This is a genomic window from Streptomyces hiroshimensis (genome assembly GCF_014650335.1).
Lineage (GTDB): Bacteria > Actinomycetota > Actinomycetes > Streptomycetales > Streptomycetaceae > Streptomyces > Streptomyces hiroshimensis.
Map to the genome: position 1 here is coordinate 55475 of NZ_BMUT01000006.1, position 55939 is coordinate 111413.

Genomic DNA, 55939 nt, shown 5'->3' on the forward strand with positions numbered 1-55939 from the left:
TCTCATGCAGATCCTGATGGCCGTCATGATGGCCACCTTCATGTTCATGATGGTGCCGCGCGCGGAGGTCTGCGCCGAGCGCGTCCAGGAGGTGCTGGCCACCGACTCCAGCGTGGTGCCCCCGGCGAGCCCGGTCACCGAGCTGCGCAGCGGCGGCGGCCACCTGGAGCTCGACGGCGTGGAGTTCCGCTACCCCGGCGCGGAGGAGCCCGTCCTGCGGGACGTCTCGCTCGCCGCCCGGCCCGGCGAGATCACGGCCGTCATCGGCTCGACGGGCAGCGGGAAGTCCACGCTGCTCGGCCTGATCCCGCGGCTGTTCGACGCGACCGCCGGCACGGTGCGGGTGGGCGGCGTCGACGTCCGCGAGCTCGACCCCGTCCGCTCCTCCGAGGCCATCGGCCTCGTGCCGCAGAAGCCGTACCTCTTCACCGGCACCGTGGCCTCCAACCTGCGCTACGGGCGCCCCGAGGCGAGTGACGAGGAGCTGTGGGAGGCGCTGGAGACGGCGCAGGCCCGCGACTTCGTCGCGAGCATGGAGGGCGGCCTGGAGGCGCCGATCGCCCAGGGCGGCACGAACGTCTCCGGCGGGCAGCGCCAGCGCCTCGCCATCGCCCGCGCCCTGGTCCGCAAGCCGGACATCTATCTCTTCGACGACTCCTTCTCGGCTCTCGACTACGCCACCGACGCCCGGCTGCGGGCCGCGCTGGCCCGCGAGACCGGGGACGCGACCGTCGTCATCGTCGCCCAGCGCGTGTCCACGATCCGCGACGCCGACCGCATCGTCGTCCTGGACGAGGGCCGCGTCGTCGGCACCGGCACCCACACCGAGCTGATGGCCGGCAACGAGACCTACCGGGAGATCGTGCTCTCCCAGCTCACCGAGGAGGAGGCGGCGTGACGACCCCGGAGAAACCGGCTTCCCCGGGCGGGGACAAGGCCGCGGAAGGCAAGAACGCAGAAGGCAAGAGCGCAGGGGCCGCGGCGGGCAAGGGCGCCGGGGCCGCGGAGGGAAAGGGCGCCGGGGGACCGGCCGCCCCCGCCCGCCGCGGACCCGCCCCCGCCACCGGCATCGCCCGCTTCATGGGCGGCCAGCCCACCGAGCGGTCCATGGACTTCGCAGGGTCGAGCAAGAGGCTGCTGGGCACCCTCAGGCCCGAGCGGGCCCTGATCACCGTCGCCCTCGTCCTGTGCGTGGCGAGCGTCGCGCTGTCCGTCCTCGGCCCGAAGATCCTCGGCCGGGCCACCGACCTGATCTTCGCGGGCGTCATCGGGAACAAGTTCCCCGATGGCATCAGCAAGGCCCAGGCCGTCGAGCAGATGCGCAAGCAGGGCGACGGCACCGTCGCCGACCTGCTGGGCTCGGTCGACTTCACGCCCGGCCAGGGCATCGACTTCGACGCCGTGGGCGAGGTGCTGGGCTGGGTCCTGCTGATCTACGTCGGCGCGTCCCTGTTCGGCCTCGTCCAGGCGCGGATAGCCACCACCGTCGTCCAGCGCGCCGTCTTCCGGCTGCGCCGGCAGGTCGAGGAGAAGCTCGGCCGGCTGCCGCTGAGCTACTTCGACCGGCAGGCGCGCGGCGAGGTGCTCTCCCGCGCCACCAACGACATCGACAACATCGCGCAGACCCTCCAGCAGACCATGAGCCAGATCGTCACCTCGCTGCTGACGATCGCCGGCGTGCTGGCCGTGATGTTCTGGATCTCCTGGCTGCTCGCCCTGGTGGCCCTGGTCACCGTCCCGGTGTCCGTGGTCGTCGCCACGAAGATCGGCAAGCGGGCGCAGCCGCAATTCGTCGCCCAGTGGAAGACCACCGGCAAGCTCAACGCCCACATCGAGGAGATATACACCGGGCACGCGCTGGTCAAGGTCTTCGGCCGCGAGAAGGAGTCCGCGGAGATCTTCCGCAAGGAGAACGAGGACCTCTTCCAGGCCGGCTTCAGGGCCCAGTTCATCTCGGGCGTCATCCAGCCCGCGATGATGTTCATCGGCAACCTGAACTACGTGCTGGTCGCCGTCGTCGGCGGGCTGCGGGTCGCCTCCGGCGCGCTGTCCATCGGTGACGTGCAGGCGTTCGTGCAGTACTCGCGCCAGTTCAGCCAGCCGCTCACCCAGGTGGCCTCCATGGCCAGCCTCGTGCAGTCCGGCGTCGCCTCCGCCGAGCGGGTCTTCGAGCTGCTCGACGCCGAGGAGCAGTCCGCGGACGCGGCGGACGCGCCCAAGCCGGGCCGCGTGCGCGGCGAGGTGGCCTTCGAGGAGGTCTCCTTCCGCTACGAGGCCGACAAGCCGCTCATCGACGGGCTGTCGCTGACCGTCCGGCCGGGCCAGACCGTCGCCATCGTCGGCCCGACCGGCGCCGGCAAGACCACGCTGGTCAACCTGCTGATGCGGTTCTACGAGGTGGGCGGCGGCCGCATCACCCTCGACGGGATCGACATCGCCGCCATGTCGCGCGAGGAGCTGCGCTCCCACATCGGCATGGTCCTGCAGGACACCTGGCTCTTCGGCGGCACGATCGCGGAGAACATCGCCTACGGGGCGCCCGAGGGCACCTCGATGGACAAGATCGTCGAGGCGGCGCGCGCCACGCACGTCGACCGCTTCGTGCGCACGCTGCCGGACGGCTACGACACCGTCATCGACGACGAGGGCTCCAACGTCAGCGTCGGCGAGAAGCAGCTGATCACCATCGCCCGGGCGTTCCTGGCCGAGCCGGAGATCCTCGTCCTGGACGAGGCGACGAGCTCCGTCGACACCCGTACGGAGGTGCTCATCCAGCAGGCGATGGGCCGGCTGCGCACGGGGCGCACGAGCTTCGTGATCGCGCACCGGCTCTCCACGATCCGCGACGCGGACGTCATCCTCGTGATGGAGTCCGGCCGCATCGTGGAGCAGGGCACGCACGACGGCCTGCTGGCGGCGGGCGGCGCGTACGCGCGCCTGTACGAGGCGCAATTCGCGGAGCCGGTCGCCGAGCAGGCGTAACGCCGTGTCGGCGCGGGCGCCTGTGCCCGCGCCGGCAGGCGCGTTTCCGCCGCGGCGGTGCGCAGCGAGCAGCCACTGGGTGGCGGTCCGGCGGTCCGGCGGTGCCGGTGGCTGCCGATTCCGCCGGACCCTCGCCGCGGTGGTGGCGCGCCGCGGCGGCGGTTCGGAGAGACCGGCCTCTCCACTGCGGTCCGCCGCAGGCCGTGTTCTTCCGCTGCGGCGGCGCAGCCACTGCGTGGCGGTCCGGCCGTCCGGCCGTCCGGCGGTGCCGGTGGCTGTCGATTCCGCCGGCCCCTCGCCGCGGTGGTGGCGCGCCTCGGCGGCGGTTCTGAGAAGCCGGGCTTCTCGGAGTCTTGCCGCCGCGGCGGCGCGCCACCACGAACCCGGCTGACCGGCGGTGCCGGACCGGCCGCATGCCGGCGGTTTCGAGGGGCGGAGCCCCTCGATCTCTTGTCGCCGCGGCGGCGCGCAACCACGACGCGGGAACCCGGCGGTGCCGGACTCGCCGTCAGGCGTGAGCGCTCACCCAGCACGCGATCCGTTCCAGCAGCTCGCCGCGCGCAGCGCTCTCCGCGTGGCCGAAGCCCCGTTCGATCCACAGTTCCGTGGACCGTGGATCGCCCGCGCCCGCCAGGGCGTAAGGGTGGTCGAGCGGGAAGTACGCGTCCCGGTCGCCGTGCACGATCAGCAGCGGCCGCGGCGCGATCATCGGGACCGCCTCCACCGGGGAGAGCGGGACCGGGTCCCAGCCCCCCGCCTGCACCCGCGTCCCCAGCCCGTAGCGCGCGATCAGCCGCCCCGCGGGCCGTGAGATCGCCCAGTGCAGCCTCCGCATGGGTGCGGTACCGCGGTAATACCAACGCGACGGCGCACTTACCGCCACGACCGTGTCGGCATGTGCGTCCGTGCGCCCCGCGTGCTCCCCGTACTCCGCACGCCGCTCGGAGCCGTAGAGCGCGGCGTGCCGCAGCACCACCGAGCCGCCCATCGAGAAGCCCACGGTCGCCACCCGCTCGTGCCCGAGCGAGCGCGCCCAGCGCACCGCGGCGGCGAGGTCGAGCACCTCGCGGTCGCCGACCGAGGAGTGGCCGCCCGAGCCGCCGTGCCCCCGGAAGGAGAACGTGATCACGGCCGCACGCTGGGCGAACGCCTGCGCGGCGCGGCGCAGCCCGGGCCGGTCGAGGGCGCCGGTGAAGCCGTGCGCGAGCACCACCGCGGGGGTTTCGGGCACAGGGGTTCGCGAGCCCGCACAGGGCTCGTACGCTGCTTCTACACGGACCCCGTCGGCTGTCAAGAGCGCGATCCGATGACCACTCGAAGTGATCGACGAAACACAAGCTCGTGCAAAATCGTCCGGACCTCGGAAAGTCATGTGGGCTATTCTGCTGGGCAGAGAGGATCCGGGCAGAGTAGCCCCCGGGTCCTTTTGTGCATTCATGTGCTGAACCGTACGAAGCAGTGCCGCACTCTCCCCCGGAGGAACCGACGTCATGGGCGAGCGAAGCGCGCGGGTCCACGAGGACCGTACGACCAGTGAGGGTGGCAGCCGATGAGTTCCCTGCTGCTCCTGACCAATGCCCTCCAGCCCTCCACGGAGGTGCTTCCGGCGCTCGGCCTGCTCCTGCACAGCGTGCGGGTGGCCCCCGCCGAGGGCCCGGCCCTCGTGGACACCCCCGGAGCCGACGTCATACTGATCGACGGCCGGCGTGACCTTCCGCACGTGCGCAGCCTGTGCCAGCTGCTGCGCTCCACGGGCCCGGGCTGCCCGCTGATCCTCGTCGTCACCGAGGGCGGCCTCGCGGCCGTCACCGCCGACTGGGGCGTGGACGACGTCCTGCTCGACACCGCGGGCCCGGCCGAGGTCGAGGCGCGGCTGCGGCTGGCGATGGGCCGCCAGCAGATCTCGGCGGACGACAGCCCGATGGAGATCCGCACCGGCGACCTCTCCGTGGACGAGGCCACGTACAGCGCCAAGCTCAAGGGGCGGGTGCTGGACCTCACCTTCAAGGAGTTCGAGCTGCTGAAGTACCTCGCCCAGCACCCGGGCCGGGTCTTCACGCGCGCCCAGCTGCTGCAGGAGGTCTGGGGCTACGACTACTTCGGCGGCACCCGCACGGTCGACGTGCACGTGCGGCGGCTGCGGGCGAAGCTCGGGCCCGAGCACGAGTCGCTGATCGGCACCGTGCGGAACGTCGGTTACCGATTCGTTGTGCCCGAGAAGCCTGAGAAGCCCGAGAAGTCCGAGAAGATCGACAACCCCGGGGAGGGCAGGGCCCAAGGGGGGTCTCAAGGGAAGTCCCAGGACTCCGCCGGGGCGCAGCGGGCGGAGGAGCCGCAGGTCGCGGAGACCGGGGCCGCTCGCCCGGCGAAGCGGTAGGTGGACCCGCGTAGACTTCCGCGCGTGGCCAAGGTGACGCGGGACGATGTGGCGAGACTGGCGGGGACGTCGACCGCGGTGGTCAGCTATGTCATCAACAACGGACCGAGGCCGGTCGCACCGGCCACGCGCGAGCGCGTGCTGGCCGCGATCAAGGAGCTGGGGTACCGGCCGGACCGCGTCGCCCAGGCCATGGCGTCCCGTCGTACGGACCTCATAGGCCTGATCATCCCGGACGCCCGCCAGCCCTTCTTCGCCGAGATGGCACACGCGGTCGAACAGGCCGCGGCCGAGCGCGGCAAGATGGTGCTCGTCGGGAACTCCGACTATCTCGACGAGCGCGAGGTGCACTACCTGCGCGCCTTCCTGGGCATGCGGGTCTCCGGGCTGATCCTCATCAGCCAGGGCCCCAGCGAGCACGCGGCCGCGGAGATCGACGCCTGGGACGCCCGGGTGGTCCTGATGCACCGCCGCCCCGACGCCATCGACGACGTGGCCGTCGTCACGGACGACATCGGCGGCGCCCAGCTCGCCACCCGCCACCTGCTGGAGCACGGCCACCCCTACGTGGCCTGTCTCGGCGGCACGGAGCGCACCCCCACCATCGGCGACCCCGTCACCGACCACGTCGAGGGGTGGCGCCGCGCGATGCGGGAGGCCGGCAAGTCCCTGGAGGGCCGGCTCTTCCCGGCCCCGTACAACCGCTACGACGCCTACAAGGTCGCCCTGGAGCTGCTCTCCGGGCCCGACCGCCCGCCGGCGCTGCTGTGCGCCACCGACGACCAGGCGATCGGCGTCCTGCGGGCGGCGCGCGAGCTGCGTATCGACGTGCCCGGCGAGCTGGCCGTGGCCGGCTTCGACGACGTCAAGGAAGCCGCTCTGACCGATCCGCCGCTGACCACGGTCGCCTCCGACCGCCAGGCCATGGCCCGGTCCGCGGTCGACCTCGTCCTGGACGACTCGCTGCGGGTGATGGGCACGCGCCGCGAGCGCCTCAAGCAGTTCCCGTCGGCGCTGGTGATCCGGCGCTCCTGCGGCTGCGGCGACTGACGGCTCAGGGCCGGATGCCCTGACCGGCCGACCGCCCGGCGAGCCCGTGCCGGACCGCGTAGACCGCGAGCTGGGTGCGGTTCACGGCGCCCGTCTTGGTGCGCAGGCGGCGCAGGTACGTGTCGACCGTGTGCGGGCTGAGGCGCAGCTGGCGGGCGATGGCGGAGATGGTGTCGCCGCTGCTGAGCAGGTGGAGCACCTGCTGCTCGCGGCCGGTGAGGGCGGGTGCTTCGGCGTTCATGCGGCTCTCCCAGCGGGGTGACGGGCGGGGCGTGGACGGGGGGACGGGGCGGGGCGAGGCGGGGCGCGGATCAGTGCTGGCCCGTCGAGCCGCCCCAGGACGTGTCGGTCGGGCCGCCGCAGTGCTGGGAGCAGCGCGGGGTCGTCGGCAGCTGGAGGACCGGGGGGCGCCCGCCTTCCTCGGCGGCCGCCGTCGCCCGCCCGTCCGCCGAGTAGGGGGCGGGGTCGAGCGCCGGGGCCGCGAAGGCGAGCAGCGAGGCGACGGCGGCGGTCAGCAGGATGCGCTTCACGGTGATCTCCCAGGTGCGCAAGGGCGATTGGCCCGTGCAGGTCAGTGCGGTTTCGGTGACAGAAAAGAGACTCTCCGGTCCGTATCCTGACCGCAACGGATCACATACCTCACCAAGTTGCATGGCAGCATAAAGCAGGGGGGCGAAATGGTGGAAAACGGTCATGCTTCCGCTGATGAGGCGGAACTGGCGCTGTACACCTGGGTGCTGGAGCACCAGCGCGTCGACGCCCCGGCGGCGGCCGCCGGCCTGGGCCTGAGCCCGGAGCAGACCGAGGCGGCGCTGGCCCGGCTGCGCGAGGCCGGACTGATACAGCGCGCCGCCTGCGACCCGGCGTGGGAGCGCGCCGTGGCACCGGAGGCCGCCGCGGGGCCCCGGATCGCCGCGCTGGAGGCCCGCATCCGCGAGCAGCAGCTCCAAGTCGCCCGGATCCGGGCGGATGCGGAGCGCTTCTCGTCCGCGTACCGGCACCGCGCGGGGAGCGCGGACGGCCTGGAGGTGATCCCCACCCTGCCGGAGGTCCGCACGCTGCTCACCCGGATGTCCGGCCAGTGCCGCGAAGAAGTGCTGGCCAGCCAGCCCGGCGGCGGCTCCCGCGTGCCGGAGGCGATGGAGGAGGCCCTGCTGCGGGACCGGGTCCTGCTCGAACGGGGCGTGCAGCTGCGCACTTTGTATCACCATACGGCGCGCTTCCACGGTCCCAGCCAGGCCTACGTGGCGGCCGCCTCGGCCCTGGGCGGCCAGTACCGCACCAGCCACGAACTCTTCGGCCGCATCATCGTCTTCGACCGGGAGACCGCGTTCCTGCCGACCGCCGACGGATCCTGGGGTGCGGTCGTCATCCGCGAGGCCCACACCGTCGCCTACCTGTGCCGGTTGTTCGACCAGACGTGGGAGGCCGCGACCCCGTTCTCCAACGCCGCCGACGACGGGCTCGCCAAGGTCTCCGGCGAACTCGACCGCACCATCCTGCGGCTGCTGGCCGCGGGGCTGAAGGACGAGGCCGTCGCCCGCAGGCTGGGCATGGCGCTGCGCACCACGCGCCGCCACATCGCCGACATCATGGACCAGCTGGACGCCGAGAGCCGCTTCCAGGCCGGGGCCGCCGCGGCCCGGCAGGGGCTGCTGGAGGAACCGGCCGCGCCGGCGGCCCCTCCGTGTGGCGCAAATCCGTGACTTTTCCGTCCCCCTGACGCCTCGGCAGTGTTCTCGGCGCCGCCGCGGCACCCGCGCCCGCGGCAGAGGGAGGAACACCATGACCAGCCTGCTGACCGGCGAACCGGACACCTGCCTCCTGCCGGATACCTGCCTCCTGCCGGATACCCGCCTCCTGCCGGACGCCTGCCTCCTGGCCGAGCTGGCCCTCTTCGTTCGGACCCACCGGGGCAGGGGCCCCGGGCTGCTGTGGCCGGAATACGCCGGCCCGGACGGCTGGAGCCGCCCGCCCGGCGACCTGGCCGGCGAACTGGCGCTGCTGCTCGGCTGCCCGGCGAAGGTGCTGCCCGCCCCGGCCCGCCCGCCCGGGGCGCCGGCCGCCGCGCCCTACGACCTCCTGGTCCTCCAGCAGGACGGGAGCAGCGGGTGGCAGATCCTGCCTCCGGCCCCGCTCACCGCGCCTCCGGCCCGGCCTGAAGCCGCCACGAAGGCGTGCGGCGCCGGGCCCGAGGTGCGGCTGCGCGCCGGGGAGGTCCTCTACGTGCCCGGGGGGTACGGGACGTGCCCGCGGCCGGGCCGGGGATCCCGGGACATCCGGCTCGCCCTGGGCCCGTACGCCGGTCTCTGAGCGCCCTGACCTGCCGTGCCTTGTCCTGGCGCTCTCTCAGCATGTCCCGGATCGGCGGTACCGGACGTCCGGTCCCCGACCTCCGGTACCGCCGGTCCGGCACCGTGAACACGTGACTGTCGCGGCGCACCGGCCCGCCCCCAGGATGGAGCACAGCGAGGCGGTGCAGCAGCCCCGGAGCGCACGTCACAACGCCTCGCAGCACCCCACCCCATCTCATCCGAACCGGCATCAGCCGCAGAAGGAGCATTCCCATGGACCGGAACACCGCAGCCCTGGCCGACGCCCAGCCGAAGCGCACCACGCTGACCCGTAAGGCCGCGCTCTCCGTCGCCGTCGCGGCCGTCGTCGGCGGTGCGATCTTCGCTCCCAACGCCATCGCCTCGTCCTCGGCCCCCGCCTCCGGCACCCAGGTCGAGGCCTCCTGCGGCGGCTGCCCGCTCGACGTCATCTGACGGACCCACCGCCGTACGGGGCTCTTCGGCCGGGCTCTTCGCCCGCGGGCCGGAGGGCCCCGGCGCGTCACGCACGAACGCGGCGCGTCACGCACGAACACGAGTAGGAAAGGGCGCAAGCCATGGACTGGCTGGAACGCTGCGTCGAGGACGTGCCGGCTTTTCTGCACACCCACTGGCGGCAGGGGCCCGCGCTGCTGCGCCCGGCCGATCCGCCGACGGAGGTCCTCAAGCCCGCAGACCTCGACGGCCTGATCGACGGAGGGCTGCTGCGCGTCCCGTACGCCGCGCTGTACACCGCCGTGGGCCCGGTCCCCGAGGAGCAGTACTGCCCGCCCCGGCTCGTCGCGGGCCGCCGCCTCGACGGCTGCCTCGACCCCGGGCGGGTCCGGTCGCTCCTCGACGACGACCACGCCACGCTCCAGCTGCGGTACGTCAACCAGTGGCACGCCCCGGTGCGCGCCCTCACCGAAGCGATCGGAGCCCGGCTCGGCCGGCTGGCCGAGGCGTTCGTCTTCCGCTCCCACCCCGGACACCACAGCGCGGTCCACCGCGACGACGGGGACGTCCTCGTGATCCAGCTGAGCGGCACCAAGCGGTGGCAGGTGCACGGCGGCCCCGCCGACGCCCACTGGCAGCCGGTGCCGGACGCCGAGCCCGGCCCGGTGCTGCTCGACGCCGTCGTCGAACCGGGCCAGGTCCTCTACGTGCCGAACGGCTTCGCCCACACCGCCCGGGCCACCGGCTCCGCGCCGTCCGTCCACCTCACCGTCGTCCTGCGCGAAGCCCGCGTCGCCCACCTGCGCGCCGAACTCGGCGCCCGGCTCGCCGCGGGGCTCGCACTGCCCGCCCGTCCGCTGGACGACGAACAGCTGACCGCGACGGCGGCCGGACTCCTCGGCCACTTCCGGGCGCAGCTGGCGGGCACCACCGCGCAGTCCCTCGTGGACGCCGCGCGCCTGAGCGCCCACAGCAGCCGGCCGACGGCCTGAACCACGGCCTGAGAGCCGTTGCCGTGAACCACGGGCTTGAACCACGGCCCCGAACCACCCCCGACCCGACGGAGAGCGACCCGACGTGACCGCGAACTGGCTCGAACGCTGCGTGGCGGACAGCCGGCAGTTCCTCGCCACCCACTGGCGCACCGCCCCGGCCGTCCTGCGCCCGCACGATCCCCCCGTCGACGTGCTGACCACCGCCGAGCTGGACCGCCTCCTCGACCACGGGCTGCTCAAGGCGCCCTACATCAACCTCGTCCAGGAACACGGCCAGCTCCCCGTCCAGCGGTTCTGCGTCCCCCGGGTCGTCCTGGGCGAGGTGGTCGAGGACTACGCCGACGCCGGCGCGGTGCGCGCACTCATCCGCGACGAGCGGGCCACCCTCCTCCTGCGCTACGTCGACCAGTGGCACCAGGGCGTACGCGCCCTCGCCGCCGGCGTCGGGGAAGAGCTCGGCCGCCAGGTGGAGGCCTTCTTCTTCCTCACCCCCGGCGGCACCCAGGGGCGCCCCGTGCACCGCGACGACGCCGACGTCCTGGCGATCCAGATCAGCGGCGAGAAGCGCTGGCGGGTGCACGGCGGCCCCGCCGACGGGAACTGGGAGCCGAGCCGGGAGGACGGCGACCCCGGCGAGCTCCTGCTGGACACCGTGCTGCGGCCCGGCGAGGTGCTCTACGTGCCCCGGGGCTTCGCCCACCGCGCGAGCGCCGTCGGCGACAGCCCGTCCGCGCACCTGTCCCTGACCGTCCGCGAAGCGGGCACGGCCCACCTCTACGCCCTGCTCCAGGCGGCCCTTCAGGACGGGCCCGGCACGGCGGACCTGGCGGACCGCCCTCTCGGCGACGCGGCCCTGAACGACGCCGCCGGCGCCCTCCTGGCCCACTGCCGCCGCACGCTGGAGGCGATCACCCCCGAGGAGCTGGTCGAGCAGGCGCGCGCGGTCATGCGCGGATCGCTGGCCGGCACCGCCTAGGAACCGCGCGGCCCCACTGCCCAGGGGCCCACTGTCCAGGGCCCGCGCGGCCTTATACGGAACGAACGGACTTCTCGGCCCGTTTTCAGTGCTCCCTCAGACAGTTCTCATCTACGGGCAGCAGAGTCGTGCCCATGACGGACAGCACTCGCCCCTACGGCGCCCAGGACCCGCAGCACCCGCAGCAGCCGCAGCACCCGCAGCGCTCCCCGTACCCGGTGCCTCCCGCGTACCCGCCGCAGCAGCCGGTCACCACCGCCAGTGGGGTCACCGTCTGGCCCGGTGACGGCGCGGGGAACGGCGGGAACGGCGGTGGCGGCGGGCAGGCCCCGTACGCCGGCTTCGCCGAGCCCACCCCGCAGCCCCCGGCTCCGCGCGGCGGTCACCGCGCCCGCAAGCCCGTGGCGCTGCTCGCCGCCGTGGCGTTCGTCGCCGCGGTCGTCGGCGGCGGCTCGGCCGCCCTCGTCGGCGAGCTCACCAGCCGCGCCGACAGCGTCAGCCAGCCCACGCCCGTCCGGAACGCCTCCTCCAGGAGCGAGGGCGGAGTCGCCGCCGTCGCCAAGGCCGTGAGCCCGAGCATCGTGGAGATCAAGGCCCAGACCACCAGCGGCCGGTCCACCGGCTCCGGCGTGGTCGTCACGGCCGACGGCGAGATCGTCACCAACAACCACGTCGTCGCGGGCGCCGACACCGTGCAGGTCGCCTTCAGCGACGGCAGCACCAAGACCGCCAAGGTCGTCGGCACCGACCCCGGCAAGGACCTCGCCCTGATCAAGGTGCAGGGGGCGAGCGGGCTGAAGGCGGCCAAGCTCGGGGACTCCGGCAAGGTCAGGGTCGGCGACGAGGTCGTCGCCATCGGCTCCCCCGAAGGCCTCACCGGCACCGTCACCAGCGGCATAGTCTCCGCCCTCGACCGCGACGTGACCGTCTCCAAGGAACAGGGCCAGGGCCAGGGGCAGGAGCGGCAGCGCCGCGGCGGCGGCCCGCAGTGGCCCTTCGAGTTCGGCGGCAACCAGTACAACGGCGACACCGGATCGTCCAAGACCACCTACAAGGCCATCCAGACCGACGCCTCCCTCAACCCCGGCAACTCCGGCGGCGCCCTGATCAACATGAACGGCGAGATCATCGGCATCAACTCGGCCATGTACGCCCCCAGTTCCGCCGCCGGTGCCGGCGGCTCCGCGGGCAGCGTCGGCCTCGGCTTCGCGATCCCCGTCGACACCGTCAAGGCGGACCTCGCAGGGCTCCGGGCGGGTGGCAGCGGCAGCTGAGCGCACGGCCGTGCGAGGCTGAGAAGCGCCCTGCCCCCCTGCACCCGTGAGGTAAAGCCGATGAGCCCCGCCGACCACGGCGACCAGCCCGCCCGCATCCTGATCGTGGACGACGAGCCCGCCGTCCGCGAGGCCCTGCGCCGCAGCCTCGCCTTCGAGGGCTACGCCACGGAGCTGGCCGTCGACGGGCTCGACGCGGTCGCCAAGGTCGCCTCCTTCGACCCGGAGCTGATCGTGCTGGACGTCCTCATGCCGCGCATGGACGGCCTCACCGCCGCCCGCCGCCTGCGCGCCTCCGGCGTCACCGTGCCCGTCCTCATGCTGACCGCCCGCGACACCGTCGGCGACCGCGTCACCGGCCTGGACGCCGGCGCGGACGACTACCTTGTCAAACCCTTCGAGCTGGACGAGCTGCTGGCCCGCATCCGGGCCCTGCTGCGCCGCAGCGCCTACGCGACGGCCGCCCCCGCCGCCTCCGCCACGCTCTCCTTCGCCGACCTGCGGATGAACCTCGACACCCGCGAGGTCACCCGCGGCGAGCGCGCCGTCGAGCTGACCCGTACGGAGTTCACGCTGCTGGAGCTCTTCCTCGCCCACCCCCGGCAGGTCCTCACCCGCGAGCAGATCCTCAAGGCCGTCTGGGGCTTCGAGTTCGAGCCGTCGTCCAACTCCCTGGACGTGTACGTGATGTACCTGCGCCGCAAGACCGAGGCCGGCGGCGAGCCGCGCCTCGTGCACACCGTGCGCGGAGTGGGCTACGTCCTCAGGGCGGACGGCGCCGAATGATCAGGAGACTCCGGTGATCACGAGATTCCGGCGGCTGCCGCTCCGCTCCCGGCTCGCGCTGCTCACGGCCGTGGCCGTGGCCGTGGCCGTGGCCGCCGCGGCGGTCGCGTGCTGGCTGGTCACCCGGCAGGAGCTGGAGCACCAGCGGGACACGACGCTCACGAGCGTGCGCGCGGACGACGCCACGGTCAGGACGCTGCTGCGCAACTGCGGGTCCGTCCCCACCGGCCCGTCCACCCTCTTCCGTCCCTACACCGTGCAGATCATCACCGGCGAGGGCTTCATCTGCAGCACCGTCGGCAAGTCCCCCATCAAGGTGGAGACCGACGACCTCCTCGTCGCCCAGCGGCAGCAGGACCGGACTCTGCACGACGCGCAGGCCGAGGACGGCACGGAGATGCGGGTCGCGACCTCGCCCGGGCCCGTGCCCGGCACCGCCGTCTCCATCGCCCAGCCCCTCGGCGAGATCGACCGGCCCCTGAACGCGCTCGCGATCGTCCTCGCCATCACCGCGGGCGTCGGCGTCCTCCTCGCCGCCACCGCCGGCGCGTGGATCGCCCGGGCCGGGCTGCGGCCCGTCGACCGGCTCACCGGCGCCGTCGAGCACATCGCCCGCACGGAGGACCTGGCCGTCCGCATCCCCGTCGAGGGCGAGGACGAGATCGCCCGCCTCTCGCGCTCCTTCAACGCCATGACCGCGGCCCTCGCCTCCTCCCGCGACCGGCAGCAGCAGCTCATCGCGGACGCCGGGCACGAGCTGCGGACCCCGCTCACCTCGCTGCGGACCAACATCGACCTGCTGGTGCGCAGCGAGGAGACCGGCCGGGAGATCCCGGCCGAGGACCGCAAGGAGCTCCTCGCCAGCGTCCGCGCACAGATGACCGAACTGGCCGCGCTCATCGGCGACCTGCAGGAGCTCTCCCGCCCCGACGCCGACCCCGGCAGCGGGCCCGTCCAGGTCGTCGCCCTGCACGAGGCGGCCGGCCGGGCGGTGGAACGCGCCCGGCTGCGCGGCTCCGGGCTGACCTTCCGGGTGCACCTGGAGAGCTGGTACGTCCGCGCCCAGCCGGCCGCCCTGGAACGGGCCCTGGTCAACCTGCTCGACAACGCGGTGAAGTTCAGCCCGCCGGGTGGTGTGGTGGACGTGGTGCTGTCGGCCGCCGGTGAGCTCACCGTGCGCGACCACGGGCCGGGTATCGCCGCCGATGAACTCCCGCACGTCTTCGACCGCTTCTGGCGCTCGCCGTCCGCCCGCAGCATGCCGGGCAGCGGGCTGGGCCTGTCGATCGTGGCCCGGACGGTGCAGCAGGCGGGGGGCGAGGTGGCCTTGCGGCCGGCGGAGGGCGGAGGGACGGTCGCCTCGGTACGCCTGCCGGGCGCGCCGGTGGCACCGCCTGCCCTGTAGTACGGGTCCCCGGGCCGGTGGCGGGCCGCCGTGCTCCCCTCCTCGGCACGGCGGCCGTGCACACCCAAGCACATACCGCGCGGTCCGTTCAAATGAACAGGGTGCGATTCGCCCATTCGCCATGCGTTTGCAAGGTAGATGGTTCTTTCGGCCTTCAATTTCAGGGGCGTGTTGCGTGAAGTGCGGCTGAACCCGTGATTGCGTGGCCCTGCTCGTCAATACCGGGGCGGGCACCACCATTTCCGGCGGATCCCGGACGCTCCGCCCCTGCGGGACCGACCGGGCGGTTTAGCGTGACCGTCATGTCATGCGATCCGCGCAACCGGGACGACCATGCGACCGCCGCGACCTCCCGCCCCCGGCCGTACGACACGGTGATCCCGACCCCCAGCGGCGGCAGGTGCGTGAGCCGCAGAGATGCCGCGGGGGCGCCGTCCGATCCCCGGTAGCCGCGGGCGAGCAGCGCCGTCGTCAACCGGACGGCCTCCTCCGCGAGTTCGTCCAGGCCGTACGCCTCCAGGACGGTCCGCACGGTGGACTGGGCGACGCGGGCCGACCGCGGGTCGCAAGGGAGGTCGAGCGTGTACGACCAGGGGGTCTGCGGCGATACCGTGGCCATGCTGGCTCCTCTGACGTAGGCGAGTCCGACGAGGCGAGCAGGTGAGTGGCGCTGCTCACCACCGTACGCCGCCCTGCCAAAGGTATTTAGCGGCGTCGGCAGAACTACTTCGGTAAGCACCCATGTGGGTGACATGCGGGAGAGGCGAGAGATGCCGGTGAGGAGCAGTCCGACGGCACGTCAGCTCCGTGTCGGTGCCGAGCTGCGCAAGCTGCGCGAGCGCGCGGGCCTGACATCGACCGAGGCCGGCCGGCTCCTGGGCACCAACCAGGCCCAGATCAGCAACATCGAGGCCAGCCGCTACGGGGTGAGCGCCGAGCGCCTGCGCGCCCTGGCGCGCAACTACTCGTGCTCCGACGAGGCGCTGGTGGCGGCCCTGATCGAGATGGCCGGCGAGCGCAAGCGCGGCTGGTGGGAGGAGTACCGCGAGATCCTCCCCGCCGGGCTGCTGGACCTGGCCGAGCTCGAACACCACGCGGTGGCCCTGCGCGCCTCCTACGTCGCCCACCTGCCGGGGCTGCTGCAGACGGCCGAGCACTGCCGCGAGATCTTCCGCCAGGTGGTCCCGCCGCTCTCCCCGCCGGAGGTGGAGCACCGTGTCTCGCACCGCATCAAGCGGCAGGCCGTCCTCTACCGGGAGAACCCCACCCCGTACACGGCGATCGTCCACGAGGCCGCCCTGCGGATGCGCTTCGGCGGGCCGCCCGTCGCGGGGCCGCAGCTGCGGCACATCCTCGGCATGAGCGAGCGCGAGCACATCAGGGTGCTGGTGATCCCCTTCGACGCCGGGGCGTTCCCCGGCTCGGGGCAGTCGACGCTGTTCGCGGTCGGCCCGGTGCCCCAGCTGGACACGGTGCACGTCGACCGCGAGCACGGCTCGGAACTGGTGGACGCCGCGGCGCAATTGGACCGCTACCGGATGGTCCTCGACCGCATGGAGTCCGTCGCCCTCGGCGAGCGGAGGTCCAGGGACGTGATCCTGGACATCGTCCGCGCCCTGGAGGGCAGGTGAACAGGTGAAGCGGGTGAACAGGCGAAGCAGGTGAACGGGTGAACCGGTGAACGGGTGAATCTGCAGACCCCGGCCCCTGGTGCGGGCATCCGGGGGTAAGGCTCTCGTACAGAGGCGTAACGAGGAGGCGGCAGCGATGAGCAACGAGCTGGGGGACCTGCTGGGCGGGCTGCTCGGCGGCGGGACGGGCGGTGGCAAGGGCGGCAACCTGCTGGGCGCGCTGCTCACCTCGCTCGGCGGCGCCGGTACGCACGGCGCGGGCAGCAACCCCCTCGGCGCCCTGCTGGACACGCTCAAGGAGGGCGGCCTGGGGGAGAAGACCGACTCGTGGGTCGGCAAGGGGGCGAACCAGGAGGTCAGCGGCCCCGAAGTGGCCCAGGCCCTGCCGTATCAGGCGCTCGACCACGTGGCGCAGCAGGCGGGCGTCAGCCCGGAGGAGGCGGCCGACGAACTGGCCCGCACCCTGCCGCAGGCGGTGGACAAGCTGACCCCGGCCGGCGAGGTGCCGGAGGGGTCGCTGGAGGACCTGATCCGGCAGCAGTCGTAAGAAGGAAGAAGGCGGGCGGCCCCTGCGCATGCCGGGGCCGCCCGCCCGGGTGTTTCCTCGGGGATTACTTGACGACCGTGATGCGGTCCGCCGCCGGCGGGGCCAGCGGGGCGCCCTTCGACGAGTGGGCCGTCAGGTAGGCGTTGAAGACGTCCAGGTCGGACGCGCCGACGCGCTTGTCGGTGCCCTCCTTGAAGGCGGGGAAGCCGTCGCCGCCGCCCATCAGGAACTCGTTGCCCGCGACGCGGTAGCTCTTCGCCGGGTCGATCGCGGTGCCGTTCAGCTTCACCGACGAGGCCGGGACGCGGTCGGCGCCCTTCTTCGTCAGGTCCAGGGTGTAGGTCAGGCCCTTGCTGATCTGCAGGATCTTCGGCTGGTCCGTGTTCGGGCCGCTGACCTGCTGCTGGAGCGCCGCGATGACCTGCGCGCCGGTGAGGGTCTTCGTCTGCATCATGTTGGTGAACGGCTGGACGGTGAACGCCTCGCCGTACGTCACGACGCCGTCGCCCTCGCCGCCCGACGCCTTGAAGGCGAGGTCGGAGCGGATGCCGCCGGGGTTCATGAAGGCGATCTGGGCGCCGCCCTTGTCGGCCGGGGCGAGGGCCTCCAGCTGGGCGTCGGCGATGACGTCGCCGAGCGGCTTCTCGTAGGCCTCGGAGCCGCGGCCGTTGATGTCGGCGGTGATGTAGCCGACCGGCTTGTTGGCCACCGGCGCCGCCAGGGTCTTCCAGCGGTCGATCAGCTTGGTCATGTCCGCGGCCTTGGGCTGCTCACGGTTCACGACGTGGTTCGTGGCGCGCGGACCCTTGACGCTGGTACGGACGATGTCCTTGGTACGGCGGTCGTACGTCAGCGTCGTGTCGGTGAACACGCGGCCGAAGGAGGCGGCCGAGGTCACCGTGCGCGGGGCGCCCGAGGGGTCGGGGATGGTGCAGGCGTAGGCCTGGTGGGTGTGGCCCGTGACGAGGGCGTCCACCTTCGGCGTGACCTTCTTCGCGATCTCCACGATCGCGCCGGATATGCCCGCGCCCGCGCCCGGGGTGTCGCAGTCGTAGTTGTACGCGCCGGACGCCGGCATGCCGCCCTCGTGGACGAGGGTGACGATCGACTTCACGCCCTGGCGGTCGAGCTCGTTCGCGTACTTGTTGATCGTCTCGACCTCGTCGGCGAACTTCAGGCCCTTGACGCCCTCGGCCGTGACGACGTCCGGGGTGCCCTCCAGGGTGAGACCGATGATGCCGATCTTCACGCCCTTGTGCTTCCAGATCGTGTAGGGCTTGAGGATCTGCTTGCCGGTCTTCTCGTCGGTGACGTTGGCCGCGAGGTAGGGGAAGTCCGCGCCCTTGAAGGTCTTGCCCTTCTCGAAGCAGCCCTCCTTGGGGTGGCAGCCGCCCTTCTGCATGCGCAGGAGCTCGGCACGGCCCTCGTCGAACTCGTGGTTGCCGACGGAGGTCGCGTCCAGCTTGATCTTGTTGAGCGCCTCGATGGTCGGCTCGTCGTGGAAGAGACCGGTCATCAGCGGGCTCGCGCCGATCATGTCGCCGGCCGCGGCGGTGATCGAGTACTCGTGGCCCTTGCGGGCGGTGCGCAGCGAGTTGGCGAGGAACTCGACGCCGCCGGCGGGGACGGTCTTCGTCGTGCCGTCGGGCTGGGCCTCCGTCACGGTGCCCGAGGAGCCCTGCGGCGGCTCCAGGTTGCCGTGCAGGTCGTTGAAGGAGAGCAGCTGGACGTCGACGGTGCGGCCCGTACGACCGTAGGAGAGGGCGTCGGCCGGGGCGGCCGTGGCCAGGACACCGGTGGTGGCGGCGAGCGCGGCGGCGGTCGCGGTCAGCCGTCTCGCCAGGCGCTTGCGTGGCGGCGTCGCGTGCATGTGTTCCCCTTTATGCATGTTTGGTGGGTGAGAGGTGGATGGAATGGTCTGCGGCAGCCTAGATCAACGCGTGTAGAACGTCAGGAGGGTTGGGGTGACGTTTTCGCCGCACTCCGGTGTCGGGGCCGCCGGGCCCAGGGTCGTAGGCTCGGCACATGAGCGACGTCACGAACAACGCGAACGGACAGCGGTCGGTCGAGGTGCTGGAGGAACTCCCGCCCGAGGTGGCGCAGGACGTGCTGCGGCTGGTGACGGAGGCGGCCGCGGTCGACGGGCAGCCTGCCATCTCCGAGCAGGGGCGGCTGCAGCTGAAGGGCCGGCGGCCGGGCGTGCGGCACGTGCTGCTGCGCGCGGACGACGGAGTGCTCGTGGGCTACGGGCAGCTGGAGGACAGCGATCCGGTCGAGGCGCCCGCGGGCGAGCTCGTGGTGCACCCCTCCTGCCGGGGGCGCGGGCACGGGCGGGCGCTCGGCTCGGCGCTGCTGAAGGAGTCCGGCAAGCGGCTGCGGGTCTGGGCGCACGGCGGCCACCCGGCGGCGCGGCACCTGGCGCAGGTGCTCGGCCTGAGCCTCTTCCGCGAACTCCGCCAGATGCGGCGCCCCCTGCACGACCTCGCCCTCGCCGAACCGGTGCTGCCCCCCGGGGTGACCGTCCGGACGTTCCGCCCCGGCGAGGACGACACGGAATGGCTCGCGGTGAACGCGGCGGCCTTCGCACACCACCCCGAGCAGGGCTCGCTCGTCCAGCGCGACCTCGACGACCGCAAGGCCGCGGACTGGTTCGACCCCAAGGGCTTCTTCCTCGCCGAGAAGGACGGCCGCATCGTCGGCTTCCACTGGACGAAGATCCACGCGGAGGAGGGCCTGGGCGAGGTCTACGTCCTGGGCGTGGCCCCGGGCGCCCAGGGCGGCGGCCTCGGCAAGTCCCTCACCACGATCGGCCTGCGCCACCTGGCGGCCCAGAGCCTGCCCACGGCGATGCTGTACGTGGACGCGGACAACGCGGCGGCGGTCGCGGTCTACGAGGGCCTGGGCTTCCAGATCCACGAGACGGACTTGATGTACCGGACGGAGAGCTAGCCGGTCCCGGCGGGGCGGGCGGTTCCCAGGACCTCGCGGAGCTCGGCGGCCGCGGTCAGGGTGGCCCACTGACCCTCTGCAGGGTCGGGGAGGACCCAGACGCGGTCGCCGAGGTACTTGCCCGGCGGCGGAGCGAAGAGCTCGGATCCCTTGGGGTACGAGGTGACGCCGGGGATTCCGGCGACGCTGCCGACGTCCTCGCCGAGCGGAAGCAGCCACCACATGGCATGTTCCGCGCCACCCATCAGGTAGGGGCCGATGTGGCGCCTACGGGACCTGAGTCCGGTGACGGCGGCGGCCGCCAGGGCGAAGTCGATCCGCACGAGCCTCCACTCCCGCCCGACCAGCAGAGGAGCCGTCTCGCCGGCCGCCCAGAGGGCGAGGGTGGTGGCAGGGTCGTACGACGCACGGGACAGCCACCGGGAGACGGCGGTCATGGGGCCGCCCTCGTCGTGCCGATGAGAGGCGGATGGGGTGGGCTCTTCGGTGACCGGAGTTCTCATGTCGACAGGACATCGCTCGGCGAGGCCGCGGACCAGGCCGGATCCGCGGACGCTCGGGCGGACATATCGCAGGACATTTCCCAGTGGCGCAGCGGTTGGCGGACTACCTTGAGCAGCAACGCATTGGGGAGGCGGTCATGGCGGACATGCCGGGGAACCCGTTGTTCGTACGGGCGCGCGTTGCTCAGAGGTTACACACGCAGGAGGAGTTCGCCGAAGTGTTCGAGGGCATGGCCCGCGAGCTGGGGTTCAAGCTGGCGGTCTCGGTCCGGCAGGTCCGCCGCTGGGAATCACGGAAGCCGGGCTGGCCTCATCCTTCTGCACGGATGGTCCTCCAGGCCCTCCTCCGGAGGTCTGCTGAAGAGCTGGGGTTTGCCCGGCCGGTCCGGAATTCGCTCGGCGGGCAGGTTGCCCAGGCGGCCACGTCGCACGATGGTCCTGTGAAGAGACGCGACTTCGTGACCCGTTCGCTTGCCGCGGTCGGTGCGGTGAGCGTTCCCTCCTCACCTGAAGAGGTTCTTGCCCAGACCAGGGCCGATCCGTTGGACCGGTTGCGGACCGTCCTCACAGGCGCCGCGGGCTGCCGGGCAGAGCTCAGCACCACTGAGGCTCTGGCGCGGGCATCCGCCTCGGCAAAGCGGCAGATTCAGCGGTGCCGCTATTCCAGCGTGTCCAGGAGTCTGCCGGACCTGCTCGTCGAGCTCGGACCCCGGCGCGGATCAGCCGAAGAGCGGCGCCGGATCGATCGCATTGCAGTCGAGGCGTACCACGTAGCCGCCTCACTCCTGTTGAAGAACGACGATGCCCCATCTGCATGGGTCGCTGCTGAGCGATCCATGGCGGCGGCTCGTCGGACCGAGGATGCGGCGGCCGTCGCGTCGGCCTCGCGCATTCTGACTCACGCGGTAACTGCAGTCGGTCACCATCGGCAAGGAGTCGGCGTCGCTGTCCGGGGGACGGACGAGATCGCCGGCGGCGTCACCCGGTCCAGCCCTGGCATGGTCTCCGTCTTCGGCGCCCTGTTGCTCCGAGGGGCGTGGGCCGCCTCGGTGGCCGACGACCGGGACATGGCCGAGGCGCTCTTGGACGAGGCCGGGCGGGCGGCCAAGCTGCTGGAGGAGTCGAACCTGCAGGGGACCGCGTTCGGGCCGAACAATGTTCTGCTGCACCGGGTTTCCATCGCCCTCACCCTCGGGGATGCCGGGCGAGCGCTCGCGGAGGCGCGGAAGGTGGAGGTCAGGGCTCTGGCTGTCGCGGAGCGGCGTGCCGTCTTCTGGACGGATCTCGCTCGGGCCCTGCATGCCTGCGGGAGAACGGAGAAGGCCACGGCTGCGCTGCTCGCGGCCGAGAAGGAGGCCCCGGAGGAGGTACGGTCCCGCCCAGTGGTCAGGGAACTGATCGGAGACTTGCTGATGCGGGACCGAGGTGGCCGGGTGCCTGTGCTGCGGTCCTTGGCGTCGAGGGCGCAGGTAACCGTATGAGTACGAGCTCGCGCCGGGTGCTGTACCTGATCATCTGTGCTGCGGGCCCCGCCGCGGACGCCGTGCGCCTGGTGGCTGCCGCGAAGGACCGTGGCTGGGATGTGTGCGTGATCGCCACCCCGGCCGCGGCCGACGGCGACTTCATCGACCGACGCGCTCTGGAGGACGTTTCGGGCCGACCGGTGCGGAGTACTTGGCGCCGGTCCGGCGAGGAGAAGCGCAACCCTCCGGCGGATGCCGTCGTCGTAGCGCCGATGACCATGAACACCGCCAACAAATGGGCCGCCGGGATTGCCGATACGTACGCCCTCGGCCTGGTCGCCGAGACCGTCGGGCTCGGGCTGCCCGTGGTCGCACTGCCGTTCTGGTCGACGGCCCTCGACTCCCACCCCGCCACGCGACGTGCCGTGGAGACACTGCGCGGAACCGGTGTCCGAGTGCTGTACGGGGAGGGGGAGTGGACGCCCCACCCGCCGGGTACGGGCGACGAACGGCGCGCGTCGTATCCGTGGAATCTCGCTTTGGACGCCGTGGGGGGTTTGGTTCCTTGAACCGTGTTGGCGGGAGGGCAGCGTAGGGCACAGGAGTAGTCGGGCAAGCCGTCCAATTGCGCGGTTCACTCGGTGGTGGACGGAACTTGGTCCGCGTGGCGTGTTCGTCTGTGCCTTCGGGCTACCGTGCGCGCATCGCCTCGCTTCGTGCCGAAACGAGGCGACCCCCGGCGGTGCAGCAACACCGGGCCCGGGGGTCTACACCCGCAAGGAAACGGACTCCTTTAAAGATGCTCCGGCATGCTATCCCTCCTGCGTCCTTCTTCACGCAGGTCTCCAACGAAATCCTCCGCCACCCCCGTCTGTCATCCGACGCCGTCCGTCTGCTGACCTGGCAGTTATCGCTGCCGGATGGTGCGAACGAACCGCTGTCGAAGACCGCGGAGCGGGCAGGCATCAAGAAAGTTGCGTTCATTCGGGCGAAGCGCCAACTCGTGGGCGAGGGTTACCTGCACGAGTGGCGGCGCCAGGGTGAGGCCGGGCGGTGCTCGACGACTCAGCTGGTGTCGAGCGTGCCGCTGTCCGCGGAGGAGGCGCTCGGGGTGCGGGAAGGCGGGCGGCCGACGGGTGGGATTCCGGCCGCCGGTGAGCCGACGGGCCGGTCCGTCGGCCGTCTCCCCGAAGACAACAACGGTGAGAACAACTTCCACCCTCCCTTCCCGGCGGCTGAGCGGCCCGTACCGCCCGCACCACCCGTACCGCCCGAGCCGCTTGTCGAGCGCGGGGCGCGGGCGCTGGCGGCGGTCTCCCGTAGCGAGGGTCGGCTGCGGTTGTCGGCGCCGGATGTGGCCCGGCTGGCGCCGCTGGCGGGGGAGTGGTTCCAGCGGGGTGCGCCGATGGCGGACTTCCGTGAGGCGTTGACCGCCCGTCTGCCGCGGGTCGTGCACCATCCGGCGGGCCTGGTCCGGGACCGGCTGCTCCGTAAGATGCCGCAGGCCCCGACGTTCGCCGAGCAGCGCGCCTCGGCGCCCCGGGTGCCGTCCCGTGTCGCCGGTATGCAGGAGTGCCGGGGCGATCACGTGCAGCCGCGGCTGTTCCGGCCGGTGGGGGACGAGGCGCTGTGCCGGGACTGCTGCCGCGCCGCGGCCGGGGCCGGTGGGCCCGTGCCCGTCCCCGGTGCGGTGGTGGCGGCGCTTCGGGGCGCGGTCACCGTCCGGGCGGCCCTGCGCGGTGGTGGTACACCGGCGCAGGCCCCCGTTTGACAGGTCACACCCCCATCCCGCACCCTTTCACTAGTCAAGTAGTGAAAGGGGCCCGCGTGGTCGAGTTTCGTATCGACCGGCGCAGTGGGGTCGCCACGTACCTGCAGATCGTCCAGCAGGTCAAACAGGCCCTCCGGCTGGGGCTGCTCGCGCCCGGGGACAAGCTGCCCACGGCCAAGGAGGTCGTCGCAGCCACGGCGATCAACCCCAACACCGTCCTGAAGGCCTACCGCGAGCTCGACCGCGAGGGGCTGGTCGAGGCGCGCCCCGGGCTCGGGACGTTCGTGCGGCGTTCGCTGGCCCGGCCGCAGGCCGCCGCCGGGTCGCCGCTGCGGGCCGAGCTGGCGGACTGGATGCACCGCGCCCGCGAGGCCGGCCTCGACCGGGAGGACGTTGCCGCGCTGCTCGCCTCCGTCCTGGAGGAGGGGTTCGACGGGCCCCCGGGGACCACGGGGACAGCAGCGCACGAAGCGACGTAGCGCGCGAAGCGAAAGCGAAGTAGCGGGACCGAGTGGGGGAGAACATGACCGGCCTTACGTTTCAGCCCGAGCGGACCGCCGTCGAGGCCGTGGGTCTCGGCGCGCGGTACCGGCGCCGCTGGGCGCTGCAGGACTGCTCCTTCCGCCTCCCCGCGGGCCGGGTCTGCGCCCTCGTGGGGCCCAACGGCGCGGGCAAGTCCACGCTGCTGTCGCTCGCCGCGGGGCTGCGCCGCCCGGCCGAGGGCTCGCTCACCGTCTTCGGCGGCCGCCCCGGCGCCGCGGACGTCCGCCCCCGCATCGCCTACCTCTCCCAGGACAAGCCGCTCTACCCCCGGTTCACCATCGCCGACACCCTGCGCATGGGCCGCGAGCTGAACCCGGGCCGCTGGGACCAGGCCGTCGCCGAGCGCACGGTCGCCGACGGCGGCCTGTCGCACGAGGCCCGCATCGGCGATCTCTCCGGCGGCCAGCGCACCCGCGTCGCCCTCGCCCTCGCCTTCGGCAAGCGGCCCGAACTCCTGCTGCTCGACGAGCCGATGGCCGACCTCGACCCCCTCGTGCGGCACGAGATGACGGCCGCCCTCATGGCGCAGGCCGCCGAGCACGCCACCACCGTCGTGATCGCCTCCCACGTCCTCGCCGAACTCGAGGGCGTCTGCGACTACCTGCTGCTGATAGCCGACGGCCGGGTGCGCCTCGCGGGCGAGGTCGAGGACCTGCTCGCCGCGCACTCCGTCCTCGTCGGCCGGCACGAAGGTCCCGGCCTTCCACGGGAGTTCGCCACGCACACCGTCGTGGAGTCCCGCGCCACGGGGCGGCAGCTGACCGCCCTCGTGCGGCCCGACGGCCCGCTCCCCGAGCAGTGGCGGGCCACCGAGCCCTCCCTGGAGGAGCTCCTCCTCGCCCACCTGCGCTCGCCCGGCGCCCCCGCGCTCCTGACCCCCAGCGCGGAGCCGCGCGCGCTCCGCCGCCGGCTGCACGCCCAGGGTGCGTCGCGCCTGCCGGAAGCGGCCGCATGAGCACCACCGCGAGCGTCACCCGCATCACCCCGGGCGGACCCGTCGGACCCGTCGGACCCGTCGGACCCGTAGAGCCCGCAGGACGCCCGCCCCGCAGCCTCGGCATCGCCTGGCTCGTCTGGCGCCAGCACCGCACCACCGCCTGGATCGCCCTCGCCGTCCTCGCCGCCCTCTGCGCCGAGCTCGTGTGGCTGCGCAGCGCCATGACCGGTTACGTCGCGCAGCACGGCCTGGCCGTCCCGTGCCCCGACGGGGACGGATGCGCGGCCCGCCATGCCGCCGTCGACGGCTTCCGGGGCCGCTTCCTCGACGTCATCGGCTACAACGCCCTCCTGCTGGAGTTCCTGCCGTTCCTCGCCGGCCTGTTCGTGGCCGGGCCCGTGGTCGCGCGCGAGCTGGAGAGCGGTACGTACAAGGTGGCGTGGACGCAGTCCGTCTCGCCGCTGCGCTGGTTCGCCGTGAAGCTCGGCCTGCCGGTCCTCGCCCTGGTCGCGGGCGCCTCGCTGCTGTCCGCGGCGTTCACCTGGACCTGGCGGCCCGTGGGGCATCTCGAACAGGGCCGGCTGGTGGACGGCAACCGCTGGTACGAGGCGTTCGACGCGCTCGGGCCCGCGCCCGTCGCGGGCGTGCTGTTCGGCGCCGCGCTCGGGGCGCTCACCGGTCTGCTGGTGCGGCGCGCTCCGGCCGCAATGGCCGCCACGGTCGCCGTGTGCGCGGTGCTGTACTGGCCGCTGACCGCCGTCCGCCCGTATCTGGCGGACCCGGTCACGCAGACCCGCCCGGCGTCGGCCGACTATCCCCCTGCGCTCTCCGGCAGCGATTCCTGGCGCTACGAGCGCGGGATGACCACCCCGTCGGGCGGGCGCCTGCCCGATGCACGCTGCATCGAGGCCTCTTCGATCCAGCACTGCGTCACCGGGCACGGAGCGGACGGCTGGTACCTCGACTACCACCCGGCCGCGCACTTCCAGCGCCTGGAGTGGGCCGAGGCGGGGCTCGTGACGGCCGCGGCGGCCGTCCTCGCCGGGGGCGCGGTGTGGCGGCTGCGGCGCCTCTGCCCCTGAGGGAGGGCCTCTGTCCCTGAGGGGAGAGCCTGTGCCCCTGACGGACAGGACGCCCACACGCCATGTGGGCTTCACCCGTGATTCAACCGCGGTTGCGAGCCTTGCGGAATGCAGCCCGCTGTGCCCCCCGTACCCGCTCGAAGGCTCCGCGCCGCCCCCGCCGCGCCCTCCTTCGACGCGCCCGGCCCGCCCCCGGCGCGGCACCATGGGAACATGACCCAGTCGTCCAGCGCACAGGCCCATGACCAGCCGCACGGCGACCGCGACGAGCGCAGCGAGCGCGACGCGCGCAGCGACCTGAACGGCCGCAACGGCCGCAGCGACCGCTTCGGCGAGGGATACGGCAACCCGCAGCCCTCCGTCGGGTCCATCGCCGCGCACCGGCCCTTCGCCGTGGCCTCCCCCGCCGCCTCGCCCGGCCTGGAGCCCGACCTGGACGCCGACCTCGGCCCGTACGCGCACGGCGGATACGACCACGACGCGTACGGCCACGGCCCGGCCTACGCCCCCGGCCACGACGACGCCGACGACGACCCCTACGGCGACGGGCCGCTCCCGCAGGGCCGCTTCCTGGACCGCGAGCGCAGCTGGCTGGCCTTCAACGAGCGCGTCCTGGAGCTGGCCGAGGACCCGGCGACGCCCCTGCTGGAGCGCGCGAACTTCCTCGCGATCTTCGCGAGCAACCTGGACGAGTTCTTCATGGTCCGCGTGGCCGGCCTCAAGCGCCGCATCGCCACCGGCGTCGCCACCCGCTCCGCCTCCGGCCTGCAGCCCCGCGAGGTGCTGGAGCTGATCTGGACCCGCTCCCGCGAGCTCATGGCCCGGCACGCCGCCTGCTACCAGCAGGACGTCGCCCCCGAGCTCGCCGAGAAGGGCATCCACCTCATCCGCTGGCACGAGCTGACCGACAAGGAGCAGGGCCGCCTCTTCACCCTCTTCCGGCAGCAGATCTTCCCCGTGCTGACGCCGCTGGCCGTCGACCCCGCGCACCCGTTCCCGTACATCTCGGGGCTCTCCCTCAACCTCGCCGTGGTCGTCCGCAACCCCGTGAGCGGGCACGACCACTTCGCCCGGGTGAAGGTCCCGCCGATCCTCTCCCGCTTCCTGGAGGCCTCCCCGCAGCGCTACGTCCCCCTGGAGGACGTCATCGCCGCGCACCTGGAGGAGCTCTTCCCCGGCATGGAGGTGCTCGCGCACCACATGTTCCGCGTGACGCGCAACGAGGACCTGGAGGTCGAGGAGGACGACGCGGAGAACCTGCTGCAGGCGCTGGAGAAGGAGCTCATGCGCCGCCGCTTCGGCCCGCCCGTGCGGCTGGAGGTCGAGGAGACCATCGACCCGTACGTGCTCGACCTCCTCGTCCGCGAGCTGAAGATCTCCGACGCCGAGGTCTATCCGCTGCCCGGCCCGCTCGACCTCACCGCGCTCTTCCGCATCGCCGCCCTCGACCGGCCCGAGCTCAAGTACCCCAAGTTCGTGGCGGGCACGCACCGTGACCTCGCCGAGGTCGAGTCGGCGTCCGCGCCCGACATCTTCGCCGCCCTGCGCGAGCGCGACGTCCTGCTGCACCACCCGTACGACTCGTTCTCCACCTCCGTGCAGGCGTTCCTGGAGCAGGCGGCGACCGACCCCGACGTCCTCGCCATCAAGCAGACCCTCTACCGGACCTCCGGCGAGGACTCGCCCATCGTCGACGCCCTGATAGACGCGGCCGAGTCGGGCAAGCAGGTGCTCGTCCTCGTCGAGATCAAGGCGCGCTTCGACGAGCAGGCCAACATCAAGTGGGCGCGCAAGCTGGAGGAGGCGGGCTGCCACGTCGTCTACGGCCTGGTGGGCCTCAAGACGCACTGCAAGCTCTCCCTGGTCGTCCGCCAGGAGGGCGACACCCTGCGCCGCTACTCGCACGTCGGCACCGGCAACTACCACCCCAAGACCGCGCGGCTGTACGAGGACCTCGGGCTGCTCACCGCCGACCCGCAGGTCGGCGCCGACCTCTCCGACCTCTTCAACCGGCTCTCCGGCTACTCGCGCCGCGAGACCTACCGGCGCCTGCTCGTCGCCCCCAGATCCCTGCGGGACGGGCTCGTCGCCCGCATCGCCAAGGAGGTCGCGCACCACCGCGCCGGGCGGCCCGCGTCCATCCGCGTCAAGGTCAATTCGATGGTCGACGAGACGGTCATCGACGCCCTGTACCACGCCGCCCGCGCCGGGGTACCGGTCGACGTGTGGGTGCGCGGCATCTGCGCGCTGCGGCCCGGCGTGCCCGGGCTCTCCGAGAACATCCGCGTCCGCAGCGTCCTCGGCCGCTTCCTGGAGCACTCGCGGGTGTTCGCCTTCGGCAACGGCGGCGAGCCCGAGGTGTGGCTCGGCAGCGCCGACATGATGCACCGCAACCTCGACCGGCGTATCGAGACCCTCGTGCGCGTCACCGACCCCGCGCACCGGGCCTCCCTCAGCCGGCTGCTCGAAGCCGGCATGTCCGACTCCACCGCCTCCTGGCACCTCGGCCCGGACGGCGGCTGGACGCGGCACGCGACCGACGCCGACGGCCAGCCGCTGCGGAACGTCCAGGAGATGCTCATAGACGCCCGGAGGCGCCGGCGTGGCTCACCGACCTCATGACCCGGCGCTCACGGACGATGATGCGCTTGCCGCGCTTGCCCCGCCTGCGGGCACTGCCGCACTCACCGGCACTGCCGCGCCTGCGGGCACTGCCGCGCTTACGAACACCGCCGCCGGGGGGCAGGACACGATGACGACGAAGTACCCGGCCGTGCGCACCGCCGCCGGCGGCCCTGCCGGCCCGTCCGGCGCCGGCCCGTCCGGCCCCGCCGGCACGGCGACCGCCGGCGACGTCCTGGCCGGCTACCTGCAGGCCCAGGCCGTCGACTTCCTGCGCAGCCTGCGGCTGCACGGCGAGAGCGGCGCCGACGCCGACGAGGCGGGAGAGGCGGCGCGCCTGCTGCGCCGGTCCGCCCGGCGCATCGCCGGGGCCCTGTACGTCTACCGCCCGCTGACGGACACCGACTGGACCGACCAGCTCCGTACGGAGCTCGTGTGGCTGTCGGACGTGCTGGGGCGCGAGCACGCCTACGCGGCGCGGCTCGCCCGGCTGCGGGGGGCGCTGCACCGGCTCTCCGGTGCCTCCGGCGGGTCCGGTGGCTCCGGTGCGGAAGCGCCCGGCGGCGGGCTGACGGTCGGGGCGGCCCGTGCCGGAGCCCTCCTGGAGCGGCAGCTGACGCTGGCGCGGACGCGCGCCCACTCCGCGGCGCTCCAGGCGCTCGGGACCTCGCGCTTCCACGCCGTCGCCGACGCCGCGGCCCTGCTCGCCTCCGAGGTGCCCCTCGACCCCGGGGCGCGCAGCCTCCTCGCCCGCGAGGCCCTGCCCCGCCTCGCCGAACAGGCGCAGCGCCGGCTGACCGAGGCGGCGGAGGCGCTGCCGCTGGCCGCCGCAGGGCACCCGTACAACGCCGAGGCCCTCGCCCACGGCCTCGCCGCCGCCTCCGCGCCCGACGGCCCGCCCGCCGAGGGGCGGCAGGACGCGCCCTGGCACCAGGTGCGGCGGCTCGTGCGGCTGCGGCGGTACGCACAGGAGGTGCTCGACGAGCACGAGCAGACCGAGGTCGAGCCGTCCCTGTCCGTCCGCCTCCTCGGCGCCGGCCAGGCCCTCGACCGCCACCGCGACGCCGCCGAGGCCGCCGCAGCCGCCGCCGCGGCCGCCCGCACCCCCCGCATCGCCCCGGCCACCGCGTACGCCCTCGGCATCCTCCACGCCGACCAGCGCCACGAGGTCGAGGCGTCCCGCTTCGCGTTCGGCCGGATCTGGCAGCGGGTGGCGGCGGTGACGGCGGTGACGGCGGGGACTGTGGGCTCGGCAGGGACGGCAGGGACGGCAGGGGCGGTGGGGACTGTGGGCAAGGCGGGGGCGTCGTGACGGCGGAGGCGCCGCTGCGCGCGGCGGGCTGCGTGCTGTGGCGGCGGGGGCGGGACGGGACGCTGGAGATCGCCCTGGTTCATCGTCCTAAATATGGCGATTGGTCTCATCCGAAAGGCAAGCTCAAGCGGGGCGAGGACGCCCTGGGCGGCGCGGTGCGCGAGGTCCGCGAGGAGACGGGCATGGAGTGCGAGCCGGGCGGGGTCCTGCCCACCGCCCGCTACGCCGTCGACGGCCGCCCCAAGGAGGTCCGCTACTGGGCGGCCCGCGCCACGGAGGGCACGTTCGTGCCGAGCAGGGAGGTGGACCGGGTGGTGTGGCTGCCGCCCGGGGAGGCGAGGAAACGTTTGACGGAGGAGAGGGACAGGGAACTGCTGGACGCGCTGCTGGCGATGATCAGCTCGCCGGAGCCAGGGCCTCCCAGCGCACCGTGACCTCGCCCTGCCGCCACCGCCGCGGCCCGTCCGTCACCGGCCAGTCGGCGCGCAACGTGGAAACCGTACGGATCCACCGCTGCCGGGCGCCGAGCGACGCGTATGGCGCCGCAGCGGCCCAGGCCCGGTCGAAGTCGCGCAGAAACGCATGCACCGGCTCGCCCGGGACATTGCGGTGGATGAGCGCCTTGGGCAGGCGTTCGGCCAGGTCGGAGGGGGTGGCCAGGGAGCCGAGGCGGGTGGCGAAGGTGACCGTGCGGGGGCCCTCGGGGCCGAGTGCGACCCACACGTGCCGCCGCCCGATCTCGTCGCAGGTGCCCTCCACGAGCAGCCCGTCCGGCGCGAGCCGCGCGCACAGCCGGGCCCAGACGGCGGCGACCTCGCCCTCGTCGTACTGGCGCAGCACGTTCGCGGCGCGGATGAGCGCCGGCCGCCGCCCGCCGCCGAGCGGCACCTCGAAGCCGCCGTGCCGGAAGGACAGGCCCTCGCGCGCGTACGGCTCGGCCGCGGCCACGCGCGCGGGCTCGATCTCCACCCCCACGACCTCGGCGTCGGCCCGTACGGTGCGCAGCCGCGCGAGCAGCTCGACCGCGGTCCACGGGGCGGCGCCGTAGCCGAGGTCGACGGCGACGGGGTCGGCGCTGCGGCGCAGCGCGGGCCCGTGGGCGTCGGCGATCCAGCGGTCCATACGGCGCAGCCGGTTCGGATTGGTCGTACCCCGGGTCACCGCACCGACGGGACGGCTGGGCGGAGAAGGGGTGCGAGCGGCCATGCCTTCGAGCGTAAGCGCTGCTCAGCGCGGTCCGTGCCGCGCTCGGGGAGGGCGGGGCGAGGGTTGGGTCACTCTTTGGCAAAGCGGAAATGCGATTGTGTGTCCGCGGTGTTGCACCGTTGACAAGGTGACGCCCCCCACATGCACAACCCCCACACGCACGCCCCACGCAAGCCCCACCCGCACGCCCCACACCTCACGCTGACGGAGGACACGCACGGTGAGCCAGTACGCATCCAGGCTCGGCGCCCGCCGCGGCCGCGCGCTCGGCACCCTCGCAGGCACCCCCCTCCGGCGCCTCGGCGCCCCCCGCAAGCCCCGCCGCATCGCGATGCTCAGCGTTCACACCTCGCCGCTCCACCAGCCCGGTACCGGCGACGCGGGCGGCATGAACGTCTACATCGTGGAGCTGGCCAAGCGGCTCGCCGCGATCAACATCGAGGTCGAGATCTTCACCCGCGCCACCACCGGCGCCCTCCCGCCCGCCGTCGAGCTGGCCCCCGGCGTGCTGGTCCGCCACATCGACGCGGGCCCGTACGAGGGTCTGGCCAAGGAGGAGCTGCCGGCGCAGCTGTGCGCCTTCACGCACGGCGTGATGCAGGCGTGGGCGGGCCACCGGCCCGGTCACTACGACCTCGTCCACTCCCACTACTGGCTCTCCGGCCACGTCGGCTGGCTCGCCGCCGAGCGCTGGGGCGTCCCCCTCGTCCACGCCATGCACACCATGGCCAAGGTCAAGAACGCGGCGCTCGCCGCAGGCGACACCCCCGAGCCGGACACCCGCGTCATCGGCGAGACCCAGATCGTCCGCGCCGCCGACCGCCTGATCGCCAACACCGACGGCGAGGCCGCCGAGCTCGTCCACCACTACGACGCCGACCCCGGCAAGGTCGCCGTCGTCCACCCCGGTGTCAACCTCGACCGCTTCACCCCCGGCGACTCCCGCGCCGCGGCCCGCGAGCGGCTCGGCCTGCCCGCCGACGCCCTCGTCCCGCTCTTCGCGGGCCGCATCCAGCCGCTCAAGGCCCCCGACATCCTGCTGCGCGCGGTCGCCGTCCTCCTCGGCGAGCGGCCCGAGCTGCGTACGCGCATCGTGGTGCCGGTCGTCGGCGGGCCCAGCGGCAGCGGCCTCGCCAAGCCCGAGGGGCTGCAGAAGCTCGCCGCCCGGCTCGGCATCGCCGACGTCGTCCGCTTCCGCCCTCCGGTCGGCCAGGAGCAGCTCGCCGACTGGTACCGGGCTGCGTCCGTGCTGGTCATGCCGTCGTACAGCGAGTCCTTCGGCCTGGTCGCCGCCGAGGCCCAGGCCTGCGCCACGCCGGTGGTCGCGGCGGCCGTCGGCGGCCTGCCCGTGGCCGTGCGCGACGGCGAGAGCGGCTTCCTCGTCGAGGGACACGACCCGGCCGACTACGCCGCCGCGCTGGGCCGCTTCGCCGACGACCCCTCCCTCGCGGAGCGGATGGGCGCGGCGGCGGCCCGCCACGCCCGGCACTTCGGCTGGGGCACGGCCGCGGCCGCCACCGCCGAGGTGTACACCGAAGCGATCACCGAGCGGCGGCGTCGCCTACGCTCGTCGCATGGCTGACGCGAAAACCGTCCTCGAACAGACGTTCAGTGAAGCCGGGCTCGAGTGGGAGAGCCCGGCCGACGGCACCTACGTGGTGAAGCTGCCGGGCACCCGCAAGCTGTCCACGACCGTGTCCCTGGTCGTCGGCAAGCACTCGCTGTCCGTCAACGCCTTCGTCGTGCGCCGGCCCGACGAGAACCACGAGGCGGTGCACCGCTGGCTGCTGGAGCGCAACACCCGGCTGTACGGGCTGGGTTACGCGCTCGACCGGCTGGGTGACGTCTACCTCGTCGGCCGGCTGCCGCTGGCCGCCGTGACCCCGGACGAGGTCGACCGGCTCCTCGGCACGGTCCTGGAGAACGCCGACGGCAGCTTCAACACCCTGCTGGAGATGGGGTTCGCGAGCGCCATCCGCAAGGAGTACGCGTGGCGCACCTCGCGCGGGGAGTCGACGCGGAACCTGGAGGCGTTCGCCCGGCTGACGGCGGATCAGCCCGACGGCGAGGGCGAAGCCGGCGGGTCGTGACCGCCGTGACCGCCGTGACCGCCCGGTGAGGGCCTAGGCGGGCGACCTCGCCGGTTCCGGGGCCGCTTCCGGAGACGCTTCCTGGGCCACTTCCGGGGCCGGTTCCGGAGACGCCTCCGGCGCGGGATCCGTCGCCGTCGCCGGAACCCTGCTCATGAGCAGCCAGTAGCCGACGGCCGTGAAGGTGCCCACCACGGCGCAGCCCGCCCACAGCGCGTCCGCGCCGAACCGGTCGATGACCGTACCGCCCGCCACGGGCGCCACCAACGACGCCGTCGCCCACGACAGGGTGTACATGCCCTGGTAGCGGCCGCGGCCGTGCGTGGGGGAGAGCCGGGCGACCAGGCCCATCTGGATGGGCGAGTTGATGATCTCCGCCAGCGTCCACACGCACACGGTCAGCATGTAGACCGCGAGCGAGCCGGCGAAGGCGGTGAGCCCGAACCCGTAGCCGCCGAGGAGGGCCGCGAGGACCAGCAGCAGCCGCGGGTCCCGGTGCTCCAGGAAGCGGGTGACCGGGATCTGCACGGCGACGATCAGGACGCCGTTGACGGCGATGGCCATGCCGTAGTCCCTGGTGGAGAACCCGCCGTCCGCCATGGCCACCGGCAGGGCGACCTGGGACTGCAGGAACACCACGGCGAGGAGGAAGGACAGGCCGACCACGGCCATGTAGCGGCCGTCGCGCAGCACGGTGCCCATGCTGACCGTCGGCTCGTCGCCCTTGGCTGCGGCCGCATCCGCGTCCGGCCGCGACTCGGGCAGCTTCACGAAGACCAGGATCGCGCACGCCAGCGTCATGACGGCCTCGCCCAGGAAGCCGATCAGATAGCTGTACTCGGCGACGAAGCCCGCCGCGACCGACGAGATCGCGAAGCCGAGGTTGATCGCCCAGTAGTTCAGGGCGAAGGCCCGCACCCGGTCCTCGGGCGCCACGATGTCCGCCATCATCGCCTGCACCGCGGGCCGGGAGGCGTTGCTCGCCATGCCGACCAGGAACGCGACGACGGAGATCGCCACGGGGTCGGTCATAAAGCCCAGCACGGCCACGGACACCGCGGTCGAGGTCTGCGCGATCAGGAGCGTGGGCCTGCGCCCCAGCCGGTCGGTCATCACCCCGGCGCCGATCGACGAGATGACGCTGCCGAGGCCGAGGAGGGCGCCGACGAGCCCCGCGAACGAGGCCGAGTGCCCCTGGTCGGCCGTGAGGAACATGGCCAGGAAGATGGAGACGAAGGCCCCCAGCCGGTTGACGAGAGTGGAGGCCCACAGCCACCAGAACGCCCGGGGCAGGCCCGAGACACTCTCCTTCGCGGCTCGTCTGACGCTCGCGACGGACATTCCGGATCCCCCCGATGTGTAAGTGCCGAACTCAGTAAGCGCAAGTTACACACAGGGGTGGCCGGCAGGCCATCGGATTGCCGCCCACCGTCAATCCACCGTCGGTCCACCGCCGATCCACCGTCGGTCGGCGCCCTCCGGAGCAGCGCGCGACGCCCTCCCGGGCAGCGCGCACGGCACGCCCACGCGGTCGATTACGCTCATGGGCATGGCCGACGCACCGTACAAGCTGATCCTCCTCCGCCACGGCGAGAGCGAGTGGAATGCGAAGAACCTGTTCACCGGATGGGTGGACGTCAACCTGAACGAGAAGGGCGAGAAGGAGGCGGTCCGGGGCGGCGAGCTGCTCAAGGACGCCGGTCTGCTCCCCGACGTGGTCCACACCTCCCTGCAGAAGCGCGCCATCCGCACCGCGCAGCTCGCCCTGGAGTCCGCCGACCGCCACTGGATTCCGGTTCACCGCTCCTGGCGGCTGAACGAGCGCCACTACGGCGCCCTCCAGGGCAAGGACAAGGCCCAGACCCTCGCCGAGTTCGGCGAGGAGCAGTTCATGCTCTGGCGCCGTTCCTACGACACCCCGCCGCCCGCCCTAGAGGACGGCACCGAGTTCTCCCAGAGCGAGGACCCGCGCTACGCCTCCATCCCGCCGGAGCTGCGCCCGCGCACCGAGTGCCTCAAGGACGTCGTCGTCCGCATGCTGCCGTACTGGTACGACGGCATCGTCCCGGACCTGCTGGCCGGCCGTACGGTCCTGGTCGCCGCGCACGGCAACTCGCTCCGCGCGCTGGTCAAGCACCTGGACGGGATCTCCGACGCGGACATCGCGGGCCTGAACATCCCCACCGGCATCCCGCTCTCCTACGAGCTCGACGCCGACTTCCGCCCGCTCAACCCCGGCGGCACCTACCTCGACCCGGAGGCCGCCAAGGCCGCCATCGAGGCCGTGAAGAACCAGGGCAAGAAGAAGTAACCCATCCGGATCAGGCCCGCGATCAGCATTTTTCCGCTGATGGCGGGCCTGAGCCGTGCATCTGGGCCGCGGTAGGCGGGAGCCGCACGAGTCTTCCCTCGGGCTTCGCGCCATGCTTCGCCACCCGGAACCTGTACCCGCCAGGGTGTCGCCACCCCTGGGGCCAAGTCGATAATTGAGCACGTCCGAAAGGTTCTTTGCTCCTGCCGGATGCCGCACGCGTATGCGGCCCGGGCTCTGGAGGCCACCAGAGCCCGGGCCGGGTGTGCGGGGCGTCGAGGCGGGTCCGGCCGATCATGTGCCGGTCGGGCCCGCTTCACGCGAGCCACGGCCTTGCCGTCCGGGCCTTACCTTCACCCCCGTCCGCGCTACCGCGCGAACTGCGCCACGCACCCTGCGATCGCGGAGACCGCACCGAACACGGCGATGATCACCTGTGCTCGGGTGGCCGGGTCGAGCCGCTTGCGCTTGCCCGAATCCATGGTCCGCTTCCGCATGTTCACCTCCCCTCCGGAGCAGCGCCCGGTTACCGGGCAAGCCCAGCGCTACATGCTGGGACGGCGTTGGCCATCGTGGGAGTTTGAACGGATCAACCCAACACCCGTTCATCCGTGGCAGACCATCTAGCGCCCCCTGGCGAATCCTGGCGAAAACATCGCGGACCTGCGTGCACGGCAGTTCGGTGAACGTGGGGGCGGGGGGCTTGTCGCGCTGAGCCCTCGGTGCTGGGCCCTTGGCACTGGGCCCTTGATCTAGCCTCTGGGTATGCGTATCGACGAGATCTCTTCCTGGCTTGACGGGCGGCACGGCGCGTGTGCGGGGTCCGTGGCCCTCTCGGGTGAGTTCGATGCGTACCTCTGCACGCTTCCGTGGGCGGGGTCGGGCATCGACTGGCGGGAGATCCCGCACCGCTCGCTCGCGCTGGAGGGGGTCTCCGACGACGCGGCGGTGGAGTGGGCCCGGCAGACGCCCATGGCCCTGCACGATCACGTGCTGCTGATCGACTCGGCTTCCGAGCCGGGAGTGGTGTGCCGCTTCGAGGACGCCGTGCGGGATTTCGAGCTGCTCTCCCACCGCCCGGAGCTGTACATGTGCGGTGCGGACCTCGTGGACGGCGAGGTGCGGCCGGCCTTCGACCGCTTCGTCGAGCGGCGGTTCTTCATGACGCTCAACGCCCGGCTCTGACTCCCGCTGACTCCGTAGGCCGCTGCCCGCCGCCCCCTGCCCCGCGCGAAAGCGCTGGTGGGGGGCTTCTCGTTGTGGCGAACGGGTCATGTGGTCACCGAATGGAGCAAGTCGGCCACGGTGCGGATGCGGCCCACGGGTCTTCAGGTGAGCCTCGAAAGCAAGGAGGTAACACCATGCATTCAATCCGCTCCGCCATATGCGGTGCAGCCACCGTCGTCGCCGTCGTCGCGGCCCCCGTCGCCCCGGCCTACGCCTTCGGGGGCAGCATCGCCCCGACGGTCGGCGAGGCGGCCGGCTCGGTCCCCAACACGGACGGCCCCGGCCACGGCCGTCACAACGACCGTGACGACTGCGACGACGACCACGGTCACGGCCACGGTCGTCATGACGACCACGGCCACGGTGACCACGGTCGCCACGACGACCACGGGCGTCACGACGACCGCGACGACTGCGACGACGACCACGGTCACGGCCGTCACGACCACGACGGCCGTCACGACCGTGACGACTGCGACGACGACCACGGCCGCGGTGACCACGGGCGTCACGACGATGGCTGGGGCGACCACGACGGGCGTCACGACGACCACGGCCGGGGTGACCACCACGGTGACCACGACCACGGCCGCGGTGACCACGGGCGTCACGACGACCACGGCCGGGGTGACCACCACGGTGACCACGACCACGGCCGCGGTGACCACGGTCGCCACGACGACCACGGCCGGGATGACCACGGCCGCGGTGACCACGACCACGGTCGCCCGCACCACTCCTCCCACGCGGGTGGTGGCGCCACGGCGCTCGCGTCGTCCACGGAGCCGACGGCTGCCGAGGCCCCGGTGCTCATCCTGGCCGGTACCGCGACCGCAGGTCTCATCGGCGGCATGATCTGGTACCGCCGCCGCGCCACCGGCGCCGTCAAGCAGTGACGGGGAGCGAACGGGCGTCATGTCAGAAGCGCGTGCAGGTGGCCGTAACCGCCTGCTGACAAGGGTGGCCTGGGCGGCCTTGCTGCTCGCCCTGTGCCTGGCCGGCGGCGGTGCTGCCGACGAGCCGGAGCCCCAGGCACCGAGCCACAGGGGCATCGCGGCCAAGAGCCACCCTCACGCGCCCGGTCTGCCTCCGGTACACGAAGCGTTGCCGGAGGCAGGCCCTCAGACCCTGCAGATCAAGGTCCTGGGGCTCAAGGCCCCCGTCGAGAGCCACGGCCTCGACAAGCTCGGGGGCGTCGAACTGCCCCCGTACGAGCGGGCCGACGCCGTCGCCTGGTACAAGGACGGCCCCTCGCCGGGCAGCGAAGGCGCCGCCGTCATCGTCGGCCACGTCGACACCGAGAAGGCCCCGGCCGTCTTCGCCGGGCTCAGCGTCCTCAAGCGCGGCGCGAAGATCCAGGTCACCCGGACGGACGGCATCGTCGCCGAGTTCACCGTCGAGGACATCTCCGTCGTGCCCAACGAGCCCTTCGACGCCGACAAGGTCTACGGGCCGGTCGACGACGACCGCCCTGAACTGCGCCTGATCACCTGCGGCGGGGACTACGACCGCAACAAGCACCTCTACAGCGCCAACATCGTCGTCACCTCGTATCTGACCGGCGCAACGCAGCCCCAGCAGCCCCAGCAGACGCCGCAGCCTCAGCAACAGCAGCCGCAGCCTCCGGCGCAGAAACCGGTCCCCGCATCACCGGCCGCACCGGTGACCCCGGCCCCCTCCGGCCCCGGCGGCGACACGGACGAGACCGACGCCGACCCCGAAGAAGCCGAGTGAACCGAGAAGACCCCCGGCCGGAGCACCGGCCGGGGGTCCGTCCCGTGAGTGACGTGCATCCGAGCTAGCTGCAGCTGCCGCCGCACTGGCACGAGCCGCCGTTCTGGCAGCCGCATGAACAGCCGGGGCCGCACTGGCAGCCGTTCTGGGGCTGTGCGGGAGGGGTCTGGGTCATGTGTGGGTACCTCCTCGAAGGGTGGTTGCCTGCCCCCAGTCAAGAACCGCCCTTTGCGTCCGTCAATGCCCCTCGCGTACGTATGTACGGGCGCATCGAGGGCGCGTAGAAGCACACGGACCAGGCCGCACGCCCTCTTGAACGAGAACGCGCCCTCGTCCCGTACCCCGGACCCGGGCGCCCCCGCTCAGGCGTCCCCGTCCCCGCCCGACCGGCCCTCGCCCTGCGTCAGATCGTCCGCGTGCTCGCCCGTGACCAGGTAGACCACCCGCTTCGCGACCGAGACCGCGTGGTCCGCGAACCGCTCGTAGTAGCGGCCCAGCAGCGTCACGTCGACGGCCGTCTCGATGCCGTGCTTCCAACGGTCGTCCATCAGGTGCTGGAAGAGCGCGCGGTGCAGCAGGTCCATCGCGTCGTCGTCCTGCTCCAGCTGCAGCGCCAGGTCGACGTCCTTGGTGATGATCACCTCGCCGGCCTTGGCCATCAGCCGCTGCGCCAGCTGGCCCATCTCCAGGATCGTGGCGTGCAGGTCGCGCGGCACCGCCGTGTCCGGGAAGCGCAGCCGCGCCAGCTTGGCCACGTGCTGGGCCAGGTCGCCCGAGCGCTCCAGGTCGGCGCTCATGCGCAGCGAGGTGACCACGATCCGCAGATCGGTGGCGACCGGCTGCTGCCGCGCGAGCAGGGCGACGGCCCGCTCCTCCAGGTCCCGCTGGAGGTCGTCCACCTTGGCGTCCGCCGCGATCACGGACTCCGCGAGCTTGAGGTCCGCGTCCAGGATCGCCGTGGTGGCGCGCCCGATCGCGGACCCGACGAGCCGGGCCATCTCCACCAGGCCCTCGCCGATCGAATCCAGCTCCTCGTGGTACGCGTCCCGCATTGCCTGACCTTCTCTCTGCCGAGTGAAACAGTGGGCCAAAGCCGTGTGGCCGCCCACGTTCCCACGTTCTGGCCGGAACGCGACGCCCGCGGCGCCCTGGAGTGAACCGGTGCCGACGCCGAGGTGAACTCTCGGCAACGTGTGTTCGAGGCGGCACCCATTTGGCTGTGGATGGGTCGCGGAGCCCGCATAACCTGGACTCATGAACGTGGACGCGGCCCTCGCCGCAGCGGCAGCGCTCGCCGGACTGTGCACCGGCGTGATCGCCATGCTGGCGTTCCGCTGGAGCGAGCGCGACCAGGCCCGCCCCACCCGCAGCTCCCTGCACACCGACGCCGTGCTCCCGCCCGGCGTCGACACCGTGCTCTCCGTGCTGCGCTCCTCGGCCGTGGTCCTCGACGAGGCCGACGCCGTGGTCAAGGCCAGCTCCGCCGCCTACGCCCTCGGGCTCGTGCGCGGCGGGAAGCTGTCCGTCGAGCCCATGCTGCAGATGGCCCGCGACACCCGCCGCGACGGCGAGATACGCCAGGTCGAGCTCGACCTCCCGCGGCGCGGCACGGGCCGCGGCGAGGCGCTGGCGGTCTCCGCGCGCGTCGCCCCGCTCGGCTCCCGCCTGGTCCTGCTGCTGGTGGAGGACCTCACCGAGGCCCGCCGCATCGAGGCCGTCCGCCGCGACTTCGTCGCCAACGTCAGCCACGAGCTCAAGACGCCGGTCGGCGCCCTGTCCCTGCTCTCCGAGGCCGTCATGGACGCCGCGGAGGACCCCGAGGCCGTCAACCGCTTCGCCGGCCGCATGCAGATCGAGGCCACCCGGCTCACCAACCTCGTCCAGGAGCTCATCGACCTCTCCCGGGTGCAGAACGACGACCCCCTGGAGGACGCCGAGCCCGTCCGCGTCGACGAGCTCGTCGCCGAGGCCATCGACCGCTGCCGCCACCAGGCCGGCACCAAGCAGATCACCATGGCCGCCGGAGGCACCGCCGACCTGCACGTCTGGGGCAACCGCGGCCAGCTCGCCGCCGCCCTCGGCAACCTCGTCGAGAACGCCGTCAACTACAGCCCCGCCCGTACCCGCGTCGGCATCGCCGCCCGGCACATCACGGCGCCCGGCGCTGGGGGTACCTCCCAGGCGTTCAGCTCTGGGGGACTGATCGAGATCGCCGTCACCGACCAGGGCATCGGCATCTCCGAGAAGGACCGCGAGCGGATCTTCGAGCGCTTCTACCGTGTGGACCCGGCGCGCTCGCGCGCCACCGGCGGGACCGGCCTCGGCCTCGCCATCGTCAAGCACGTGGCCGCCTCGCACGGCGGGGAGGTCACGGTCTGGAGCGCCGAGGGCCAGGGCTCGACGTTCACCCTGCGACTTCCCGAGGCGGGCGCGGTCCGTGACCGCGACCGCAATCCCCACCACCCCGTTGTCGAACACCTTCCCGCCCCGGAGGTCCTTCCGTGACCCGAGTGCTCGTGATTGGCTCTGAGACCCGACCGGAGGTCAACCCGTGACTCGAGTGCTCGTCGTAGAGGACGAAGAGTCCTTCAGCGACGCGTTGTCCTACATGCTGCGCAAGGAAGGGTTCGAGGTCGCGGTCGCGGCCACCGGGCCCGACGGGCTGGACGAATTCGAGCGCAACGGCGCCGACCTCGTCCTGCTCGACCTGATGCTGCCCGGCCTGCCCGGTACCGAGGTCTGCCGCCAGCTGCGCGGCCGCTCCAACGTGCCGGTCATCATGGTGACCGCCAAGGACAGCGAGATCGACAAGGTCGTCGGCCTGGAAATAGGAGCCGACGACTACGTCACCAAGCCCTTCTCCTCCCGCGAGCTCGTGGCCCGCATCAGAGCGGTGCTGCGCCGCCGCGGCGAGCCGGAGGAGGTCGCCCCGGCCGCCCTGGAGGCCGGCCCGGTCCGCATGGACGTCGACCGGCACGTCGTCACGGTCTCCGGCGCCAAGGTCGACCTGCCGCTGAAGGAGTTCGACCTCCTGGAGATGCTGCTGCGCAACGCGGGCCGCGTGCTCACCCGCATGCAGCTGATCGACCGCGTCTGGGGAGCGGACTACGTCGGCGACACCAAGACCCTCGACGTCCACGTCAAGCGCCTGCGCGCCAAGATCGAGCCGGACCCGGGCGCGCCGCGGTACCTGGTGACGGTCCGCGGCCTCGGCTACAAGTTCGAGCCGTAGGCCGTCAATCTTCACCTGTACGAGTGAGGGCCCGGAAGCGAAACGCTTCCGGGCCCTCACTCATAGCCGTCCTGCGATCAGTGACCGGCGTGCTGGGCGCCCTGGGACGCCTCGCCCTGGCCCGGCGTGCCCGGCTTGCCGGAAGGTGAAGGCGCACCCGAGGGGGCGCCCGCAGGGGCGGAGGGCTCGCCGCTGGGCTTGGCGCCGCCCGGCTTCGCGGCCGGGGTCGGCGCGGCCTCGGAGGGGCCCCACTCCTTGAAGTAGCTCGTCGCCGGGACGACGAAGGCGCCGATGCGCACCTCGCCCGTCTCGCTGAAGTCGAACGCCAGCTTCTGCTGCTCGCCGTCCTTCAGGGACTCGCGCCCGTCCGGCAGGACCGCCGCGGCGTTGCCCTTGCCGCCCAGCAGCACCGAGCCGCCGGCCGGGACGACGACGTCGCCGGAGCCCTTGGCCGGGGTGAGCTTCACCTTGGCGCCGTTCTTGCCGGCCAGGGTGATCCCGCGGAGGGTCTGGTCCTTGAGGCCGTTGTTGAAGACCTGGCCGGTGATCACGGCGGGGCCCTTGGCGTTCAGGTCGGGCTGCGTGATCACGTTCATGTTCTGCAGCTTGATGTTGCCGACCGAGGTGGCGGCGTTGTCCGGCTTCACCTCGAGCGTCTGCGCGCTGTTGCCCGCCGCGCAGGCGGAGAGCGAGGCGATCGAGAGCACGAGGACGGTAGCGGCGAGAGCGCCGCGTCGAAGGCTGCTGCTCACGGCGGCGGCATCTCCTTGGACGAGGTAAGAGAGGTAAGAGGTGTGTCAGCGGGCTTAGGTTACCGACCCGCTCGGAGGGCCCCGCACCCGACCCGCCCCCATGGTCAACTTCGCCCCTGTCCGGCCCACGGCCGAATATCGACGCTGCGCGCGCGTGCGGATGTCCGGCGGGCGCCGGTGCGGATTATCGGTGCGGAATGCGCGGGCGTACGGAACGCGTTCCTGAATTGATCAAGTTCGCGGTGATCAATTCCCGATTCCGGTCGGTGAAGGCAGGCCCCGCCCCGAACGGAGTAGCGGAAGTCAGCCGAGCGGACCCCGGCAAAACGGGACGTTCGACCGCTCGCGAGCGCCTCTCCACGCGTGTAACGTGCCCGTTTCGCCTTGCCCGAAGAACCGCTCCCACCTGCGAATACCCGCTTCCGGAAGGCTCCCGCAGCACGACGCGGTTGCTGTTGTCAAGCCCTGAGATATGCCCTGACCTGCGAAAACGCCATTCAGAACGGGGAGTTCCCGTGTTAGACTGGATAGCCACGGAAGGGGTACCTGTCACATGACGTTCAAGGTTGGCGACACCGTGGTCTATCCCCATCACGGGGCCGCGCTGATCGAGGCCATCGAAACTCGCCAGATCAAAGGCGTGGACAAGACCTACTTGGTGCTGAAGGTCGCCCAGGGTGACCTGACGGTTCGGGTGCCGGCGGACAATGCGGAGTTCGTCGGTGTGCGCGATGTGGTCGGCCAGGATGGGCTGGACCGGGTCTTCGAGGTGCTCCGCGCACCCTATGCGGAAGAGCCGACGAACTGGTCCCGTCGCTACAAGGCAAATCTCGAGAAGCTCGCGTCCGGTGACGTGATCAAGGTTGCCGAGGTCGTGCGCGACCTCTGGCGTCGCGAGCGCGAGCGCGGCCTGTCCGCCGGTGAGAAGCGCATGCTGGCCAAGGCGCGGCAGATCCTGGTGAGCGAGCTCGCCCTCGCGGAGAACACCAACGAGGACAAGGCCGAGGCCCTGCTCGACGAGGTCCTCGCGTCCTGACGCGATGCCGGACACACCACAGGTGCCGGACGTAAAGAAGTGCCGCGGTGCCCGCGCGGTGACGCAAGTCACCCGCCGGGCGCTGCGGCATCTCTCGTTCCGGTGACACCGGCGATGCCGGTGACCGGGTGACACCGGCGCACGCGCCGTACACGACTCGGTGTGCCGGGCCCGGGCAGCCGGCCCGACCAGCTGTCACGGAAGGGGCTGGTCGGGGCTTGCCCGGCACTCCCCCGGCTCTCCGAGCAGGGGGTACCCCCAGGCCATACCCAAACCGGCCGAGGAAGCAAACCTGAACGTGAACGCAATGTCTGATCGAGCCCCTGCCGTCACTCCTGCGCGCACCGCCGCGGTGATTCCCGCGGCCGGCCGGGGGGTCCGGCTCGGCCCGGGCGCCCCCAAGGCCCTGCGCGCCCTGGGCGGCACGCCCATGCTCGTCCACGCCGTCCGGGCGATGGCCGCCTCCCGCGCCGTCTCCCTCGTCGTCGTGGTCGCCCCGCCGGACGGCGCCCCCGAGGTCCGCGCCCTTCTCGACGACCACCCCCTCACGGGCCACGACCGCGCCGAGGTCCTCGTCGTCCCCGGCGGGGAGACCCGCCAGGAGTCCGTACGCCTCGGCCTCGCGGCCCTCCCGGCCGACGTCGCCACCGTCCTCGTGCACGACGCCGCCCGCCCCCTGGTGCCCGTCGACACCGTCGACGCCGTGATCGCCGCGGTGCGCGAGGGCGCCCCCGCCGTCGTCCCGGCGCTGCCGCTCGCCGACACCGTCAAGCAGGTCGGGCCGCGCACCGGCGCCGCCGAGGGCGAGCCCGAGCTCGTCACCGGCACCCCCGAGCGGGCGCTGCTGCGCGCCGTCCAGACCCCCCAGGGCTTCGACCGGCGCACGCTGGACGCCGCCCACGAGAAGTTCGCCGCCCAGGAGGGCGAGGGCGCCACGGACGACGCCGGCATGGTCGAGCGCCTCGGCGCCCCCGTCGTGCTCGTGCCCGGCCACGAGGAGGCCTTCAAGGTGACCCGCCCGCTGGACCTCGTCCTCGCCGAGGCCGTACTCGCCCGCAGGAGGGCCAACGATGGCTTCTGACCGGATCCCCGCCCTGCCCCAGGTGGGCATCGGCACCGACACCCACGCCTTCGAGGAAGGCCGCGAGCTGTGGTGCGGCGGGCTCCTGTGGCCCGGCGAGACCGGCCTCGCCGGCCACTCCGACGCCGACGTCGTCGCCCACGCCGCCTGCAACGCCCTCTTCTCCGCCGCCGGCCTCGGCGACCTCGGCGCGCACTTCGGCACCGGCCGCCCCGAGTGGGCCGGCGCCTCCGGGGTCACGCTGCTGGCCGAGGCCGCCCGCATCGTCCGCGAGGCCGGCTTCCTCATCGGCAACGTCGCCGTCCAGGTCGTCGGCGTCCGCCCCCGCATCGGCAAGCGCCGCGAGGAGGCCCAGAAGGTCCTCTCGGAGGCCGCCGGCGCGCCGGTGACGGTCTCCGGCGCCACGACGGACGGTCTGGGCTTCCCGGGCCGCGAGGAGGGCCTCACGGCCGTGGCGACGGCCCTGGTGGTCCGCGCCGACGCCTACTGAGCCCGGGCGGACGGTGCCGTGGGGTCAGATCGACCCCACGACCTTCCGCGGCGTGACCCGTACGACGACCCTCTCCGCGTCGTCCTTCGCCGCCGGATTGAAGTCCGCGTAGTCCTTGCCCGTGTACTTCCGCGAGAGCTCGTTGATCAGCTCCTGGCCGCCCTCGGTGGTCAGGCTGGCCGTGCCGCGGACCTCCGCGTAGGTGTACGGCGCGTTGTGCGGGTTGATCATCACCGTGACGCGCGGGTCGCGGCGCATGTTCGTCTCCTTGCGCCGCCCGACCGTCGTGGAGATCAGCAGGTCGTCGCCGTCGCGCGTGAGCCACGTGACCGTGAGCTGGGGGCTGCCGTCGGGCTGGACCGTGGCGACGGTCGCGAAGACGGGGGAGTCGTCGAGGAGCTTCTTCAGGTCGTCGGAGAGCGTGGCGGCCACGGCGTGTTCCTTCCCTGGGGGGCGTGCGCGTGCGCAGTCGCGCTCACCGTATGCCGCAGGCGCGGAAAACGGGCGCGTACAAGCCGGGACAAGCCGGAACGCGCCCGTAGTGGCCCAGCGGCCGCCCCGGCGGAGACGGACCGGGCCCGACCGGGACCCGCCGCAGGGCAGGTCCCGGTCAGGCCCGGAAGGAATCCGTCGGACTGCGGGAGCCGTCGGACTGGGTGAGCCGTCAGGCCCCGTCCGGCCGCCCCGCGCCCACGCGGTCGGCCGCCGTCTGCTCGTAGGGCCCCGTCTCGTACGCCCGGAGCCGCTGCGCCACCGCGCCCGCGCCCTCGCGGGCCTCCTCGCGCCCGCCGTGCTGCTCGGGCACGGCCGACGGCGCGGCCGCTCCGACAGGTGCGCCGCCGGGTGCACCGGCGCCCTTGGCGGCGTGCGCCGCGCTCTTCGGGCGGGGGGAGTGCTGCCGCACCTCCTCCATGCTGGAGCGCAGCACCTTGCGCACCTTGGGGCCCAGCGGCCGCTCCACGAGCTTGTGCAACAGCCACGCCGCGCCGAGCATCACCAGGACCAGGCCGATGACCAGCACATGCCGGGGGACGCGGTCGCGCAGGCCGTAGATGACCGTCATACCGATGTACTGGTGGAGCAGGTACAGCGGGTAGGTGAGCGCGCCCGCCGTGGACAGCCAGCGCCACTGGATCCGGTTGAACGCGCCGCACGCGATCAGCGCCATCAGCACGAACGCGACGAAGACGATCACCCGGGCGGGCCAGGCGGGGATGTTGTGCGTGGTGTTGTCCGCGACGCGCCGCGTGATGTGGTGCTCGGCGAGGAGCAGCGACACCGCGACGATGCCCCAGAGCAGCGCGGTGGGGCGGTAGCGGTACATGAGGTAGAAGGCGATGCCCGCGACGAAGTACGGCTGGTAGAGCGGCATCGCCCACTGGTCGAGGAGCTTGATGTCCGCCTGGACCGAGGCCAGGGCCACGACCGTCCACAGGACGCAGAAGAGCACGCACTTGCGGTACGTCACGCCCGTGGCCACGACGACCGCGAACAATACGTAGAACTTCAGCTCGATGAAGAGCGTCCAGTAGACGCCGTCGACGTCCCAGACTCCGAGCCCCGACTGGAGCATGGTCAGGTTCGTGAGGACGCCGTCGAAGCCGCCGTTGATCTGCCGTACCTGCGGCCACAGCGTGATGACGGCCGCCGTCAGGATGATCGCGACCCAGTAGGCGGGGTAGACCCGCGACACCCGGGAGATGAAGAACTCCCCGAGCGAGCGGCCCCACGTGCTCATGCAGATGACGAAGCCGCTGATGAGGAAGAAGACCTCGACGCCGGTCCAGCCGTACTGCGCGAACTTCCACAGGTTGGGGAAGATGTGCTCGGGGTCCCGGCCCCAGCCGCCGCGCAGTGCGACGTAGTGGAAGAAGACGACCATGAGGGCCGCGACGATCCGGAGCCCGTCCAGGACGTAAAGCCTGGGAGCGGCGGATTTCTGTCCGGCTACCAGGCCGCCATCGAGGTCCCCTCGTCTGGCGAAACGCATGTCGTCCTCTCCATCGGCTCAGGTCGGCTCATCCTACGAGGGCCGTCCGCGGGCATGCTGACACAAGGACCCCCCGGCCCGCCGTGACAGTTATCTCCTGTCTCTGCCGTAATTCCAACCCCTGCCTTGGAACGTCTCCGGGGTGATCTTGTGACGATCTTGTGGTGGGCCTGATGAGAGGCCGATGAGAGGCCCGATGAGAGGTCTGGCGAGGAGCCTGCGGTGCGGGTTCCCTAGCCCGCCCGGATCTCCGCCGCCGCCCGCCGCAGCCCGCGCCGCAGCGTCCCGGCCAGCGGCCGCTCCACCAGGCGGTGCACCAGCCACGCGGTCAGCAGCATCCCCGCGACCAGCCCGGGCAGCAGTACCGCCGGGGGTACGTCACCGGCCGCCCGCCGGATGACCAGCCAGCCGACGCGCTCGTGGATCAGATAGAGGGGATAGGTCAGCGCCCCGGCGGCGGTCAGCCAGGGGTGGTCGAGGCTGCGCGTCCGGCCGAGCGCGACCGCCGCCACGGCGAGGAAGAACAGCGCCAGCAGCACCGCCGTCGGCCAGTGCGGCACGCGGTGGCCCATGTAGCCCTCGGCCCGCGTCTGCGCCGCCACCAGCTCGTGCTGGGCGACGAGGAAGCACGCGGCGACGATCAGCCACAGCACGAGGTTGGGGCGGTAGCGGTGCATGAGGAAGAAGGCGATGCCCGCGATGAAGTACCAGCAGTGCTCCGGCATCAGCACCTGGTCGAGCACGGGCTCGTCCGCCGCCGCGGCGACGGCCGCCGCGAAGCCCCACACCACGCAGAAGCCCACCACGCGCGCGTACGTCAGCCCCTTCCCGGCGACGACCAGCGCGAAGAGCAGGTAGAAGCGCAGCTCGACCCACAGCGTCCAGTACACGCCGTCGACCGGATCCACTCCGAGCGGTGACTGGAGCATGGTCAGGTTGACGGCGATGTCCCGCGCCCGGGGGGTTTCGTCCAGCGCCGGCCACAAACGGACGACGAGCGCGACGGCGAGTACCGAGAACCAGTACGCGGGGAAGAGCCGGGTGACGCGCGAGGCGGCGAACCGGCCGACCCCTCTTCCCCAGCAGCTCATGCAGATCACGAAGCCGCTGATCAGGAAGAAGAGCTGCACTCCCAGCCAGCCGTAGGACGCCGGCAGGTGCGCGGTGGGGAAGACCGCCGCCGACGGGCCGTCCCAGGCGCCGCTGCCGAACGCCATGTAGTGGTACGCCACCACCATCAGTGCCGCGAGCAGCCGCAGCCCGTCCAGCGCGGCCAGCCGGGCGCGCCCGTCGCCGTCGCTGCCGTCCGGGGCTCCGGGGGTCCCGGGGGGCTCCGCGTGCTCCTGCTGTACCGGCAGAGTGGGGTGCAACGCCCCTCCAGGTGAGGAAGGTGAGGCAGTGCCGGGGAAGCTATCACGCAAAACTGTAGATTTTCAGCATTAACGACATAGAGAACAATGCGTGCCGTCCCGTCACGGAACCCCTCGATCCGCCCGTTCCCGGGCCCGATTGCCGGGGGCACTGCCGAACGCCCACTACTCTGGTTGCGTGACCATTCGCCTGTACGACACCAGCGCCCGGCAGATCCGCGACTTCTCCCCGCTCACTCCGGGCTGCGTCTCGATCTACCTGTGTGGCGCGACCGTGCAGGCCGCACCGCACATCGGGCACATCCGCTCGGGCCTGAACTTCGACATCCTGCGCCGCTGGTTCACCTACCGCGGCTACGACGTGACCTTCGTCCGCAACGTCACGGACATCGACGACAAGATCATCACCAAGGCGGCGGACCAGGGCCGCCCCTGGTGGTCGATCGGCTACGAGAACGAGCGCGCCTTCAACAACGGCTACGACGCCCTCGGCTGCCTGCCGCCCACCGTCGAGCCCCGCGCCACCGGCCACGTCACCGAGATGGTCGAGATGATGCGCGGCCTCATCGAGCGCAGCTACGCCTACGAGGCCGACGGCAACGTCTACTTCGACGTGCGCTCCTTCCCCGGCTACCTCCAGCTCTCCAACCAGGAGCTGGACAACCTCCTCCAGCCGTCCGGCGAGGGCGAGACCGGCAAGCGCGACCCCCGCGACTTCGCCATGTGGAAGGCTGCCAAGCCCGGCGAGCCCTCCTGGGAGACCCCGTGGGGCCGCGGCCGCCCCGGCTGGCACCTGGAGTGCTCCGCCATGGCCCACAAGTACCTGGGCTCCGCCTTCGACATCCACGGCGGCGGCCTCGACCTGATCTTCCCCCACCACGAGAACGAGATCGCGCAGGCCAAGGCCTTCGGCGACGACTTCGCCTCGTACTGGGTGCACAACGCCTGGGTCACCATGAGCGGCGAGAAGATGTCGAAGTCCCTCGGCAACTCCGTCCTCGTCTCCGAGATGGTCAAGCACTGGCGCCCCATCGTCCTGCGCTACTACCTCGGCACCCCGCACTACCGCTCGATGATCGAGTACAGCGAGGACGCCCTGCGCGAGGCCGAGGCCGCGTTCGCGCGGATCGAGGGCTTCATGCAGCGCGTCTGCGAGATGGCCGGCAAGACCGTCGAGCCCGCCGCCGAGGTCCCGCCCGCCTTCGCCGAGGCCATGGACGACGACCTGGGCGTCCCGCAGGCCCTCGCGATCGTGCACACCACCGTCCGCCAGGGCAACTCCGCCCTGACCGCCGACGACAAGGAATCCGCCGTCGCCCGCCTGGCCGAGGTCCGTGCCATGCTCGGCGTCCTGGGCCTCGACCCGCTGGACGAGCAGTGGGCCGACGCCTCCGCCGGCCGCGGTGACGACCTCCACGGCGTCGTGGACTCCCTCGTCCGCCTCGTCCTGGAGCAGCGCCAGGCCGCCCGCGGCCGCAAGGACTGGGCCGCCGCCGACGCCATCCGCGACCGGCTCCAGCACGCGGGCCTCGCCATCGAGGACACCCCGTCCGGACCGCGCTGGTCGCTGTCCTGAGGGACACTTTTCGTACGTACGTAGTAGGCAACCGCCGGACCGAGTCCGGCACAGCCGTCCAAAGCCCGCAGGGCCCCGCCATGACCGGTCGGTGCGAAGGCGGCAGAGTAGAAGAAGTCAGGTGACCCCATGGCCGGCAACAGCCAGCGCAGGAACCGCCGCACGTCCAACAAGAAGGGCGCGACGGTCGGCAGCGGCGGCCAGCGGCGCCGGGGCCTGGAGGGCAAGGGCCCGACCCCGCCCGCGTCCATGCGCAAGGGACACAAGAAGAACCGTGTCGCCAACGCCCAGGCCAAGCAGGCGGCGGCCCGCCGCCCCGCCCCCCGCCGCGGCGGCCCCAAGGGCCCCAACGAGCTCGTCGTCGGCCGCAACTCCGTCGTCGAGGCGCTGCGCGAGGGCGTGCCCGCCAAGACCCTCTACGTCCAGCAGTACCTGGACAACGACGAGCGGGTCCGCGAGGCCCTCCAGCTCGCCACGGACAAGGGCCTCAACCTCATGGAGGCCCCCCGTCCCGAGCTCGACCGGATGACCAACGGCCTCAACCACCAGGGCCTCGTCCTGTCGGTCCCGCCCTACGAGTACGCCCACCCCGAGGACCTCACCGCCGCCGCCTTCGACGACGGCGAGGACCCGCTGATCGTCGCCCTCGACGGCATCACCGACCCGCGCAACCTCGGCGCCGTCGTCCGCTCCGTCTCCGCCTTCGGCGGCCACGGCGTCGTCGTCCCCGAGCGCCGCGCGGCCGGCATGACCGCCAGCGCCTGGAAGACCTCCGCCGGCACCGCCGCCCGTACGCCCGTCGCCCGCGCCACCAACATGACGCGGATGCTGGAGTCGTACCAGAAGGAGGGCCTGATGGTCGTCGGCCTCGCCGCCGACGGCGACGTCGAGCTGCACGAGCTCGAAGCCCTCGAAGGCCCGGTCGTCATCGTCGTCGGCAGCGAGGGCAAGGGCCTGTCCCGCCTCGTCGGCGAGACCTGCGACTTCCGCGTGCGCATCCCGATGCCGGGCGGCGCCGAGTCGCTCAACGCCGGTGTCGCGGCGGGTGTCGTGCTCTACGAAGCGGCGCGCCGCCGAGCCTGACGAAATTCCCCTTATGTGACAGGACGGGCCGGTTTACCGGCCCGTCCTGTCGCATAAGGACATGGTCGAGGACGCGGTTGACGGAGCGCGTTGACGCGACCCGGACAGTTCGAGACGGTCAAGGCAGTGTCCTAATCAGAAGTCACTCGGTTAGATGAGTGTGGACACCAGAACACCCCGCACACCCACGGGGGGAAGCTCTTCCGGGTACGACGACCAGCCCGCGCTGAGTACGGTGAAGGTTCCGTCCGACCCGGCGCAGATCGCCGTCAACCACGTGAGTTTCCGCGTGCAGCTCGCCCGGCCCCCGCGCGTCGCCCGCCAGTTCGCAGGCATCGCCGACACGGCGCAGCTGCCCACCGTCAAGAGCGCGCCCAAACGGCGCGCTCCCGTGGTGTGGAGCGGGCGGGCCGCACCCGGCGACGCAGCGCCCACCGAACTCCTCCAGGCCGTACGGGACTCCGCCGTCACCGACGCGGGCTCCACCCAGGTGCTGCCCCGCGTCCGCGTCGACGGCCGGCACCCCTCCGTCGTGGGCCCCCGCAGCCACTCCGAGCGCACCGGCCCCGGCGAGCTCGTCGACGCCGCCGGCCCCGCCGCGCCCGAGACCCGCCTGCTGCACGGCGTCCGCCCCACAGACAGCGCCTACGACGAAGATCAGTACCGCTACCCGCAGTTCGACGGCCCCGAAGCCGACGACTACGACGACGAGAACGCCGAGGACGACGACAGCGCCGCCAAGCGCTCCGGCGACTCCGTCCGGCACGCCTACTACCCCGGCCGCCGGATGAACCTCGGCGTCGTCCTGCTGCCTCTGCGGATCTTCCTCGGCTTCATCTCCATCTACGCCGGCATGGGCAAGCTCTGCGACCCCGTCTACTTCGACGGCGGCAAGCGCGGCTCCATGGTCGCCTGGCTCACCGCCCTGCACCCCTGGGCCGCCGCCGAGCCCCTGCGGAACTTCGCGCTCGCCCACCCCGTGGGCGCCGGCCTGACCGTCGCCTTCCTCCAGGTCGTCGTCGGTGTCCTCACCATCTTCGGCCTCTGGCAGCGCCTCGCCGCCGCCGTCGGTGTCCTGCTGTCCGCCGTCCTCCTCGTCACCGTCAGCTGGCGCAGCGCCCCCGTCTACGACGCGCCCGACATCATCTACCTGGCCGCCTGGAGCCCCCTCGTGATCGCCGGGGCCCCGTTCTACTCGGTCGACGGACGCCTCGCGGGCGAGGCCTGGCGCCGCCTCGGCCCCCGCGCCGAGCTGTGGGAGCTCCGGCAGCGCGTCCTGCGCCGCGGCACGATCATGGCCACCGTCCTGATCGGCCTCACCCTGCTGGTCGGCTCCACCCTCGGCGGCGCCGTCCGCTCCTCCCAGACCGTCAAGGTCCCCGGCCCCAGCGACCCCCCCGTCAACAACCTCCCCGGCTCGCCGTATCCCCAGAGCCCCGACGCCTCCACCCCGCGCGGCCCGAAGGGCCCCTCCGCCGTCGGCACCCCCAAGCCCACCGCCCCCGGCACCCACTCGGCCACCCCCTCAGCCACCGCCCCGGCCGCGCCCGGCGCCGCCCGCACCCCCACCGGCGCGGCAGCGGGCGGCGCCGGACACCCCGGTGCCAGCCAGGGCGTCCGCCCCGCCCCGCAGACCCCGCGGCAGCCGGCCGCGCCCGCGGCGCCCCGCAGCCCCTCCGGAGGCTCCTCGGCCTCCAGCGGCACGGGCAGCACGTCGAGCAGCACGGGCGGCGGCTCGTCCTCCGGCGGCTCGTCCAGCGGCGGCACGGGCGCGCTCGGCGGCCTCCTGGGCTGAGCGCCGCCCGCAAGAACGGCCCCGCACCCGGAAGGGTGCGGGGCCGTTGTCGTGGCTGCTCCGGTGGAATCCGCGGCCACCCGGCGCCCTACGTGCCGACGTCCTACGTGCCGGCAAGCTCCTTGGCCGCCTCGGTCAGATCCTTGGCGGTGTCGATGGCCCGCCAGTACGCGCCGTGCGGCAGCGGATAGCCCGCGAGCCGCCGCTCCCGCGCCAGCCGGGGGAACGTCGTGCGCTCGTGATCGCCGTGCTCCGGCAGCAGCTCCGTGAAGGCGGCGGAGAAGACGTAGACGCCCGCGTTGATCAGATACGGGGAGGGCGGGGACTCGATGAAGTCCAGCACGTGCCCGAACTCGTCGGTCTCGACGGCCCCCCAGGGGATCCGGGGCCGGGCCAGGGCCAGGGTGGCCACCGCGTCACGCTCGTGGTGGAAGGCGGCCATCTCGCGCAGCGAGAAGCGGGTCCAGATGTCGCCGTTGGTGGCGTACCAGGGCCGGTCGGGGTGCAGCAGCGAGGCCGCCGCGAACTTCAGGCCTCCGCCCCGGCCGAGCGGCTCCTGCTCGATGACCGTGGTCACCCGCAGCGGCAGATCGGCCGACACGAGCCACTCCTGCAGGACCTCCGCCAGATGGCCGCACGAGACCACGGCGTCGGTGACGCCCTCGGCGGCCAGCCAGGCCAGTTGGTGGCCGATGATCGGGGTCCCGGTGCCGGGGATCTCGACCATCGGCTTGGGTCGGTCGTCGGTGTACGGACGCAGCCGCGACCCCTGGCCGCCGGCCAGGATCACGGCTTGGGTGGGGTACGGATACACGTGCGTGCCGGTCATGCCCCGCACGATATGCGGTGCCGTCATGCGGGGCCGTCCGCGGACGGCCGACCGGCGCCGGCGGCGGTGCCGTGCCCCTTGCGGCGGTCAGCGGCTCTGGACGCCGGAGGCGTACGACGTGTCGCAGACGGGCCGGGCGAAGCGCTGAGCCTGCCGGGGGCCGTACTTGGCGACCGCCGCGCGCCCGAGGCTCCGCGCGATCTCCACGCAGTGCCGGGCGAGCGAGGGACGGCCGTTGGTGGCCTCCTGGAGGTGGCTGAGGGCGACGCCCGGGTTCTTCTCCTGCAGCTCGGTCAGCAGCTTGTCGTGCAGCACCTCGTGCGGGGCACGGATCCGGGCTTGGGTGGAGGCGTTGTCGGAGGACGCGGTGAGCACCTGCGAATCGGCAGGCGCGGCCCACGGGACACGGGTCACCGCGAGCGTCCCCGAGAGGACGAGAACGACGGGGAGTACGAAGGCAAGGGTTCTGCCGATGTGGCGGGCGGCCTGGTTCATGCCGCAGATGGTAGCGAGGGGTAATGACGCCGCGACATCTAGTCACCCGGTCGAGGGATGCGTCAGGTGGTGCGGACGGTTGCCGTGTTGACGCACGGAGCTCGAAAAGAGCGATCTGGCAGGGAAAACGGCAACTCATGTGACTTCGGGGCGAAAAACACCCGCCCCCGGGCCATTTGGCAGGCACGGGGGCGGGGTGAGGGCGGGGCCGGCGGGCCTTCGGCCCTGCGGGACCGGCGGCCCGGTCGCTCAGTCGCTCAGCCGCTCGCCCGAGGACGTCGAGAAGACGTGCAGCTCACCCGGGCGCGGGACGACGTGCAGGATCGAGCCCTTCTCGGGCACGCGGCGGCCGTTGACGCGGACGACGAGGTCCTTCTGCTCGCCGCCGACCTCGGCCGTGCCGTACACGTATCCGTCGGCGCCGAGCTCCTCCACGACGTTGACGGTGACGGCCAGGCCGGCCGGGGCGTCCTTCGACTCCTTGCCGAGGGACTTCGCCGTCTCGCCGTTCTGTTCGACCACGTCGAAGTGCTCCGGGCGAACACCCACCGTGACCGTCCGGTCACCCTTGCCGGTGCCCGCGAGCGCCTCGCGCGACACCGGGACGACGCTGTTGCCGAACTTCACGCCGCCGTCGGTGACCGGCACCTCGACCAGGTTCATGGCCGGCGAGCCGATGAAGCCCGCGACGAAGAGGTTGGCCGGGCGGTCGTACATGTTGCGCGGCGAGTCGATCTGCTGCAGCAGGCCGTCCTTGAGCACCGCGACGCGGTCGCCCATGGTCATGGCCTCGACCTGGTCGTGGGTGACGTATACGGTGGTGATCCCGAGGCGGCGCTGCAGCCCGGCGATCTGCGTACGCGTCTGCACGCGCAGCTTCGCGTCCAGGTTCGACAGCGGCTCGTCCATCAGGAACACCTGGGGCTCGCGCACGATCGCCCGCCCCATCGCCACGCGCTGGCGCTGCCCGCCGGAGAGCGCCTTGGGCTTGCGCCCCAGGTACTCGGTGAGGTCGAGGATCTTCGCCGCGTCCTCCACCTTCTGGCGGATCTCCGACTTGGGCACGCCCGCGATCTTCAGCGCGAAGCCCATGTTGTCGGCGACGGTCATATGGGGGTAGAGCGCGTAGTTCTGGAACACCATGGCGATGTCCCGGTCCTTCGGCGGCAGGTGGGTGACGTCGCGGTCGCCGATCCGGATCGACCCTCCGTTGACGTCCTCGAGCCCCGCGAGCATCCGCAGCGAGGTCGACTTCCCGCACCCGGACGGGCCGACCAGGACGAGGAACTCACCGTCCTCGATGGAGATGTCGAGCTGATCGACAGCGGGCTTGTCGGCCCCCGGGTAGATCCGGGTCGCCTTGTCATACGTGACCGTGGCCATGGTGATGCAGTCCCTTCACCGGCAGGAACGTGCCGGACGATCCGTTGTAGAGGGAGTGGTCCAGTCCAATCGGACCGGGTTGCTGGTGACGGTACCTGGGGGAGGGCCTTCTGTCAGTAGGGGATGAGGTGGATTTCCCGAACCGAGACGACAGAGCGCCTCTCTTTTGACCTGCTCTCTGCATAGCGAGAGATTCCTGCTTCCTCCGCCCGGTGGGGCGGGCTGCGCCCGTTGCCAGCGTCAGGCCAGGTAGTCCTGGCCCTCGTTTGGTCTTGCACAGGCTCCA

At 72.4% G+C, this 55939-nt stretch carries 55 protein-coding genes (1 of these 55 only partly in view); 37 read left to right on the plus strand and 18 right to left on the minus strand.

Annotated features, from left to right (window positions below; translation table 11 throughout):
• On the plus strand, positions 1-898 hold the 3' portion of the coding sequence (locus IE241_RS15250; RefSeq protein ID WP_190022271.1) for an ABC transporter ATP-binding protein. Its footprint begins 839 nt before the window's first position; the window shows 898 of its 1737 coding nt (coding positions 840-1737); the start codon falls outside the window, past its left edge; it ends in the stop codon at positions 896-898.
• 182 nt (positions 899-1080) lie between these two features.
• Complete coding sequence (locus IE241_RS15255) at positions 1081-2982, plus strand: ABC transporter ATP-binding protein (protein WP_190022569.1); 1902 nt, start codon at positions 1081-1083, stop codon at positions 2980-2982.
• A 508-nt stretch (positions 2983-3490) separates the two neighbouring features.
• Here the strand turns inward: IE241_RS15255 and IE241_RS15260 are convergent.
• On the minus strand, positions 3491-4354 hold the full coding sequence (locus IE241_RS15260) for an alpha/beta hydrolase family protein (protein WP_190022272.1): 864 nt from the start codon (positions 4352-4354) through the stop codon (positions 3491-3493).
• A gap of 177 nt (positions 4355-4531) precedes the next feature.
• Between IE241_RS15260 and IE241_RS15265 the strand changes: the two genes are divergently transcribed.
• Entirely contained in the window at positions 4532-5359 is an 828-nt protein-coding gene (locus IE241_RS15265) for a response regulator transcription factor (RefSeq protein ID WP_190022273.1), read from the plus strand.
• 24 nt (positions 5360-5383) lie between these two features.
• Positions 5384-6409 (plus strand): LacI family DNA-binding transcriptional regulator, encoded by a 1026-nt coding sequence (locus IE241_RS15270; RefSeq protein ID WP_190022274.1) that lies wholly within the window; start codon positions 5384-5386, stop codon positions 6407-6409.
• Between the two features lie 4 nt (positions 6410-6413).
• Here IE241_RS15270 and IE241_RS15275 read toward each other — a convergent pair whose 3' ends face one another.
• On the minus strand, positions 6414-6650 hold the full coding sequence (locus tag IE241_RS15275; protein ID WP_190022275.1) for a response regulator transcription factor: 237 nt from the start codon (positions 6648-6650) through the stop codon (positions 6414-6416).
• 70 nt (positions 6651-6720) lie between these two features.
• Complete coding sequence (locus IE241_RS15280; protein WP_190022276.1) at positions 6721-6939, minus strand: hypothetical protein; 219 nt, start codon at positions 6937-6939, stop codon at positions 6721-6723.
• 147 nt (positions 6940-7086) lie between these two features.
• On the opposite strand from IE241_RS15280, the gene IE241_RS15285 reads away from it, so the two are divergent.
• The 8 genes from IE241_RS15285 to IE241_RS15320 all read left to right on the plus strand — a co-directional run bounded on the left by IE241_RS15285 (position 7087) and on the right by IE241_RS15320 (position 14613).
• Positions 7087-8115, plus strand: a complete 1029-nt coding sequence (locus IE241_RS15285) for a helix-turn-helix transcriptional regulator (protein ID WP_190022277.1) — start codon at positions 7087-7089, stop codon at positions 8113-8115.
• 79 nt (positions 8116-8194) lie between these two features.
• A complete protein-coding gene (locus IE241_RS15290; protein ID WP_190022278.1) occupies positions 8195-8722 on the plus strand; it encodes a hypothetical protein in 528 nt (175 codons plus the stop codon).
• A gap of 254 nt (positions 8723-8976) precedes the next feature.
• Entirely contained in the window at positions 8977-9177 is a 201-nt protein-coding gene (locus tag IE241_RS15295) for a hypothetical protein (RefSeq protein WP_190022279.1), read from the plus strand.
• 122 nt (positions 9178-9299) lie between these two features.
• The gene (locus IE241_RS15300; RefSeq protein WP_190022280.1) at positions 9300-10169 is read left to right on the plus strand and encodes a JmjC domain-containing protein; all 870 of its coding nucleotides are present in this window, start codon (positions 9300-9302) and stop codon (positions 10167-10169) included.
• 85 nt (positions 10170-10254) lie between these two features.
• On the plus strand, positions 10255-11148 hold the full coding sequence (locus IE241_RS15305) for a JmjC domain-containing protein (protein WP_190022281.1): 894 nt from the start codon (positions 10255-10257) through the stop codon (positions 11146-11148).
• A gap of 134 nt (positions 11149-11282) precedes the next feature.
• Positions 11283-12422, plus strand: coding sequence for a S1C family serine protease (locus IE241_RS15310; protein ID WP_190022282.1), 1140 nt, complete (start codon positions 11283-11285; stop codon positions 12420-12422).
• Between the two features lie 60 nt (positions 12423-12482).
• The gene (locus tag IE241_RS15315) at positions 12483-13208 is read left to right on the plus strand and encodes a response regulator transcription factor (protein WP_190022283.1); all 726 of its coding nucleotides are present in this window, start codon (positions 12483-12485) and stop codon (positions 13206-13208) included.
• 13 nt (positions 13209-13221) lie between these two features.
• Positions 13222-14613: a sensor histidine kinase gene (locus tag IE241_RS15320; protein ID WP_190022284.1), complete on the plus strand. Its 1392-nt coding sequence runs from the start codon at positions 13222-13224 to the stop codon at positions 14611-14613.
• Between the two features lie 160 nt (positions 14614-14773).
• Here IE241_RS15320 and IE241_RS15325 read toward each other — a convergent pair whose 3' ends face one another.
• On the minus strand, positions 14774-15232 hold the full coding sequence (locus IE241_RS15325) for a hypothetical protein (RefSeq protein ID WP_190022285.1): 459 nt from the start codon (positions 15230-15232) through the stop codon (positions 14774-14776).
• Between the two features lie 151 nt (positions 15233-15383).
• On the opposite strand from IE241_RS15325, the gene IE241_RS15330 reads away from it, so the two are divergent.
• Complete coding sequence (locus IE241_RS15330; protein ID WP_190022286.1) at positions 15384-16244, plus strand: helix-turn-helix domain-containing protein; 861 nt, start codon at positions 15384-15386, stop codon at positions 16242-16244.
• 136 nt (positions 16245-16380) lie between these two features.
• Complete coding sequence (locus IE241_RS15335; RefSeq protein ID WP_190022287.1) at positions 16381-16791, plus strand: YidB family protein; 411 nt, start codon at positions 16381-16383, stop codon at positions 16789-16791.
• Positions 16792-16855: 64 nt separating this feature from the next.
• On the opposite strand, the gene IE241_RS15340 is transcribed toward IE241_RS15335, so the two are convergent.
• A complete protein-coding gene (locus IE241_RS15340) occupies positions 16856-18661 on the minus strand; it encodes a bifunctional metallophosphatase/5'-nucleotidase (RefSeq protein WP_190022288.1) in 1806 nt (601 codons plus the stop codon).
• 155 nt (positions 18662-18816) lie between these two features.
• Here IE241_RS15340 and mshD point away from each other — a divergent pair, with 155 nt between their 5' ends.
• The gene (gene mshD / locus IE241_RS15345; protein WP_190022289.1) at positions 18817-19740 is read left to right on the plus strand and encodes a mycothiol synthase; all 924 of its coding nucleotides are present in this window, start codon (positions 18817-18819) and stop codon (positions 19738-19740) included.
• Here mshD and IE241_RS15350 read toward each other — a convergent pair.
• Positions 19737-20177 carry a hypothetical protein gene (locus IE241_RS15350; protein ID WP_190022290.1) on the minus strand — a complete coding sequence of 147 codons (441 nt, stop codon included), beginning with the start codon at positions 20175-20177 and terminating at the stop codon, positions 19737-19739. The genes mshD and IE241_RS15350 overlap by 4 nt on opposite strands.
• A gap of 203 nt (positions 20178-20380) precedes the next feature.
• Between IE241_RS15350 and IE241_RS15355 the strand changes: the two genes are divergently transcribed.
• From IE241_RS15355 to IE241_RS15395, 9 genes are all read left to right on the plus strand, one after another.
• Positions 20381-21724: a hypothetical protein gene (locus IE241_RS15355; protein WP_190022291.1), complete on the plus strand. Its 1344-nt coding sequence runs from the start codon at positions 20381-20383 to the stop codon at positions 21722-21724.
• Positions 21721-22275, plus strand: a complete 555-nt coding sequence (locus IE241_RS15360; protein ID WP_190022292.1) for a flavoprotein — start codon at positions 21721-21723, stop codon at positions 22273-22275. The genes IE241_RS15355 and IE241_RS15360 overlap by 4 nt, the downstream gene beginning before the upstream one ends.
• A 230-nt stretch (positions 22276-22505) precedes the next feature.
• On the plus strand, positions 22506-23477 hold the full coding sequence (locus IE241_RS15365; RefSeq protein ID WP_190022293.1) for a hypothetical protein: 972 nt from the start codon (positions 22506-22508) through the stop codon (positions 23475-23477).
• 56 nt (positions 23478-23533) lie between these two features.
• Positions 23534-23956 carry a GntR family transcriptional regulator gene (locus IE241_RS15370; protein ID WP_190022294.1) on the plus strand — a complete coding sequence of 141 codons (423 nt, stop codon included), beginning with the start codon at positions 23534-23536 and terminating at the stop codon, positions 23954-23956.
• Between the two features lie 44 nt (positions 23957-24000).
• A complete protein-coding gene (locus tag IE241_RS15375; protein WP_190022295.1) occupies positions 24001-24975 on the plus strand; it encodes an ABC transporter ATP-binding protein in 975 nt (324 codons plus the stop codon).
• A complete protein-coding gene (locus IE241_RS15380; RefSeq protein WP_190022296.1) occupies positions 24972-26039 on the plus strand; it encodes an ABC-2 membrane transporter-related protein in 1068 nt (355 codons plus the stop codon). Before IE241_RS15375 ends, IE241_RS15380 begins: the two co-directional genes overlap by 4 nt.
• Before the next feature lie 108 nt (positions 26040-26147).
• Positions 26148-28661 carry an RNA degradosome polyphosphate kinase gene (locus tag IE241_RS15385; RefSeq protein ID WP_373300677.1) on the plus strand — a complete coding sequence of 838 codons (2514 nt, stop codon included), beginning with the start codon at positions 26148-26150 and terminating at the stop codon, positions 28659-28661.
• Positions 28662-28791: 130 nt separating this feature from the next.
• Positions 28792-29973, plus strand: a complete 1182-nt coding sequence (locus tag IE241_RS15390) for a CHAD domain-containing protein (RefSeq protein ID WP_190022297.1) — start codon at positions 28792-28794, stop codon at positions 29971-29973.
• The gene (locus IE241_RS15395; protein WP_190022298.1) at positions 29970-30407 is read left to right on the plus strand and encodes an NUDIX hydrolase; all 438 of its coding nucleotides are present in this window, start codon (positions 29970-29972) and stop codon (positions 30405-30407) included. The genes IE241_RS15390 and IE241_RS15395 overlap by 4 nt, the downstream gene beginning before the upstream one ends.
• On the opposite strand, the gene IE241_RS15400 is transcribed toward IE241_RS15395, so the two are convergent.
• On the minus strand, positions 30370-31179 hold the full coding sequence (locus IE241_RS15400) for a class I SAM-dependent methyltransferase (RefSeq protein WP_190022299.1): 810 nt from the start codon (positions 31177-31179) through the stop codon (positions 30370-30372). The two genes, IE241_RS15395 and IE241_RS15400, sit on opposite strands and share 38 nt — an antisense overlap.
• A gap of 220 nt (positions 31180-31399) precedes the next feature.
• Here IE241_RS15400 and mshA point away from each other — a divergent pair, with 220 nt between their 5' ends.
• Together mshA and IE241_RS15410 are read left to right on the plus strand one after the other, a co-directional pair.
• Complete coding sequence (gene mshA / locus IE241_RS15405; protein WP_229899293.1) at positions 31400-32761, plus strand: D-inositol-3-phosphate glycosyltransferase; 1362 nt, start codon at positions 31400-31402, stop codon at positions 32759-32761.
• Positions 32754-33269 carry a type III secretion system chaperone family protein gene (locus IE241_RS15410; protein ID WP_190022300.1) on the plus strand — a complete coding sequence of 172 codons (516 nt, stop codon included), beginning with the start codon at positions 32754-32756 and terminating at the stop codon, positions 33267-33269. Before mshA ends, IE241_RS15410 begins: the two co-directional genes overlap by 8 nt.
• A 33-nt stretch (positions 33270-33302) precedes the next feature.
• Here the strand turns inward: IE241_RS15410 and IE241_RS15415 are convergent, their stop codons facing one another.
• Positions 33303-34610: an MFS transporter gene (locus IE241_RS15415; protein ID WP_190022301.1), complete on the minus strand. Its 1308-nt coding sequence runs from the start codon at positions 34608-34610 to the stop codon at positions 33303-33305.
• Between the two features lie 208 nt (positions 34611-34818).
• Here IE241_RS15415 and IE241_RS15420 point away from each other — a divergent pair, with 208 nt between their 5' ends.
• A complete protein-coding gene (locus IE241_RS15420; protein ID WP_190022302.1) occupies positions 34819-35580 on the plus strand; it encodes a phosphoglyceromutase in 762 nt (253 codons plus the stop codon).
• A 368-nt stretch (positions 35581-35948) separates the two neighbouring features.
• Here the strand turns inward: IE241_RS15420 and IE241_RS34630 are convergent, their stop codons facing one another.
• Positions 35949-36077 (minus strand): hypothetical protein, encoded by a 129-nt coding sequence (locus IE241_RS34630; protein ID WP_268254398.1) that lies wholly within the window; start codon positions 36075-36077, stop codon positions 35949-35951.
• A gap of 268 nt (positions 36078-36345) precedes the next feature.
• On the opposite strand from IE241_RS34630, the gene IE241_RS15425 reads away from it, so the two are divergent.
• A complete protein-coding gene (locus IE241_RS15425) occupies positions 36346-36765 on the plus strand; it encodes a hypothetical protein (RefSeq protein ID WP_190022303.1) in 420 nt (139 codons plus the stop codon).
• Positions 36766-36947: 182 nt separating this feature from the next.
• Here the strand turns inward: IE241_RS15425 and IE241_RS15430 are convergent, their stop codons facing one another.
• On the minus strand, positions 36948-37541 hold the full coding sequence (locus tag IE241_RS15430) for a hypothetical protein (protein ID WP_190022304.1): 594 nt from the start codon (positions 37539-37541) through the stop codon (positions 36948-36950).
• 181 nt (positions 37542-37722) lie between these two features.
• On the opposite strand from IE241_RS15430, the gene IE241_RS15435 reads away from it, so the two are divergent.
• Positions 37723-38541 (plus strand): class F sortase, encoded by an 819-nt coding sequence (locus tag IE241_RS15435; RefSeq protein ID WP_190022305.1) that lies wholly within the window; start codon positions 37723-37725, stop codon positions 38539-38541.
• A gap of 362 nt (positions 38542-38903) precedes the next feature.
• Here the strand turns inward: IE241_RS15435 and phoU are convergent, their stop codons facing one another.
• Positions 38904-39593: a phosphate signaling complex protein PhoU gene (phoU, locus tag IE241_RS15440; protein ID WP_190022306.1), complete on the minus strand. Its 690-nt coding sequence runs from the start codon at positions 39591-39593 to the stop codon at positions 38904-38906.
• Positions 39594-39795: 202 nt separating this feature from the next.
• On the opposite strand from phoU, the gene phoR reads away from it, so the two are divergent.
• Entirely contained in the window at positions 39796-41046 is a 1251-nt protein-coding gene (gene phoR, locus IE241_RS15445; RefSeq protein WP_190022307.1) for a two-component system sensor histidine kinase PhoR, read from the plus strand.
• 55 nt (positions 41047-41101) lie between these two features.
• Positions 41102-41773 carry a two-component system response regulator PhoP gene (gene phoP, locus IE241_RS15450; RefSeq protein ID WP_465269372.1) on the plus strand — a complete coding sequence of 224 codons (672 nt, stop codon included), beginning with the start codon at positions 41102-41104 and terminating at the stop codon, positions 41771-41773.
• Between the two features lie 77 nt (positions 41774-41850).
• Here phoP and IE241_RS15455 read toward each other — a convergent pair whose 3' ends face one another.
• Positions 41851-42525 carry a copper chaperone PCu(A)C gene (locus IE241_RS15455; protein ID WP_190022308.1) on the minus strand — a complete coding sequence of 225 codons (675 nt, stop codon included), beginning with the start codon at positions 42523-42525 and terminating at the stop codon, positions 41851-41853.
• 553 nt (positions 42526-43078) lie between these two features.
• Here IE241_RS15455 and IE241_RS15460 point away from each other — a divergent pair.
• The 3 genes from IE241_RS15460 to ispF all read left to right on the plus strand — a co-directional run bounded on the left by IE241_RS15460 (position 43079) and on the right by ispF (position 45132).
• Positions 43079-43561, plus strand: coding sequence for a CarD family transcriptional regulator (locus IE241_RS15460; protein WP_003953493.1), 483 nt, complete (start codon positions 43079-43081; stop codon positions 43559-43561).
• Positions 43562-43868: 307 nt separating this feature from the next.
• Positions 43869-44642: a 2-C-methyl-D-erythritol 4-phosphate cytidylyltransferase gene (gene ispD / locus IE241_RS15465; RefSeq protein WP_190022309.1), complete on the plus strand. Its 774-nt coding sequence runs from the start codon at positions 43869-43871 to the stop codon at positions 44640-44642.
• A complete protein-coding gene (gene ispF / locus IE241_RS15470) occupies positions 44632-45132 on the plus strand; it encodes a 2-C-methyl-D-erythritol 2,4-cyclodiphosphate synthase (protein ID WP_190022310.1) in 501 nt (166 codons plus the stop codon). The genes ispD and ispF overlap by 11 nt, the downstream gene beginning before the upstream one ends.
• A gap of 24 nt (positions 45133-45156) precedes the next feature.
• Here the strand turns inward: ispF and IE241_RS15475 are convergent, their stop codons facing one another.
• The 3 genes from IE241_RS15475 to IE241_RS15485 all read right to left on the minus strand — a co-directional run bounded on the left by IE241_RS15475 (position 45157) and on the right by IE241_RS15485 (position 48492).
• The gene (locus tag IE241_RS15475; RefSeq protein WP_190022311.1) at positions 45157-45564 is read right to left on the minus strand and encodes a PPOX class F420-dependent oxidoreductase; all 408 of its coding nucleotides are present in this window, start codon (positions 45562-45564) and stop codon (positions 45157-45159) included.
• A 232-nt stretch (positions 45565-45796) separates the two neighbouring features.
• On the minus strand, positions 45797-47122 hold the full coding sequence (locus tag IE241_RS15480; RefSeq protein WP_190022312.1) for an acyltransferase family protein: 1326 nt from the start codon (positions 47120-47122) through the stop codon (positions 45797-45799).
• A 233-nt stretch (positions 47123-47355) separates the two neighbouring features.
• Entirely contained in the window at positions 47356-48492 is a 1137-nt protein-coding gene (locus IE241_RS15485) for an acyltransferase family protein (RefSeq protein ID WP_190022313.1), read from the minus strand.
• A gap of 178 nt (positions 48493-48670) precedes the next feature.
• Between IE241_RS15485 and cysS the strand changes: the two genes are divergently transcribed.
• From cysS to IE241_RS15500, 3 genes are all read left to right on the plus strand, one after another.
• Complete coding sequence (gene cysS / locus IE241_RS15490; protein WP_190022314.1) at positions 48671-50068, plus strand: cysteine--tRNA ligase; 1398 nt, start codon at positions 48671-48673, stop codon at positions 50066-50068.
• Between the two features lie 129 nt (positions 50069-50197).
• Entirely contained in the window at positions 50198-51151 is a 954-nt protein-coding gene (rlmB, locus tag IE241_RS15495; RefSeq protein ID WP_190022315.1) for a 23S rRNA (guanosine(2251)-2'-O)-methyltransferase RlmB, read from the plus strand.
• A gap of 154 nt (positions 51152-51305) precedes the next feature.
• Entirely contained in the window at positions 51306-52946 is a 1641-nt protein-coding gene (locus tag IE241_RS15500) for a DoxX family protein (protein ID WP_190022316.1), read from the plus strand.
• Positions 52947-53049: 103 nt separating this feature from the next.
• Here IE241_RS15500 and IE241_RS15505 read toward each other — a convergent pair whose 3' ends face one another.
• The 3 genes from IE241_RS15505 to IE241_RS15515 all read right to left on the minus strand — a co-directional run bounded on the left by IE241_RS15505 (position 53050) and on the right by IE241_RS15515 (position 55653).
• Positions 53050-53775 (minus strand): nucleotidyltransferase family protein, encoded by a 726-nt coding sequence (locus IE241_RS15505; RefSeq protein ID WP_190022317.1) that lies wholly within the window; start codon positions 53773-53775, stop codon positions 53050-53052.
• A gap of 87 nt (positions 53776-53862) precedes the next feature.
• Positions 53863-54270, minus strand: coding sequence for a hypothetical protein (locus tag IE241_RS15510; protein ID WP_190022318.1), 408 nt, complete (start codon positions 54268-54270; stop codon positions 53863-53865).
• Between the two features lie 249 nt (positions 54271-54519).
• Complete coding sequence (locus IE241_RS15515) at positions 54520-55653, minus strand: ABC transporter ATP-binding protein (protein WP_190022319.1); 1134 nt, start codon at positions 55651-55653, stop codon at positions 54520-54522.
• Positions 55654-55939 lie beyond the last annotated feature (286 nt).

Coding starts and splice junctions, on each gene's coding strand:
- IE241_RS15325 (WP_190022285.1), bottom strand. CDS start 15,232: ATGGCCACGGTATCGCCGCAGACCCCCTGGTCGTACACGCTCGACCTC.
- IE241_RS15380 (WP_190022296.1), top strand. CDS start 24,972: ATGAGCACCACCGCGAGCGTCACCCGCATCACCCCGGGCGGACCCGTC.
- IE241_RS15480 (WP_190022312.1), bottom strand. CDS start 47,122: ATGCGTTTCGCCAGACGAGGGGACCTCGATGGCGGCCTGGTAGCCGGA.
- phoR (WP_190022307.1), top strand. CDS start 39,796: ATGAACGTGGACGCGGCCCTCGCCGCAGCGGCAGCGCTCGCCGGACTG.
- IE241_RS15365 (WP_190022293.1), top strand. CDS start 22,506: ATGCTCCGGCATGCTATCCCTCCTGCGTCCTTCTTCACGCAGGTCTCC.
- IE241_RS15300 (WP_190022280.1), top strand. CDS start 9,300: ATGGACTGGCTGGAACGCTGCGTCGAGGACGTGCCGGCTTTTCTGCAC.
- IE241_RS15505 (WP_190022317.1), bottom strand. CDS start 53,775: ATGACCGGCACGCACGTGTATCCGTACCCCACCCAAGCCGTGATCCTG.
- IE241_RS15375 (WP_190022295.1), top strand. CDS start 24,001: ATGACCGGCCTTACGTTTCAGCCCGAGCGGACCGCCGTCGAGGCCGTG.
- IE241_RS15330 (WP_190022286.1), top strand. CDS start 15,384: ATGCCGGTGAGGAGCAGTCCGACGGCACGTCAGCTCCGTGTCGGTGCC.
- rlmB (WP_190022315.1), top strand. CDS start 50,198: ATGGCCGGCAACAGCCAGCGCAGGAACCGCCGCACGTCCAACAAGAAG.
- IE241_RS15260 (WP_190022272.1), bottom strand. CDS start 4,354: ATGACTTTCCGAGGTCCGGACGATTTTGCACGAGCTTGTGTTTCGTCG.
- IE241_RS15360 (WP_190022292.1), top strand. CDS start 21,721: ATGAGTACGAGCTCGCGCCGGGTGCTGTACCTGATCATCTGTGCTGCG.
- IE241_RS15285 (WP_190022277.1), top strand. CDS start 7,087: ATGGTGGAAAACGGTCATGCTTCCGCTGATGAGGCGGAACTGGCGCTG.
- IE241_RS15390 (WP_190022297.1), top strand. CDS start 28,792: ATGACGACGAAGTACCCGGCCGTGCGCACCGCCGCCGGCGGCCCTGCC.
- IE241_RS15415 (WP_190022301.1), bottom strand. CDS start 34,610: ATGTCCGTCGCGAGCGTCAGACGAGCCGCGAAGGAGAGTGTCTCGGGC.
- IE241_RS15265 (WP_190022273.1), top strand. CDS start 4,532: ATGAGTTCCCTGCTGCTCCTGACCAATGCCCTCCAGCCCTCCACGGAG.
- IE241_RS34630 (WP_268254398.1), bottom strand. CDS start 36,077: ATGCGGAAGCGGACCATGGATTCGGGCAAGCGCAAGCGGCTCGACCCG.
- ispD (WP_190022309.1), top strand. CDS start 43,869: ATGTCTGATCGAGCCCCTGCCGTCACTCCTGCGCGCACCGCCGCGGTG.
- IE241_RS15310 (WP_190022282.1), top strand. CDS start 11,283: ATGACGGACAGCACTCGCCCCTACGGCGCCCAGGACCCGCAGCACCCG.
- mshD (WP_190022289.1), top strand. CDS start 18,817: ATGAGCGACGTCACGAACAACGCGAACGGACAGCGGTCGGTCGAGGTG.
- IE241_RS15510 (WP_190022318.1), bottom strand. CDS start 54,270: ATGAACCAGGCCGCCCGCCACATCGGCAGAACCCTTGCCTTCGTACTC.
- phoU (WP_190022306.1), bottom strand. CDS start 39,593: ATGCGGGACGCGTACCACGAGGAGCTGGATTCGATCGGCGAGGGCCTG.
- IE241_RS15385 (WP_373300677.1), top strand. CDS start 26,148: ATGCAGCCCGCTGTGCCCCCCGTACCCGCTCGAAGGCTCCGCGCCGCC.
- IE241_RS15255 (WP_190022569.1), top strand. CDS start 1,081: ATGGGCGGCCAGCCCACCGAGCGGTCCATGGACTTCGCAGGGTCGAGC.
- IE241_RS15290 (WP_190022278.1), top strand. CDS start 8,195: ATGACCAGCCTGCTGACCGGCGAACCGGACACCTGCCTCCTGCCGGAT.
- IE241_RS15435 (WP_190022305.1), top strand. CDS start 37,723: ATGTCAGAAGCGCGTGCAGGTGGCCGTAACCGCCTGCTGACAAGGGTG.
- IE241_RS15425 (WP_190022303.1), top strand. CDS start 36,346: ATGCGTATCGACGAGATCTCTTCCTGGCTTGACGGGCGGCACGGCGCG.
- IE241_RS15500 (WP_190022316.1), top strand. CDS start 51,306: ATGAGTGTGGACACCAGAACACCCCGCACACCCACGGGGGGAAGCTCT.
- IE241_RS15420 (WP_190022302.1), top strand. CDS start 34,819: ATGGCCGACGCACCGTACAAGCTGATCCTCCTCCGCCACGGCGAGAGC.
- IE241_RS15315 (WP_190022283.1), top strand. CDS start 12,483: ATGAGCCCCGCCGACCACGGCGACCAGCCCGCCCGCATCCTGATCGTG.
- IE241_RS15400 (WP_190022299.1), bottom strand. CDS start 31,179: ATGGCCGCTCGCACCCCTTCTCCGCCCAGCCGTCCCGTCGGTGCGGTG.
- IE241_RS15295 (WP_190022279.1), top strand. CDS start 8,977: ATGGACCGGAACACCGCAGCCCTGGCCGACGCCCAGCCGAAGCGCACC.
- ispF (WP_190022310.1), top strand. CDS start 44,632: ATGGCTTCTGACCGGATCCCCGCCCTGCCCCAGGTGGGCATCGGCACC.
- IE241_RS15350 (WP_190022290.1), bottom strand. CDS start 20,177: ATGACCGCCGTCTCCCGGTGGCTGTCCCGTGCGTCGTACGACCCTGCC.
- IE241_RS15515 (WP_190022319.1), bottom strand. CDS start 55,653: ATGGCCACGGTCACGTATGACAAGGCGACCCGGATCTACCCGGGGGCC.
- IE241_RS15460 (WP_003953493.1), top strand. CDS start 43,079: ATGACGTTCAAGGTTGGCGACACCGTGGTCTATCCCCATCACGGGGCC.
- IE241_RS15335 (WP_190022287.1), top strand. CDS start 16,381: ATGAGCAACGAGCTGGGGGACCTGCTGGGCGGGCTGCTCGGCGGCGGG.
- IE241_RS15275 (WP_190022275.1), bottom strand. CDS start 6,650: ATGAACGCCGAAGCACCCGCCCTCACCGGCCGCGAGCAGCAGGTGCTC.
- IE241_RS15340 (WP_190022288.1), bottom strand. CDS start 18,661: ATGCACGCGACGCCGCCACGCAAGCGCCTGGCGAGACGGCTGACCGCG.
- IE241_RS15410 (WP_190022300.1), top strand. CDS start 32,754: ATGGCTGACGCGAAAACCGTCCTCGAACAGACGTTCAGTGAAGCCGGG.
- IE241_RS15355 (WP_190022291.1), top strand. CDS start 20,381: ATGGCGGACATGCCGGGGAACCCGTTGTTCGTACGGGCGCGCGTTGCT.